This is a genomic window from Paucisalibacillus algeriensis (assembly GCF_000577245.1).
GTDB lineage: Bacteria > Bacillota > Bacilli > Bacillales > Amphibacillaceae > Ornithinibacillus.
The window spans coordinates 229,182-284,870 of sequence record NZ_CBYO010000020.1; the positions used below are offsets into that span (position 1 = coordinate 229,182).

Annotated in this window: 52 protein-coding genes, 1 pseudogene, 1 riboswitch and 1 other annotated feature (1 of these 55 cut by a window edge); of the genes and pseudogenes, 33 read left to right on the forward strand and 20 right to left on the reverse strand. The window is 37.2% G+C overall.

What is annotated here, in order from left to right; all coding sequences use genetic code 11:
• Positions 1-191, reverse strand: the beginning of a protein-coding gene (locus TY11_RS15295; protein ID WP_042148054.1) for a hypothetical protein. It extends 517 nt beyond the left edge of the window; the window shows 191 of its 708 coding nt (coding positions 1-191); it begins with the start codon at positions 189-191; its stop codon lies off the left edge, out of view.
• A gap of 128 nt (positions 192-319) precedes the next feature.
• On the opposite strand from TY11_RS15295, the gene TY11_RS15300 reads away from it, so the two are divergent.
• Complete coding sequence (locus tag TY11_RS15300) at positions 320-1,729, forward strand: PQQ-dependent sugar dehydrogenase (RefSeq protein WP_042148058.1); 1,410 nt, start codon at positions 320-322, stop codon at positions 1,727-1,729.
• 18 nt (positions 1,730-1,747) lie between these two features.
• Here TY11_RS15300 and TY11_RS15305 read toward each other — a convergent pair whose 3' ends face one another.
• A complete protein-coding gene (locus TY11_RS15305) occupies positions 1,748-2,311 on the reverse strand; it encodes a hypothetical protein (RefSeq protein WP_042148061.1) in 564 nt (187 codons plus the stop codon).
• Between the two features lie 551 nt (positions 2,312-2,862).
• On the opposite strand from TY11_RS15305, the gene TY11_RS15310 reads away from it, so the two are divergent.
• From TY11_RS15310 to TY11_RS15330, 6 genes and pseudogenes are all read left to right on the forward strand, one after another.
• Entirely contained in the window at positions 2,863-3,327 is a 465-nt protein-coding gene (locus tag TY11_RS15310; protein ID WP_042148065.1) for a DUF3291 domain-containing protein, read from the forward strand.
• Between the two features lie 36 nt (positions 3,328-3,363).
• Complete coding sequence (locus TY11_RS15315) at positions 3,364-3,867, forward strand: LURP-one-related/scramblase family protein (RefSeq protein WP_042148069.1); 504 nt, start codon at positions 3,364-3,366, stop codon at positions 3,865-3,867.
• Positions 3,868-4,138: 271 nt separating this feature from the next.
• The gene (locus TY11_RS15320) at positions 4,139-4,969 is read left to right on the forward strand and encodes a GNAT family N-acetyltransferase (protein WP_042148200.1); all 831 of its coding nucleotides are present in this window, start codon (positions 4,139-4,141) and stop codon (positions 4,967-4,969) included.
• 104 nt (positions 4,970-5,073) lie between these two features.
• Positions 5,074-5,322 (forward strand): annotated as a pseudogene (locus TY11_RS20215) (NUDIX hydrolase N-terminal domain-containing protein); the annotation flags it as partial.
• 103 nt (positions 5,323-5,425) lie between these two features.
• Positions 5,426-5,896, forward strand: a complete 471-nt coding sequence (locus tag TY11_RS15325) for a GNAT family N-acetyltransferase (protein ID WP_042148072.1) — start codon at positions 5,426-5,428, stop codon at positions 5,894-5,896.
• A 76-nt stretch (positions 5,897-5,972) separates the two neighbouring features.
• Positions 5,973-6,164 carry a hypothetical protein gene (locus TY11_RS15330; protein ID WP_042148075.1) on the forward strand — a complete coding sequence of 64 codons (192 nt, stop codon included), beginning with the start codon at positions 5,973-5,975 and terminating at the stop codon, positions 6,162-6,164.
• Between the two features lie 63 nt (positions 6,165-6,227).
• Here TY11_RS15330 and TY11_RS15335 read toward each other — a convergent pair whose 3' ends face one another.
• The gene (locus tag TY11_RS15335) at positions 6,228-7,418 is read right to left on the reverse strand and encodes a coenzyme F420-0:L-glutamate ligase (RefSeq protein ID WP_042148078.1); all 1,191 of its coding nucleotides are present in this window, start codon (positions 7,416-7,418) and stop codon (positions 6,228-6,230) included.
• 128 nt (positions 7,419-7,546) lie between these two features.
• Here TY11_RS15335 and TY11_RS15340 point away from each other — a divergent pair, with 128 nt between their 5' ends.
• Together TY11_RS15340 and TY11_RS15345 are read left to right on the forward strand one after the other, a co-directional pair.
• Entirely contained in the window at positions 7,547-8,431 is an 885-nt protein-coding gene (locus tag TY11_RS15340) for a LysR family transcriptional regulator (protein WP_042148081.1), read from the forward strand.
• A 176-nt stretch (positions 8,432-8,607) separates the two neighbouring features.
• The gene (locus tag TY11_RS15345; protein ID WP_369797417.1) at positions 8,608-9,888 is read left to right on the forward strand and encodes a DUF5068 domain-containing protein; all 1,281 of its coding nucleotides are present in this window, start codon (positions 8,608-8,610) and stop codon (positions 9,886-9,888) included.
• 128 nt (positions 9,889-10,016) lie between these two features.
• Here TY11_RS15345 and brnQ read toward each other — a convergent pair whose 3' ends face one another.
• On the reverse strand, positions 10,017-11,348 hold the full coding sequence (brnQ, locus tag TY11_RS15350) for a branched-chain amino acid transport system II carrier protein (protein WP_042148084.1): 1,332 nt from the start codon (positions 11,346-11,348) through the stop codon (positions 10,017-10,019).
• 48 nt (positions 11,349-11,396) lie between these two features.
• Positions 11,397-11,644, reverse strand: a binding site (T-box leader).
• Between the two features lie 688 nt (positions 11,645-12,332).
• Here brnQ and TY11_RS15355 point away from each other — a divergent pair.
• The 4 genes from TY11_RS15355 to aspA all read left to right on the forward strand — a co-directional run bounded on the left by TY11_RS15355 (position 12,333) and on the right by aspA (position 16,359).
• Entirely contained in the window at positions 12,333-13,064 is a 732-nt protein-coding gene (locus tag TY11_RS15355) for a MerR family transcriptional regulator (protein WP_042148087.1), read from the forward strand.
• Positions 13,064-13,999, forward strand: a complete 936-nt coding sequence (locus TY11_RS15360) for an ABC transporter ATP-binding protein (RefSeq protein WP_042148091.1) — start codon at positions 13,064-13,066, stop codon at positions 13,997-13,999. Before TY11_RS15355 ends, TY11_RS15360 begins: the two co-directional genes overlap by 1 nt.
• On the forward strand, positions 13,996-14,727 hold the full coding sequence (locus tag TY11_RS15365) for an ABC transporter permease (protein WP_052345854.1): 732 nt from the start codon (positions 13,996-13,998) through the stop codon (positions 14,725-14,727). The genes TY11_RS15360 and TY11_RS15365 overlap by 4 nt, the downstream gene beginning before the upstream one ends.
• A 201-nt stretch (positions 14,728-14,928) precedes the next feature.
• Entirely contained in the window at positions 14,929-16,359 is a 1,431-nt protein-coding gene (gene aspA, locus TY11_RS15370; RefSeq protein WP_042148093.1) for an aspartate ammonia-lyase, read from the forward strand.
• A gap of 104 nt (positions 16,360-16,463) precedes the next feature.
• Here the strand turns inward: aspA and TY11_RS15375 are convergent, their stop codons facing one another.
• Positions 16,464-16,886, reverse strand: a complete 423-nt coding sequence (locus TY11_RS15375; protein ID WP_042148096.1) for a pyridoxamine 5'-phosphate oxidase family protein — start codon at positions 16,884-16,886, stop codon at positions 16,464-16,466.
• 318 nt (positions 16,887-17,204) lie between these two features.
• Between TY11_RS15375 and TY11_RS15380 the strand changes: the two genes are divergently transcribed.
• From TY11_RS15380 to TY11_RS15390, 3 genes are all read left to right on the forward strand, one after another.
• Complete coding sequence (locus TY11_RS15380) at positions 17,205-18,713, forward strand: malate:quinone oxidoreductase (protein WP_197025103.1); 1,509 nt, start codon at positions 17,205-17,207, stop codon at positions 18,711-18,713.
• A 218-nt stretch (positions 18,714-18,931) separates the two neighbouring features.
• Positions 18,932-19,483: a DUF7010 family protein gene (locus tag TY11_RS15385; protein ID WP_042148101.1), complete on the forward strand. Its 552-nt coding sequence runs from the start codon at positions 18,932-18,934 to the stop codon at positions 19,481-19,483.
• 187 nt (positions 19,484-19,670) lie between these two features.
• A complete protein-coding gene (locus TY11_RS15390; RefSeq protein ID WP_042148103.1) occupies positions 19,671-20,687 on the forward strand; it encodes a DUF1646 family protein in 1,017 nt (338 codons plus the stop codon).
• 295 nt (positions 20,688-20,982) lie between these two features.
• Here TY11_RS15390 and TY11_RS15395 read toward each other — a convergent pair whose 3' ends face one another.
• From TY11_RS15395 to TY11_RS15410, 4 genes are all read right to left on the reverse strand, one after another.
• Positions 20,983-21,492 carry a universal stress protein gene (locus tag TY11_RS15395; RefSeq protein WP_042148107.1) on the reverse strand — a complete coding sequence of 170 codons (510 nt, stop codon included), beginning with the start codon at positions 21,490-21,492 and terminating at the stop codon, positions 20,983-20,985.
• Positions 21,493-21,674: 182 nt separating this feature from the next.
• A complete protein-coding gene (nadE, locus tag TY11_RS15400; protein ID WP_042148108.1) occupies positions 21,675-22,499 on the reverse strand; it encodes an NAD(+) synthase in 825 nt (274 codons plus the stop codon).
• Positions 22,500-22,549: 50 nt separating this feature from the next.
• Positions 22,550-23,998 carry a nicotinate phosphoribosyltransferase gene (locus TY11_RS15405; protein ID WP_042148111.1) on the reverse strand — a complete coding sequence of 483 codons (1,449 nt, stop codon included), beginning with the start codon at positions 23,996-23,998 and terminating at the stop codon, positions 22,550-22,552.
• A gap of 357 nt (positions 23,999-24,355) precedes the next feature.
• Positions 24,356-25,180 carry an SAM-dependent methyltransferase gene (locus TY11_RS15410; RefSeq protein ID WP_231495836.1) on the reverse strand — a complete coding sequence of 275 codons (825 nt, stop codon included), beginning with the start codon at positions 25,178-25,180 and terminating at the stop codon, positions 24,356-24,358.
• A gap of 276 nt (positions 25,181-25,456) precedes the next feature.
• Here TY11_RS15410 and TY11_RS15415 point away from each other — a divergent pair, with 276 nt between their 5' ends.
• A complete protein-coding gene (locus TY11_RS15415) occupies positions 25,457-25,978 on the forward strand; it encodes an HD domain-containing protein (protein ID WP_042148114.1) in 522 nt (173 codons plus the stop codon).
• A 475-nt stretch (positions 25,979-26,453) separates the two neighbouring features.
• Here TY11_RS15415 and chbG read toward each other — a convergent pair whose 3' ends face one another.
• Positions 26,454-27,152 carry a chitin disaccharide deacetylase gene (chbG, locus tag TY11_RS15420; RefSeq protein ID WP_042148116.1) on the reverse strand — a complete coding sequence of 233 codons (699 nt, stop codon included), beginning with the start codon at positions 27,150-27,152 and terminating at the stop codon, positions 26,454-26,456.
• Positions 27,153-27,206: 54 nt separating this feature from the next.
• Positions 27,207-27,932 carry a GntR family transcriptional regulator gene (locus TY11_RS15425; protein WP_042148118.1) on the reverse strand — a complete coding sequence of 242 codons (726 nt, stop codon included), beginning with the start codon at positions 27,930-27,932 and terminating at the stop codon, positions 27,207-27,209.
• A 264-nt stretch (positions 27,933-28,196) separates the two neighbouring features.
• On the opposite strand from TY11_RS15425, the gene TY11_RS15430 reads away from it, so the two are divergent.
• The 4 genes from TY11_RS15430 to TY11_RS15445 are packed head-to-tail and all read left to right on the forward strand — an operon-like array spanning position 28,197 to position 31,459.
• Complete coding sequence (locus TY11_RS15430; protein WP_042148122.1) at positions 28,197-29,501, forward strand: 6-phospho-beta-glucosidase; 1,305 nt, start codon at positions 28,197-28,199, stop codon at positions 29,499-29,501.
• A 22-nt stretch (positions 29,502-29,523) separates the two neighbouring features.
• Positions 29,524-30,813, forward strand: a complete 1,290-nt coding sequence (locus TY11_RS15435) for a PTS sugar transporter subunit IIC (RefSeq protein ID WP_081755942.1) — start codon at positions 29,524-29,526, stop codon at positions 30,811-30,813.
• A gap of 2 nt (positions 30,814-30,815) precedes the next feature.
• The gene (locus TY11_RS15440; protein WP_042148125.1) at positions 30,816-31,154 is read left to right on the forward strand and encodes a PTS lactose/cellobiose transporter subunit IIA; all 339 of its coding nucleotides are present in this window, start codon (positions 30,816-30,818) and stop codon (positions 31,152-31,154) included.
• Positions 31,154-31,459, forward strand: coding sequence for a PTS sugar transporter subunit IIB (locus TY11_RS15445; RefSeq protein ID WP_042148128.1), 306 nt, complete (start codon positions 31,154-31,156; stop codon positions 31,457-31,459). Before TY11_RS15440 ends, TY11_RS15445 begins: the two co-directional genes overlap by 1 nt.
• A 65-nt stretch (positions 31,460-31,524) precedes the next feature.
• On the opposite strand, the gene TY11_RS15450 is transcribed toward TY11_RS15445, so the two are convergent.
• Positions 31,525-32,004, reverse strand: coding sequence for an acyl-CoA thioesterase (locus tag TY11_RS15450; protein ID WP_042148130.1), 480 nt, complete (start codon positions 32,002-32,004; stop codon positions 31,525-31,527).
• A 175-nt stretch (positions 32,005-32,179) separates the two neighbouring features.
• Positions 32,180-32,360: riboswitch (cobalamin riboswitch) on the reverse strand.
• Positions 32,361-32,502: 142 nt separating this feature from the next.
• Between TY11_RS15450 and TY11_RS20680 the strand changes: the two genes are divergently transcribed.
• From TY11_RS20680 to TY11_RS15460, 3 genes are all read left to right on the forward strand, one after another.
• Complete coding sequence (locus TY11_RS20680) at positions 32,503-32,652, forward strand: hypothetical protein (protein ID WP_197025104.1); 150 nt, start codon at positions 32,503-32,505, stop codon at positions 32,650-32,652.
• 114 nt (positions 32,653-32,766) lie between these two features.
• A complete protein-coding gene (locus TY11_RS15455) occupies positions 32,767-33,240 on the forward strand; it encodes a CBO0543 family protein (protein ID WP_081755943.1) in 474 nt (157 codons plus the stop codon).
• A gap of 68 nt (positions 33,241-33,308) precedes the next feature.
• The gene (locus TY11_RS15460) at positions 33,309-33,863 is read left to right on the forward strand and encodes an NADPH-dependent FMN reductase (RefSeq protein ID WP_042148135.1); all 555 of its coding nucleotides are present in this window, start codon (positions 33,309-33,311) and stop codon (positions 33,861-33,863) included.
• A 124-nt stretch (positions 33,864-33,987) separates the two neighbouring features.
• Here TY11_RS15460 and TY11_RS15465 read toward each other — a convergent pair whose 3' ends face one another.
• Complete coding sequence (locus TY11_RS15465; RefSeq protein ID WP_081755945.1) at positions 33,988-34,980, reverse strand: peptidoglycan recognition protein family protein; 993 nt, start codon at positions 34,978-34,980, stop codon at positions 33,988-33,990.
• A 247-nt stretch (positions 34,981-35,227) separates the two neighbouring features.
• Here TY11_RS15465 and TY11_RS15470 point away from each other — a divergent pair, with 247 nt between their 5' ends.
• A complete protein-coding gene (locus TY11_RS15470) occupies positions 35,228-36,001 on the forward strand; it encodes a tyrosine-protein phosphatase (RefSeq protein WP_052345855.1) in 774 nt (257 codons plus the stop codon).
• Between the two features lie 48 nt (positions 36,002-36,049).
• On the opposite strand, the gene TY11_RS15475 is transcribed toward TY11_RS15470, so the two are convergent.
• Positions 36,050-37,429: an amino acid permease gene (locus tag TY11_RS15475; protein WP_042148139.1), complete on the reverse strand. Its 1,380-nt coding sequence runs from the start codon at positions 37,427-37,429 to the stop codon at positions 36,050-36,052.
• 158 nt (positions 37,430-37,587) lie between these two features.
• Positions 37,588-38,796 carry a PLL family lectin gene (locus tag TY11_RS15480; RefSeq protein ID WP_042148142.1) on the reverse strand — a complete coding sequence of 403 codons (1,209 nt, stop codon included), beginning with the start codon at positions 38,794-38,796 and terminating at the stop codon, positions 37,588-37,590.
• A gap of 235 nt (positions 38,797-39,031) precedes the next feature.
• On the opposite strand from TY11_RS15480, the gene TY11_RS15485 reads away from it, so the two are divergent.
• From TY11_RS15485 to TY11_RS15500, 4 genes are all read left to right on the forward strand, one after another.
• Positions 39,032-39,682, forward strand: coding sequence for a YjbE family putative metal transport protein (locus TY11_RS15485; protein WP_052345856.1), 651 nt, complete (start codon positions 39,032-39,034; stop codon positions 39,680-39,682).
• A 115-nt stretch (positions 39,683-39,797) separates the two neighbouring features.
• Complete coding sequence (locus tag TY11_RS15490; protein ID WP_042148144.1) at positions 39,798-40,652, forward strand: carbon-nitrogen hydrolase family protein; 855 nt, start codon at positions 39,798-39,800, stop codon at positions 40,650-40,652.
• 17 nt (positions 40,653-40,669) lie between these two features.
• A complete protein-coding gene (locus TY11_RS15495) occupies positions 40,670-41,341 on the forward strand; it encodes a GNAT family N-acetyltransferase (protein WP_042148146.1) in 672 nt (223 codons plus the stop codon).
• Positions 41,342-41,364: 23 nt separating this feature from the next.
• Positions 41,365-41,985 (forward strand): LysE/ArgO family amino acid transporter, encoded by a 621-nt coding sequence (locus TY11_RS15500; RefSeq protein ID WP_042148147.1) that lies wholly within the window; start codon positions 41,365-41,367, stop codon positions 41,983-41,985.
• A gap of 44 nt (positions 41,986-42,029) precedes the next feature.
• On the opposite strand, the gene TY11_RS20460 is transcribed toward TY11_RS15500, so the two are convergent.
• Positions 42,030-42,194 (reverse strand): hypothetical protein, encoded by a 165-nt coding sequence (locus tag TY11_RS20460; RefSeq protein WP_155982713.1) that lies wholly within the window; start codon positions 42,192-42,194, stop codon positions 42,030-42,032.
• A 240-nt stretch (positions 42,195-42,434) separates the two neighbouring features.
• Entirely contained in the window at positions 42,435-43,154 is a 720-nt protein-coding gene (locus tag TY11_RS15505; RefSeq protein WP_042148150.1) for a YebC/PmpR family DNA-binding transcriptional regulator, read from the reverse strand.
• A 385-nt stretch (positions 43,155-43,539) separates the two neighbouring features.
• Here TY11_RS15505 and TY11_RS15510 point away from each other — a divergent pair, with 385 nt between their 5' ends.
• Together TY11_RS15510 and yhbH are read left to right on the forward strand one after the other, a co-directional pair.
• Positions 43,540-45,435: a PrkA family serine protein kinase gene (locus tag TY11_RS15510; protein WP_042148153.1), complete on the forward strand. Its 1,896-nt coding sequence runs from the start codon at positions 43,540-43,542 to the stop codon at positions 45,433-45,435.
• Positions 45,436-45,700: 265 nt separating this feature from the next.
• The gene (gene yhbH, locus TY11_RS15515) at positions 45,701-46,870 is read left to right on the forward strand and encodes a sporulation protein YhbH (RefSeq protein ID WP_042148157.1); all 1,170 of its coding nucleotides are present in this window, start codon (positions 45,701-45,703) and stop codon (positions 46,868-46,870) included.
• A 182-nt stretch (positions 46,871-47,052) separates the two neighbouring features.
• On the opposite strand, the gene TY11_RS15520 is transcribed toward yhbH, so the two are convergent.
• Entirely contained in the window at positions 47,053-47,502 is a 450-nt protein-coding gene (locus TY11_RS15520) for a matrixin family metalloprotease (protein WP_042148225.1), read from the reverse strand.
• A gap of 130 nt (positions 47,503-47,632) precedes the next feature.
• Between TY11_RS15520 and TY11_RS15525 the strand changes: the two genes are divergently transcribed.
• Positions 47,633-47,992: a cystatin-like fold lipoprotein gene (locus TY11_RS15525; protein ID WP_042148160.1), complete on the forward strand. Its 360-nt coding sequence runs from the start codon at positions 47,633-47,635 to the stop codon at positions 47,990-47,992.
• A 96-nt stretch (positions 47,993-48,088) separates the two neighbouring features.
• Here TY11_RS15525 and TY11_RS15530 read toward each other — a convergent pair whose 3' ends face one another.
• A complete protein-coding gene (locus TY11_RS15530) occupies positions 48,089-48,805 on the reverse strand; it encodes a hypothetical protein (protein WP_155982714.1) in 717 nt (238 codons plus the stop codon).
• Positions 48,806-48,825: 20 nt separating this feature from the next.
• On the reverse strand, positions 48,826-49,482 hold the full coding sequence (locus TY11_RS15535) for a hypothetical protein (RefSeq protein ID WP_052345857.1): 657 nt from the start codon (positions 49,480-49,482) through the stop codon (positions 48,826-48,828).
• 213 nt (positions 49,483-49,695) lie between these two features.
• Here TY11_RS15535 and TY11_RS19900 point away from each other — a divergent pair.
• Positions 49,696-55,689, forward strand: a 5,994-nt coding sequence (locus TY11_RS19900; RefSeq protein WP_052345858.1) for an isopeptide-forming domain-containing fimbrial protein, incomplete at its 3' end; no start/stop codon positions are given.

A 55,689-nucleotide genomic window follows, 5' to 3' on the forward strand; every position in this document is an offset into this window, starting at 1 on the left:
TCATAGGTTAGAGCTAGAATAACAATTAGTAGTATATTTCCGATGCTATACCAACTATGTTGCATAGCTGTACGGATGCCGAGCAGAAAAAGAATTACGTAAGCTATGGTAAGCAATACATAGATAATGGGGTCCATAATCCATTGCCCTCCTTCCTTACTATTATCCCCAATTAAAGAAAACTGAGCCATGGGTCAAGTCCTCTGGCTCATTAAGCGGAGGCACCTGTCCCCATTTTTTGTAGTCATGATTGAGTACTTATAGGTCCCTTCTAATCATATTCTTATAAAAGAAAACGATAAGAAGGAGGTCAAATTAATTGGAAAAAGTTACGGTTCGTTTACGTCCATTAGTTAGCAGGTTAAATATACCTACGGTGATCAAAACAACGATCTTACCGGGTGACTTCATGGAAAGAATAGTTATTGCAACCCAGGTCGGGGAGATTTTTCACATTGGAAATGGAGAGATTAGAACTTTCTTAGATATACGCAATCGCATCATAGAACTAGGCACTAATGGTGGATATGACGAGAGGGGATTATTGGGGCTGGCATTTCATCCGGAATTTTATTACAACGGCTTGTTTTACCTACATTACTCTGTAGCTGGATCACAAGGTCCAGGTGCTCTTGCTGAACCTTTTCAGCCTAACCCATGCGATCCTAGTACATTAAATCTAAGTTGGGAAAATAGAGAGACGCAATATGATCATATTGATACAGTTGAGGAATGGGTTGTACCTTCTAATGGCGGACCACAAAGGCGTCGGACATTGCTTAACTTAAGAAGACCATTTGCTAATCATAATGGTGTAAATAGCCTAAACTTTTCACCGGAAACCGGGAGACTTGTATTAACTACTGGAGATGGTGGATCGGGTTATGACCCATATAACCTAGCACAGGATAATATGGAGATTGCTGGAAAGATAATTGAAATTGATGTGAATAGAAATATAACTTTCCATAATCCTCCTATTGTTACACGTTTTAATGAACTCCCCAAAACCATACAAGAAACCCTCACCGTAATAGTCAAAGGCGTTCGCAATATACCGGGCATCTCCTTTCAAAGGGTTAATAATCAATATATAAAATATGTTGGGAATGTTGGTCAAGACTTGGTAGAGTCCATCTTTTCTTTCAAAAATTATAAGTCAGTACCAGTAACGCAGCTTCTACAAGCCACTTCCGGAAGTTCTAATCTGAAACAAGAAGGATTGATTAATCTGGGTTGGCGAGGATGGGAAGGTGCTTTTCCTACTCCAATTATAAGAGACTGCGAGAATCAGTCGGATTTGGATGAGAAAACAATCGCTTATTACAAAGAGGCAGTGGCGCTTTCAGGGAACCGTCTTCAGCCATTAACGAGTTATTTTCATCAAGATGCCAGACCTGATAAGTTTGCGGGTACTGCCCTTACAGGTGTTCAAGCCTATATGGGAAATGAAATCCCAGGTTTATCTGGCAGCGTTGTGTTTACTGATGGGGCTAAGAAGGAATCCCAACCACAGGTTCGAGGAGCTTTAGGATATACCACCGTGAGATCAAATGGCCAACATAATGATTTTCATGAAATTCAAGTGGACTATGACTTTGGGGCTGGGTCCGCTTATTATGTTAGTTTAGGAACGAATTGGAATCAAAGCCGATTATATTTAGGGGTATATGGCTCTATAAACGTGACAGATTTTAATCAAGGTACCCTTTTCGAGATAGTCCCCTAGACTGATTGATTGGTAGGATTATTCGATGATAATGATTTTTATTCGTTTTAAAATGAGTAAAGCCATTTCAACCCATAACCAGCTATAAAGGAAAGTAAATAGGAAGATACCTCCCGTTGTATGAATTGAAAAGGAATCAGAGCCGACAGGACCTAAAATCGGAAAGCGAAAAATAAACAGCAAACTTATAATTCCAATCGTTAAAAGGACGGAGCCTGCAGCGATAATACTTATCCTTTTCCTAAAAAAGTGAAAGGATGCTCCAATGCCAAGTCCTAATAATCCTGTTGTAAAGGGGAATATAATAAGTTCCGTTGGCTGAAGGACGAATAACAACGTTATAGTTAGAATGTAGGACATGAAGCCAACCGGAATGGAAAACATGGAACACAACAGAATAGGTCCAGTTGCAAGTGGACTTATGAAATAACCTATCCCAGGTAAATAGCCACCAGTAGCCTGGAAAATAGCAGCAAAGCAAGCAAAAATAGAAACTAATAGGAGCTTTTTTGTTCGCTTATAGTTATGGAATGTAACTTGAAATAAACGAACCTCTTCCGAAATAGGTCTCAGAAAATACACATCTCCACCTCCAATAGATAATACATACATTACCATCGTATTTATATTCTATTAGAGGTGGGAATCATTCATGATGGTCCTAAAGATATAAGTAAAATCATGGCGAACTCAGTAAATGTTAGAAAGGAAAATCACGAGTACATAGGTAGCAGCAATTCTACATAGATAGGTAGATTGAAGTATTGGGATGGGAATTGATCAGGATTGAGATAATGCTAGGAGGGGCGAAGGGGTGTGTGGAAAGATGGTAAGGGCCCTCCATTGAGGACTCATTCTTTGGAATTGCGGCCATGTGGGGAATCTTCTAGAATTAATTACCTGATTATTATCATTATGATAAATTAAAACGTAAAGTGAGCAAACAACCTGTTCACCATCAAAGGGACACCATTTGGGTAGGTAAAATTATTATCCCGTTTTCGGAATATTATGTTAGTATCTAAATAGAAATATTTATCTTAGAAGGATCAGAATCCCACTTGTTCCACGGCACCAGGAAAATGGAAAAAGAATTTTCATACTTTGTTTAAAAAAGATTAGGGAGGCTAATTATGGCATATGTTTCAATCTATACTGTCGGTAGGCTGAATCACCCTATTGAACACCCTGCCTCACGTGAATTTTACCATGTGGGAAAAAATGTATATCGTCAGGCAAATAATTCAGGTCTTATTGAGGTATTTTCTCCTAACCGAGTTCCTTTTCCTGAAGATGCTGTAAAGGGTAATGGTCCTCCCATTCTTACACTAACCGTATGGAATAGCCTTCCATCCTTATATCGCTTTACCTATTCCGAACAGCATTCGCAAGCCTTACGGGATAAAAGCAAATGGATCGAGCCATATCCAGAGAAACGCCAGTCCTATGTAATTTGGTGGGTCGATAAGGTAAAGGATGTCTCATGGCAGGAGGCATTTAAGCGATATAACTATTATATTCAGCATGGTTCCACTGCCTATGCATTTGATTTTAAACGCGCATTTGATGAAAACGGGGAAATATTCTTGATGAAATAGTATAATCTTAGCTTATGAAATGAAAGGTGGCATACGATGAAACAACTTTATATTAAACAAAAGGTATTCAGTCTAAGTGAAAAATTTACTGTGAAGGATCAAACGGAGAACGATGTTTATTTCGTAGAGGGTAGCTTTTTGAAGGTCCCTAAGACATTCTCCATAATGAATACAACAAGAGAAGAAGTTGCTTTTATCACGAAAAAGGTATTTAGCTTTTTACCGAAGTTTTTGGTTGAGGTAAATGGCCAAGAAGTGTTAACCATTAAGAAGGAGTTTTCCTTTTTAAAAGCTCGTTATACGATTGATGCTGTTGGAATAGAAGTACAAGGTAATTGGTGGGATATGGACTTTCAAGTTTTACAGCACGGTGAAGTCGTTGGGAAGGTGAGTAAGGAATGGTTCACTTGGGGTGATAGCTATAAGGTTCAGGTATTTGATGAAGCGATGGAGACTATCGTTATAGCGGTTGTGGTCGCCATTGATTGTGTGAAGGATGATGAAGCTAATGCAGCGACTTCCTCTATAACAACAACTTAAGTTTCCTCTTGAATAAGATTCCAACCAAGTTAAGCTTCAGTGTGGTCTATTTTAGGTTGGCGACAAAGCATGGAATACTTCACCTTGGAAGATAACCGAACAATGTATAAGAAAAGCTATTAGCCCATTATCCAGATAGGGAGAATGGGATTTATATTTATATTATTAGGTCCTATAATTTATTAGACTTGAATCTAAAAAGTTGTGGGATGTTGGAGATGAAGGTGGTTATAAATTGGTTGAAACAGCTGGAATTGGAAAGGGGTATTCTATGATTTCTGAACTAAATAAGAACGAGTTTTATAGATGCAAAAGTTTAATAAATCAGCATGGTCAATTAGAAGTTAAAGCAGTAGTAGAAGGTATTAATCCAGGTCGTATCTTTGTTGATAATATCACTTCTCCTAATTCTGGACTAGTTTGGTTAGGTAATAATGATGGATTTCTCTTTATTGGAAATGAAGAAAATGAGTCGTTTAATAGCCAAATTAATCATTTCATTGATACCGTGATCATACCAGATGCAAAAAAGGTCGGATTAAATTGGTTCGAAGCAATTGGTAATCACGCAAAATGGAATAAGGTTATAGAGAAGATATTTGAACATCGTAAATTAGGAAGCTGGAATCAGAAAGTGTATATGCTACCAGATGAGGGCTATAAAGCTAAGAATGAACCTGTCATAGAACAAGGGTATAGAGTTATGGAAATCGATAAAGCTCTCTATGAAAATACTAAAAACGAAATTAATAATATTACATTCTTACACGCCCAAATTTTAGAGTATTGGTCTTCCCCTGATGATTTTATGAGTAATGGAATTGGTTATTGTATGGTACACAACAAAGAAATTATTAGTATTTGCTTTTCAGGTTTCGTGGTTGAGAATGTACATTGTATAAATATTGAAACGGAAGAGGCTCATCGTGGGAAAAAACTAGCGCAAAAGTTAGCCCATATGTATGTCAAAGATTGTTTGGAGAATGATCGTGTACCGTATTGGGACTGTATGGAAGGTAATAAGCCTTCTATTGCAATTGCGGAAAACATAGGGTTAACCAATGTATTTAATTATATAGGATATGAGTTTTCATTTGATTAAAGTGATTCTAAATCTAATTAGTCTGGATCTTTCTTCTTCTAATAATTAAGAGTTTATTGATTTATAAAAAGTGGGTGTTCCTTATGAGTTAAAAATGGCTAGAATGGGCGAGAAGGATTCAATCATTATCACAAGCAGGATTAACCTTTACAAAAGATGTTTATGACATCGAACGGTATGAAGAACTGCGAAACATAAGTGCAGAGATTATAAAAGAACATTCTGGATTGGAAATGCAAGTTGTTAAGGATTTATTTACTCATGATACAGGTTACCAAACCCCAAAGATAGATGTACGTGGGGCTGTATTTAGAGATAATAAAATTCTAATAGACATAAGTATGTTAGTATGAGCAGAATATTCCAAGTGGGGCTTCAGCAGTATCCGATAAATTGAAATATACAAATAAGTTAGGGGAGTAGGACAAGCTCTAAAGATAAGAGGAGATAGATAGGATGCCATATTTGCAAAAGGTAGAGGCAATTGAAGAGGAAGTATTACATAATCTTATTCAGTTTTATATATATGAATTCAGTAAATACATTCCTAGTATAAGAGTGGAACATAATGGTGCATACAAGCCATTTAATTTAGAAAAATATTGGATACAGAATAACTTCCATGCTTATTTCGTTAAGGAAGAAACTGAATTAATTGGATTTGCACTTGTGGAAAGCGCAATAGAAACAAGCCCAAACACAATAGAAGAGTTTTTTATTATGGCTAAATATCGTGGTAAGGGCTACGGTAAGAAGATTGCCAAAGAATTGTTTTCAATGTTTCCTGGTAATTGGGAAATTACTCAAATTGAAAATAACAGGCCAGCACATGCTTTTTGGCAAGGGTTGATAAATGACATTACGAATGGCAAATTTATAGAACGTTTTGAAGAAGGGAAGTACATTCAAGAGTTTAATATAAGTTAAACCTTTTGAATATAGCACCCATAAAATATAGTAGGTTATATATAAATAGATTACCTGAATAGGAGAGAATGTAAAAGTGGAAAATAAAGCTCGAATAGTTATTACGCTTATATGTAGTGTGTTAATATTTGCAGCTGGTTTATTAAGAATCCTATCTGAATCATCATCTTCACCAACTTCTATGGTTGTAGCATATGTATTCTTAATCACCGGATTAATCGGAGTTGTTGCAAACAGTATAGTACTTAGAAAGGTATTAGCTAAATGACTAGAAGGACTTTTCTAAATGGAAATGGCCTAGTTCGATGTGTGAACTAGGCCATCATAATTCTTATTTTGTATAATTATCAAAGTACCCCTGAATATAAATCATCGGCGTTCCCTTGTCTCCACTACCAGAAGTCAAATCGGATAAAGAACCGATTAAATCTGTTAATTTACGGGGGGTTGTACCCTGTGCTTCCATTGCGCCAACAAGGTCTTCATTTTTATTCTGAATGTATTCAGAAATGGCTTTTTTAAGCTCTTCTCCACGAAGATGAGCAAAGTTGTTATCCGCTAAATATTTTAACTTCACTTCATTCGGAGTACCTTCAAGCCCTGCGGTGTAAGCGGGTGATACTACTGGATCTGCTAGTTCCCAGATTTTTCCGACTGGATCTTTGAAAGCTCCATCACCATAAACCATCACTTCAACTGTTTTTCCGGTTACTTCTTTTAATTTTGCTTGAATACCATCCACAATTGGTTGGCATTCATTTGGGAATAATTTTACGCTTTCTTCTGTTGATTTATTGGATCCAAGTAGACCGTAATCTTTGTTAAAGCCACTACCATTGATGGACTCTGTAAGGATATCATCAAGTCCGAAAACTTTTTCTGCCCCACTACTGGTCAGAATGCGCTTTGTTCTGAATCGAGAGTGAATATCACAGGTTAATACATTCTTTGTATAGTCCAAAATGGTTTTTGCATTATTGGAGAAGATAACTTCACAAGTAGCACCTTCTGCTTCAATTAATTCTTTATAGTATTCGATATAATCCACACCTGTAAATGGATGTGTTTTATGACCGAAATGCTTACGGAAGTCAGCTTCTGACAATACATCAGTCCATGGATTAATTCCTTTTATATCAAGCTCATCAATGTCAACTAAATGATTACCCACTTCATCAGATGGGTAGCTTAACATTAGGACAATACGCTTTGTCCCTCTTGCAATACCTTTTAATATGTTTGAAAAGCGGTTACGACTAAGGATTGGGAAAATGACACCAACAGTATCTTCACCGAACTTTGCTTTTACATCTGTTGCAATATCATCAATGGATGCGTAGTTTCCTTGTGCACGAGCGACAACTGATTCTGTTATGGTTACAATATCGCGATCCTCAATGGAATAGCCTTCCTTTTCTGCTGTATGTAATACCGTATTTACTACTATTTCTTCAATATTATCTCCAGTATTAATGATTGGTCCGCGTAGTCCGCGTACGACTGTTCCAACTAATCTTTCCAACATTATCTCTCCTCAAATAAGAGTATACTTCCTAATGGGTATTATTTATTGAACCCTTTGTTACTATACCTCGTTCATTGCTATAAGTAAAATTAATATTTATAATATCTGATATAAGGAGTGATTATATGGTTGGGAAATTGGATTTATATCGTATATTTAATGCAGTAAGCAAGAATAAAAGTTTTTCCAAGGCAGCAATCGAACTATATATGACACAACCTGCAGTAAGTCAAGCAATCTCAAGACTGGAGAAGGAATTAGATATACAATTGTTCAACCGAACATCGAGGGGCGTTGAATTAACTGTTGAAGGTAAACTATTACATGAACATGTAACAACAGCACTGGGAATGATTCAAGTTGCAGAAGATAAACTTTCAGAGTTTAAAACATTACAAACGGGACAATTACGTATTGGGGTTGGGGATACCATTTCTCGTTACTTTTTATTGCCCTATTTAGAGGAGTTTCATCAAGCATACCCAGGGATTACGTTAAATATCTTAAATAGAACCACATCTGAAATCATCAAGTTGATAAAATCCGGTAAAGCAGAGGTAGGGATATGTAATTTACCAGTAGAGGACGACCAACTCCAAGTAATACCATGTAAAGAAATCCAAGATACGTTTGTCTGTGGAGAGAAGTATAAAGAAATCGCGGAAACACCAATAAGTTTAAATCATTTAATGAAACTTCCATTGATTTTCTTAGAGAGGAAATCAAATTCACGTATGTTTGTGGAGAATTTCCTGAAAGAAAGGGGATATCATGTATCACCTGTATTTGAGCTCGGGTCCTATGACTTGGTCCTGGAATTCACCAAAATAAACTTAGGTATTTCGTGTGTAATTAAAGAGTTTGCCAAGGAGTACTTGGAGAGAGGGGATCTTTACGAGGTTCGATTAGAAGAGGAGATTCCCAAAAGGAGTATCGGTATATGCTATTTAAAACATGTGCCATTATCACGTGCGGCTAGGAAATTTGTAGAACAAATTAAGACCTTCTAAATTTAATGAAACTACTTTATAATTTGTGAGATCCAATCCTTGTATAAGCCTAAAGTAGCACGACTACAGCCATGGTTTTATCGTCCTTTGTCCTCATAATCACTACTTTATCCTTATATTACAAGTAAAAATATTGTGTTAGAATGTTACCAGTTTGTAATAATGGAGGTTGGGAAATATTGGGCAGAATATGGATGCTTCTTGTCACCATGATGCTAGCAGTACTGATTGTTAGTGGTTGCGGAAATGATAAGGAAGAAGCAAAGGCAGATGAGAAAGAAAATGTCTCAGAAGAGAAAAATGAAGAAGTAGAGAAGGAAGAAGAACAGGAAGAATCGGAGACAGAAGAGGTAGAAAAAACAGAAGAAGCTGTAGAAACGAATGCAAGTGATTTTTCAGAATTAATTACGTATATGGAAAACGAAACACAAGGAACAGCAAAGGTTCTCTATGAGAACAAGGAACCACAGGTACATAATATGGATGGTGTGACGGTATCTTTAGATGCCTACACCCTAGTTGAGTTAAATGATTTCCATACAGATTTTAGTATTCCTTTTAATGATGAGACTAATGGTGGTGTCATTGTTGCACAATATACGGTGACAAATGAATTGGACAAGGATGTTTATTATATGCCTGCTTTCTATTTGTCATTCACAGGTGCAGAGAAGGATTATAATAACTATAGAGATTTACTACCTGAAGAAGATCAATTACCAGTAAAATTATCACCATCAAATGATTACGTGCTTAAAGCTGGTGAATCTGTAACAGGTTACTACACATACCCGTTTGGTAAAACACACCTAAAAACAGCATTGGAAGTATCAACTGTAGCGGTAGATGTTCCTGCAGCCCAAGCGGTTAAGGGCGACTTTGGAAACCCAATTGGGTCAGATGGCCAGTTTACATTGAGTTTAAATGAAGCTGGTGCGGAAAAAGTTGCAGCTAATGAGGCTTTTTATAAGGATAAGGTTACAGTAGATGATATGGGTGAAAAGAAAATGCTGAAGGAAGAGTCAGGTATCGGTAAAAGTGAACAATTAGGTGATGTTACCGTTACGTTAGACGGATATCAGTTTACAGAATTTACTCCGAATGAAGTAGAAGCTCCACGTTTTACAGATTGGACGAATGGAATTGTACTCTTAACCGTTAAGTTCAACCTTGATAACAAAGGATCTGATGCTATTGGATTATCATCCATGAGCTCTACGCTTACTGTTAATGATGGTGCTCAGTACATGTTCGATCAAGGGATGTTACTAGATTATAGCTATGATGACCTAATCGATGCAGGAGAGTCTGGTGAGTATCTACAAATCTACGTATTGGACAAAGAGCAATATGAAAAGATTTGGAAGGATAAATCTTTTGAAATCGAGTTTGGACCAATTAAAGCTCAAGATGCAACAGATCTTTCTAAAGGGAAAACGGCAATTTTTGAGTTTTAGTTTATAAAGATTAAAGACTTATAGATTGATAAAGTTTACATGATAAATTGGAAAAAAAGAACAGGGGAACTGATTGGGTAGAACTTAATCGGCTCTCCTGTTTTGTTCTATTTAATGCACTCCACGTGTTAGTTTACTAGTTTTTCACTCTGGATTGGCTCCGGTTTTTTACCGAACTTTGCTACCATGACTCCGACTAACGTACCAATTAGTGCTGGGACAACCCATTCTAACCCAACTGCGGCTAGGGGTAATGAAGAGCGTAAAACTTCTACCGGTCCCAATTTTAAACCAAAGGCGTTTAACCCACTAATCACTGCAAATACACCTGCAAATGATAGTGCACTTACATAGACAATTCGCAAACTTTTAAAAAGATTATGGAAGAAGGTTAGTACGATTAAGACAATGGTTAACGGATAAGCTGTTGTTAAGAACGGGACTGAGATTTTTAGGATTTGAGCTAGACCCATATTAGTAAGTGTAAAACCAATAAGTGTCGTGACTAAGACAACGGTTTTATAAGTTGCTTTCGGAATAAGATTGGAAAAGTATTGTCCACAAGCGGATGTTAATCCAACAACGGTCGTAAAACAAGCAAGTGTAAATATTAAGCCTATTAATACCGTACCACTTTGTCCAAATAAATTAGAAGATACAGCTGAAAGAATTTGTGTACCATTTACAAAATCACCTTTGGTAGCCATTTTTGCGCCAACAATACCAAGAGATACGTAGACTGCAGCGAGTAGTGTCCCAGCGATTAGAGCTGCTTTTAACATGTACCCTTTTAATCGCTTTTCATCAGAAACCCCACGCTGACGAATTGCAGTTAATATTACGATTCCAAAGGCAAGCGCTGCTAAGGCATCCATCGTGTTATACCCCTCTAAAAATCCTTTAAAGAACGCTCCAGATTCATATTCTCCAGCCGGTGCCTGGAAGTTTCCATCTAGTTTGAGGAAACCAACTACACAAAGAATGACCATTGCAACGAGCAAGATTGGGGTGATAAAACGCCCGAGATATCTTTCCAAATTGGTAGGATTTAAGCTAATTAGATAAACAAGTAAAAAGAATACAACGGAAAATAGCAATAAAACAAGCGTCGTATTCGGAGAACCGTTAACAAATGGCATTACCCCCATTTCAAAGGCTACATTCGCGTTTCTCGGGATGGCTAAAAACGGTCCGATAGAAAGATAGACAACAACCATAAAGATGGTACTAAACACAGGATGCACTCGGTTTCCAATTGCTTGAATGCCACCCTTTACACGGGCTATAGCAAATAGAACAATTAACGGCAGTCCCACAGCAGTAAGTACAAAGCCAGCCATCGCTAACCAAAATGATGTTCCAGACTGAGCACCTAAGAATGGTGGAAAAATTAGATTCCCAGCTCCAAAAAACATGGAAAATAACATTAGACCGATAAAAAGTGAATCAAATTTGCGCATAAGTATCTCTCCTTTTTGTTATGTAAAATAAAAAAACTCGCCCCTTAAAAAAGGGGCGAGTTTGCGCTCGCGTTACCACCCTAATTCCACAGTAGAAAATAAAAAACTGCAGATCTCAGTCAACGTACTATCATACGTGTTCCGTTGTAACGGCGGACAACCCGTCAAAGCTTACTAGTTTTCGGCTTTGCATCTCAGAGATGATTTTCGGATAGGGTCTGAACACCGTCTTTCACCAAGCAACGGCTCTCTTTGGATCAGGTCTCCTAACTTACTGCTCTCGTCATCGATTTATATATTAAACGTAATTTATCAGATAAAAATAACTCTGTCAATCATTTTTTGTAATTTACTTAAAATAATAAATAGTAGATAGAAACTGTGCGGTAACTTAATATTTATGTCTAAGCACCTTTCCCGCTACGGAAATATACTCCGCTTTCACTTCCAGCACAGGGGCGACATCTGCTCGAAAAGACCTCGGAGTGTCTTCTTTACCGCTTGGCGGTAGGTGAGCCTCTTCGCTCTTACGTACTGCGGGGTTTTCACCTATGCCTATCCTCCCGCAGGAGTCTCCGTGTATTTCCTACGCTAGTATAGAATGAATTATACGAAAACATGTGATTTCCAAAAATATAATCTAAAAACTAGCTTTAATTAGAAAATCCAAACTAGCGCAGGTAGAATACGTAGACTCCTGCGGGAATAGCACGTGTCCGAAGACCCCGCAGCGGTGGTTTGTCCGCGAGGAGGCTGAGGCCGTGCCCGCGGAAAGCGGAGTATTCTGCCGGAGCGGTAACATAGCGCTTCACTACTCTATTTTAAATATGGAAAAAACAATAGTAGTTATCGCGCAGTACCAATGGCAACAAACTGTAGTATTAATAAATCAATTTTAAAAAATCTAACTTTTTTGCATTTATCTATTGAACAACACGTTACGTGTTGTTTTATACTAATGGAAATGATGAAGGAGTGAGGAAAGTGTACACAATCGGAAAATTGTCTAAAAACACAGGAGTGACTGTCAGGACGTTAGATTATTACGATGAAATCGGCTTACTTAATCCATCATCCAAAACAGAAGGAGGGCACCGTTTATATAGTGAGGATGATGTTATGCAGCTCGAACGTGTCTTAGCATTAAAGTATATGGGCTTTTCATTAGACAAAATCAAAGAGATATTAGGAACTAAAGCATTAAATTGGCAAGAGTCTATTCAACAACAATTAGATATGGTAAAGCGTGAGCAAGAGAGATTGAAGATGTTGGAGCAAGCGCTACTGGGTGTATCCTATTCTATTGAATTTGAGGAAGAAGTCAATTGGCCCATTATTTACCGTGTCATTCAATTTTATCATCAAGATCCAGAAGAAGTCTTTCAGGAATACAATCATCACCTTAATATGGAAGAAATTCAAAAGTTGGCAGATATCAATGCAAAAATGACAGAAGAAGACATTCATAAATGGATGGAGGCTATTTATGATATTAAAAGACACATCCATATTGACCCGAGGTCAGAACAGGCACTGGAGCTTGCACAGCGTTGGTTGAACCAAGCAGAAAAGATGTTTGAAGGTGACGAGGAGTTTATGGAAGATTTATGGGAACCCCTACAAGACTTGCAGGAAGGTATTGCTTTTTACCCAATGGATAAAGAGGTTGTTGGATTTTTACAGCGCGTATCTGAAGCGCATAAGGAGGCAAAGTAATGGTACTTGATGTAAAGAATGTGACAAAGAACTTCCGTGGAAAGGGCAAAACAAACGTAATTGCTAATGACAACATCACTTTTCATATTAACGAGGGTGAGATATTCGGACTACTTGGTCAAAATGGAGCTGGAAAAACAACATTGGTTAATCAAATTGTAGGGTTAATCACGCCGGATCACGGGGAAATCAATTTACTTGGTAAATCAGTTAAGGAATATCCTGAACGTGCACGGTCCATTTGTTCTGTTCAACCACAGTCTCAAGTCCCACTTGGGTTTTTGACTCCTAGGCAAGCAGTATCCATTATGGGGAAGATGCGTGCAGGAAAAAACTATGACCCGAAGCGGCTGGATATGCTATTTGAATCACTGGGAATGGGGGAGTGGGCAGATAAGGAAGGGGAGAAACTCTCAGGGGGTGCACGGAGGCTAGCTGCTTTTTGTATGGCGGTTATTGTTCCAGGTCAGTTGGTAATTCTGGATGAACCAACAAATGATGTCGATCCGGTGAGGAGGCGCTATCTTTGGGAAGTTATTCGTAACTTAACAAAGGTTGGTACTTCGGTAATTTTAGTGACCCATAATGTCCTAGAGGCAGAGAAGGCTGTGGACCGAGTGGCAATCGTTCATAAGGGAAAAATTGTAAAACAAGGTACCCCATCAGAGATAAAGAGTTCCGTGAACAATCAAATGCGAATGGAACTGAATGTAAATAAAACGGAGAAGTTGGTTGTTCCAGAATGGGCGCTTACTTCACATCAGAATGGAATGCGATGGATTTTCCAAGTTGAATCATCCCATGTATCATCTGCAATTGAATGGGCTAGTGGAGAAGTAAACATGGGGAATGTAGTCGATTATTCCTTATCCCCAACAACCATAGAGGATGCTTATATTGAATTAACTTCTAATAAGGTGGTGGTTTCCTCATGAGTATTTTAAGTGAGTTCAAGTATGTTTTTCAGATGCAATTTTTGCGAAGTGCTGGCTTTCTTGTCTTTATGGCGTTGATTCAAATCCTGATATCCATAGGGATTGTAATTGGTTTTACCTATCTAATACCTACTCCTGATAAACAATCCATCCTCTTTTTAGCAACTGGTGCTCCAACAATAATATTAATTTTTACAGGATTGGTTATTCTGCCCCAACAGGTTGGGACATCTAAATCAGATGGGTATATGGAATTTATGCGAACATGGCCTGTTAAGCGTTCGACTATTCTAGGTGCTGATACATCGATATGGTTATTGATCACCATCCCAGGCATTGTAGTTGCTTCTGTAGTTGCGCATCTTATGTTTAGTCCTGGATATGATGTGTCCTGGACAGTAGTTCCTGCTCTTCTTATGATAGCCTTGACCTCCATTGGAGTAGGATATGGGTTCTCGTATCTATTGTCACCAACAACTTCCTTAGCCTTATCACAAGTGATTGTTTTCGGGGCTCTCATGTTTTCACCAGTCAATTTTCCCATGGACAGACTGCCAGAATGGCTACAAGCAGTTCATGAGATTCTACCAATCTATTCCATGGCAGAAGTAATGCGTGCTTCGTTAGCGGCTTCGACTTTTGATGCTTCGATGGGAAATTATATTAATTTACTAATTTGGTGTGTATTGGGGTATGGGGGTGCAATTTTTATCTTAAATAGGAAATAATTCCATTAGGTCTAAAATTTGAACGCCAATGACCGTGTTAATAAGCCTAAAAATTCATTCCATAACGTAAAGTGAACCCAAATAATCCTCCTTTTTACTCTAGCATCTTGATTTTTTCTATATAAGTTCTATAATAGCCTCGGAGACCATTATTAATAATTGATAAAAAGATTGATATAATCCGAAAATCGGGGGATAAACATGGCATTCACAATGAGCAAAACACGTATTGAAAAAGATTTTTTAGGAGAAAAAGAGGTTCCAATAGATGCATATTACGGAATTCAAACGTTACGGGCTGTTGAGAACTTTCCAATCACAGGGTACCGAATTCATGAAGAATTAATTAAAGCAATGGCCATTGTGAAGAAATCCGCAGCCCTTGCTAATATGAACGATAAGCGCCTTTATTCTGAAGTCGGCAATGCAATAGTTCAGGGAGCAAGTGAATTAATCGAAGGGCAATGGCATGATCAAATTATTGTCGACCCAATCCAAGGTGGAGCGGGAACTTCGATTAATATGAATATAAACGAAGTGATTGCTAATCGCGCTATCGAAATACTTGGGAAAGAAAAAGGAGATTACTCCATTTGCAGCCCAAATACACATGTTAATATGTCACAATCAACCAATGATGCATTTCCTTCTGCTATTCATATCGCGACACTTAACTTATTGGAAAAATTATTACTAACAATGGATGAAATGCAACATGTATTCCGGCAGAAGGCGATGGAGTTTAGCGATGTCATTAAGATGGGGCGCACCCATCTACAGGATGCGGTACCGATTAGACTAGGGCAGGAGTTTGAGGCATACAGCCGTGTTATCGCACGTGATATCAAACGTATTAAACAATCCCGTCAGCATTTGTATGAACTAAACATGGGGGCAACGGCCGTAGGAACCGGACTAAATGCAGAACCTCATTATATTGAAATGGTGATAAACTATCTTGCAGATATTAGTGGTTTGCCTTTAACCGGTGCGGAACACCTTGTTGATGCTACGCAAAACACAGATGCTTACACTGAAGTATCTTCTGCATTAAAAATTTGTATGATGAATATGTCAAAAATTGCAAATGATCTACGTCTAATGGCATCTGGTCCAAGAGCGGGACTAGGTGAAATTTCATTACCAGCTAGACAACCAGGTTCTTCCATTATGCCTGGTAAAGTTAACCCGGTTATGCCTGAACTTATTAATCAGGTTGCATTCCAGGTTATAGGAAATGACCACACCATTGGTCTTGCTTCTGAAGCGGGGCAGTTGGAGTTAAATGTCATGGAGCCTGTTTTGGTATTTAATTTACTACAATCCATTAGTGTGATGAATAATGCATTCCGTACGTTTACAGATCATTGTGTAAGAGGCATTGCAGCAAACGAAGAAAGATTAAAAGAATATGTAGAAAAGAGTGTTGGTGTAATTACAGCAGTCAATCCGCATATTGGATATGAACGAGCTGCGCAAATTGCTTCAGAAGCTATTAAAAGTGGAGTACCTGTCAGGGAATTATGTCTGAAATATGGTGTTCTGACAGAAGATGAGTTGAATTTAATCTTAGATCCATTCGAGATGACACATCCTGGTATAGCTGGTAACGGACTGCTTGAAGGGAAATAACCGATTCATTATGTAATATTAAATAGTTTGTAAGAAATGCTGGAAACAGGGACTGCCACTTATCTTAAATGGATAAGTGGCAGTCTTTTCTTAAAATAATAATGTTATAATTCTAGCGTTATCGGGGAATCTCCCTTATTATTCATAAGTCGAATTTGAGTTGGCTCAATTTGAAGAATGATTAGATTCGGATCTTCAGGGCCACTAAACCAAACAGCCATATGGTCGTTCCAAAGTTTATTTTTAAGTTCTGTATCTTCTTTAATTGTAACGGTACCCGCGTAATCCACGTAGGAATCTCCATAACCTTCTCCATCATATCCAATTAAAATGTGTGTATGAGGGTTTTCTGCAAGTTCCTCCGCTTTATCCGTGTCTTTACTGGTCGGAGTATACAGTACTAAATCTTCATTGTAAAAGGTCATATATCGCACGTGTGGCTTGTTTCCCTTTACGGTTGCCATTACCCCCGCTTTGTCACTTGCTAGGATATCCTCAATTGATTTCCTTACCTCAAGTTGTTCCATATATCCATCTCCTTCATTCCACATTTGTTATTCTGAAAATTAATCGTACTAGAATAGCATTCCAATCTTATTATGAAATAAAAAGAGGCTAATATACTAAAAATTTATTTTTTCAAAGCTACATAACAGGTGCTATTGCCTTATAGAGCCAAAGCATCTGTCCCCATGCCATCCGTGGCATCAGATTAGTAATAGGAAAATAATTCTGCTAAACTATTTATATGATATAATGAAATCAGAAAAGATGTATTACTAGGTTACATCCTTTGGTTTTATAAAGGAAACCTGCATCGTTTTCTGCACTTCTAGAAGATAGGGATGGGGAAAATGGGCAACAAAGAAAATAAAACAGATGTTATTTTAATTGGTGCCGGTATCATGAGTGCAACATTAGGTTCTCTCTTGAAAGAATTAGTACCGGACTGGAATATTACTGTATTTGAACAATTGGATAAACCTGGAGAAGAAAGTTCTAATGAATGGAATAACGCAGGAACGGGGCATGCTGCACTATGTGAGCTTAACTATACACCAGAAAAAGCCGATGGAACGATCGATATTACAAAAGCAATAAATGTAAACGAACAGTTTCAACTTTCTAGACAGTTCTGGTCTTATCTTGTGAATAAAGATTTAATTAACAATCCACAAGACTTTGTTATGCCGTTACCTCACATGAGTTTAGTTCATGGAGAAAAGAATGTTTCCTTTTTGAAGAAACGATTTGAAGCGCTATCAATGAATCCTTTATTTGAAGGAATGGAGTTTTCCGATGATCCGGAGAAACTAAAAGAATGGATTCCGATCATCATGGACGGACGAACTTCTGATGAGCCGATAGCAGCAACAAAGATTGAGTCAGGAACAGATGTTAACTTCGGTGCGTTAACACGTACGTTGTTTAACCATTTAGAAAATCAAAACGTAACCATTAACTATAAGCATAGTGTAAAAAACATGAGACGTACGGATGACGGTTCATGGGAATTAAAAGTAAAAAATATTGAAAGCGGAACCGTTGAGCGCCATATAGCGAAATTTGTATTTCTTGGTGCTGGTGGTGGAAGCTTACATCTACTACAAAAGTCAGGGATCCCGGAAGGAAAGGGAATTGGTGGCTTTCCTGTTAGTGGACTATTCATGGTTTGTAATAATCCAGAAGTGGTGGAACAACATCAAGCTAAGGTCTATGGGAAGGCAAAGGTTGGTGCTCCACCGATGTCTGTACCACATCTTGACACTAGATATATCGATAATAAGAAGTCCTTACTATTTGGACCATATGCTGGGTTTTCACCTAAGTTCTTAAAAACGGGATCATACCTGGATTTATTCCTTTCTGTAAAATTGCATAATGTCATTAATATGATTGGTGCTGGTTTAAAGAATCTTGGACTTACTAAATATCTGATTCAACAGGTTCTTTTATCCAAAGAAAAGCGTATGGAAGAATTACGTGAATTTATCCCGAATGCTAAGAGCGAAGATTGGGATATTGTTGTTGCAGGTCAACGTGTTCAGGTGATAAAAGAAACAGATGCTGGCGGAAAAGGTACACTTCAGTTCGGCACAGAAGTTGTAAATGCTGGGGACGGCTCAGTTGCTGCATTATTAGGTGCTTCGCCAGGTGCATCAACTGCTGTTCACGTTATGCTTGATGTATTATCAAGGTGCTTCCCTGAACGAATGGATGAATGGGAACCGAAAATAAAAGAAATGGTCCCTTCTTATGGTGTATCACTTACCGAAGATCCAGAGCTTGCTCGAGAAGTTCATACGTCAACTGCTCAAGCTCTAAAATTAACGAATGTATATCAGGAAGTTTAAATCATATGTGATAGAATGGTAACTCTAATTTTACGGAGTTACCATTTTTTTATGGGTTAAACCCTACTAGGTAGAAAATAACTACTATTCCTTATAATTCCTATGAAATGAAATTAGTTTATTCTTATATTCAGAAATAATAAATTATTATCGTGTATTATGTTATACTTGTACCATATGTGATTCTTGATTTATCAAACGATTTGGGGGATTGTTACATGAATGCAATAGAAACAAAAATGGACTTAATGAAACGAACAAAAAAAGGTATTGCTATGTTTTACGTTGGTACAATATTTTGGCTACTAATGGGAGTTCTAAGTTTTATTGATATGCACATTAATCTATTAGGATTATTCCATTTGATAGGAATAGGGATGCTCTTTCCTTTAGGGTTTCTCGTTTCAAATCTGTTAAAAATTGATTTCGTTGCTAAGGATAACCCGTTATCTAATATAGCTGGAGTTATTGGGGGAATGCAGATTCTATTTGCACCAATTTTAATTCTTGTATACATGGAAAAAATCGAGTGGTTACCATTTGTTATTGCGGTATTAACTGGTGCACACTTCTTACCATTCAGTGCATTATACAATAGTAAAGGATTCGTTTTTCAATCTATAGCTGTCGTAGTTTTCGCTTCCGTAATAGGTTTTGCATTTATGGATCATGTTTATACGATTTTACCATTTGGTTTGAGTGTTATTTATTTAGTCACTAGTATTTTGTTAACAAGTGAAAATAAGAAATTAACAGAGGAAACCGCATAACTATATTAAACAAAAAGACCTTAGCAAAAGACTTGCTAAGGTCTTTTATTTTTTTGTGAAGAATACACTCATGAAAAAGAGTGGAAACAAATATAATGACAACATCGTTAATTAATGACAATTGAATAGAGTAGAAGAATACCTTGAATATCATTCTAAGACATAATTAAAATTGGAGGAAGTAGCAATGACTATAGGTCTTACTATCATCTTATTACTAGTATTGTTTTTACCATTCCTTGTGAAACCAATAGAGCAAAACCTCGAGCCATTTTTATTTGTAATGGGTTTGCTGGCAGCGGTTGTCAGTGGAGTTTTTCATGTTGAATTACTTGTTCAGGCAATGAAAGACCCAATATTCATTACAATAACAGTTCTTGTTGCAGGGCTTCTATTTAAGTGGTTAAAAAATCCAATTGAAAACAAAATGTTGAAGGTTAGCAATAATATGGACATCCGTTTATTTCTAGCGTTAATCATTGTTATTTTAGGTTTGTTATCTAGTATGATTACAGCAATTATTGCTGCCATTGTGCTTGTGTCGATTGTAAGTATACTGAAGCTTGATAGGAAGACTGAGATTCAAACGGTGATTTTAGCTTGTTTTTCGATAGGCTTAGGTGCGGTTTTAACACCAATTGGTGAACCATTAGCAACGATTACAACGAGTAAGCTACAGAAGGACTTTTTCTATCTGTTTCAATTAATCGGTTTTGAAGTAGTATTTGCTGTTGTCGCAATTGGATGGATTGCCTTTTTTACGTTAAAACCACAAAAAAATAAGAATAGCTTAGAAGGGAATAATGAAGCAGAAAGTTATATGGAAATTCTTATTCGTTCCTTTAAAATCTATTTATTTGTAATGGGATTAACATTGCTTGGTGCAGGCTATGAGCCACTGGTAAATGGCTATTTACTTGATTTACAACCAGGGGTACTTTACTGGATTAATATGATTTCGGCTGTATTGGATAATGCGACATTAGCTGCTGCAGAAATTAGTCCAGTAATGAGCACAGAAACAATTCGATTCTTACTTTTAGGGTTAATTATTAGTGGTGGAATGCTAATCCCTGGAAATATACCCAACATCATTTCAGCTAATAAACTGGGTATAACCAGTAGAGAATGGGCAAGATTTGGTGTACCTTTTGGTTTAATGGTGATGGTTTTGTTTTTTGTATATTTGGTTGTTATAGGATAAATTTATTAACTTCAGTTAGTTGAATCCTATTGATAATCAACCGCATCCATATGCTTATGATTACTAGAGGGAAAGAATGAAACAAATATATGCTTATGAGAAAATAGAAGACTAAGAATAGTTAAAACCAGGGCATCCAGAATCGACAAGTATATGCAGCAAATTCTTGATGGAAAGGGATTACATGATTAAAATGTTCGTTAGAAATTTATCAATGAACTAATCATGCGAATCGAGTCAAAAAAACTAATATAACCCACCTGGCAAATGCGGGTGCACGGGCCAGGTGGGTTATCTATTTAACAACTAATACTGGACAATCCGCCTCATCTATTACTTTTTTACTCACACTACCTGTCACAAGCTTTTTTAACCCACTTAAACCACGGTTCCCCATGATAATCAGATCTATATCATGTTGGTTGACATATCCTATTATTCTATCTGCTGGTTTCCCTACTAATACTTCATAGTCTGCTTTAACGATGTTAGAAAGTCGCGATTTCGCGTCGGCGATCTTTTTTTCAGGTTTATCTTCTTGTAAGTGTATGTTTTCTTCTTCATGATAAACTCCATCACCAGGTTTTGGCACTACACCGACATAAGTGCTGGTATAATATAATCCTGGATTTTCATTTGATGCAACAGCTCGTGGTTTAACGCTTGTCTCTGTAGAGGGGTCATGTACAAAAGCTACAGTTAGATGTGCACCACTTACCTTTGATAAATTTTCGGCTGTCTTTAGGGCAGAGATACTCGATTCTGATCCATCATAAGCTAATAAAATGTTATTAAATCCTTCCACGTTTATCTACTCCTTCCTGAGTTTCGTGTATTAAGGATTTACTTTTCTATTCACTTTTAATGGATCAAATAAACATGAATGAGGATTAAAGTTGCGTGACAAAAATATTACAAGATAGAATCTGGGCCATAATAAAGGGCATTGGAATATTCCAATGCCTTAGACTTTAGACTTTTCTTAAGCTATTTCCACCATTCATCATAAATGGACACGGCCACATTTCGTTTATGTCTTGAATTCATGTATAATGTTTCGATTCTTTCTTTGCTCGTTTGAGGAACTTCTTTACCTTCTAGATATTGATCAATTTCTTCGTAGGTCACACCTAATGCAACTTCATCAGGTAAAGCAGGTTTATTTTCTTCTAAGTCAGCAGTCGGAGTTTTTTGATAAAGATGTTCTGGACACCCGAGTTCCTTTAGTAATTGTTTTCCCTGACTTTTATTTAACCCGTATAGTGGTATTAAATCACACCCGCCATCACCATGCTTCGTGAAAAAGCCAGTTACAGCCTCACTAGCATGGTCTGTTCCGATGACAAAACAATTATGGGCTCCACCAATACTGTATTGCACTTTCATTCTTTCACGGGCCTTTTCATTGCCTTTTAGAAAATCACTAATGGCAACACCGGCATCATTTAGCGAAGCAACACTGGCATCGACTGCATTTTTAATATTGACTGTTAAGACTTTACTTGGGTTGATAAATTCAATTGCATCTTGACAATCTTCTTCATCAAACTGCTCTCCATAAGGAAGGCGAACACCGATAAAATGATAGCCTCCTGGTGTGGATTCATTTAATTCATCCACGGCTAATTGGGCTAGCTTTCCAGCTAATGTAGAATCTTGTCCACCGGAAATTCCCAAAACATAGCCCTTTGAAAAGCTATTTTTAAGTAAATATTGCTTTAAAAAATCAACTCGGTTTCTAATTTCCTCTTTCGCGTCAATATTAGGTTTTACTTTTAATTCTTTTATAATAGTTTCCTGCAAGTTGCTCATAAAGATACCCCCTTGTATAGTGTTATAGTAAATATTTTCTATTATTTTGTCTACTTTCTAATATTGTTACGAACACGTTCAATCTTTTTCATTTTGTTTTCCCATGTTTTCGTACTTAGGTCAACAGGGTATTCCTCCGGATTAATGGTACGCTTATATTCATCCCATAACAACTCTAATTGTTTTTCTGCGTAGTCTTGTATATCCGTTAAACTTGGCGTTTGGTAAACTAATTGACCATCCTGAAAAATAGTATGATGTAATTCAATTGCTTCAAAACAGGTGACAAACTTACTTATATATGTGTGAATTGGGTGGAACATTTTTAGTCGTTCCTCTTGATTTGGATCTTCATTTTCAAGGGTAATATAATCCCCTTCAGAACGGTGATTGGTTGTATTGATGATACGATATACTTTCTTTTTTCCTGGGGTTGTCAATTTCTCCGGATTACCAGAAATTTTTATGGTATCTTCCAATTCTCCTTCTTCATTTTCAATGGCAACTAATTTATAGACAGCACCCAAAGCAGGTTGGTCGAAGGCAGTTATTAGTTTTGTACCTACCCCGTAAACGTCAATCTTAGCTCCTTGGGTATGAAGACTAGCGATTGTTGATTCATCTAAGTCGTTTGATGCATAAATCTTTGCGTCCTTAAATCCTGCTTGGTCTAACATTTTTCTCGTTTCTTTAGAGAGGTAGGCAAGGTCCCCGCTATCAAGACGAACACCTAGAAATTTAATCTTGTCTTTAAATTCTTTTGCTACCCGAATTGCATTTGGTACACCTGATTTTAAAGTATCATACGTATCAACTAAGAAGACACAATTTTGATGACGTTCTGCATATTTTTTGAACGCTACATACTCATCTTGATAGGCTTGAACCATCGCATGTGAATGGGTTCCGGCAACTGGGATTCCAAATAATTTTCCAGCTCTAACATTACTGGTGGCGTGGAATCCACCTATGAACGCTGCACGAGTACCCCAGATTGCTGCGTCTAATTCCTGTGCTCTTCTTGAACCAAACTCCATAAGAGTTTTATCCATCGCTAGATGCTTAATACGTGAGGCCTTTGTTGCAATTAACGTTTGGTAATTAATAATATTTAAAAGAGCTGTTTCGAGTAGTTGGGCCTCTACTAACGTTGCCTCTACACGAAGAAGCGGCTCATTCCCAAACACAATTTCCCCTTCTTGCATGGATTTGATAGAACCGGTGAAACGTATCGTTTTTAAATAATCAAGAAAGTCTTCTTTATAACCTAGCTCTGCTAAATAGCGAATGTCGGTTTCACTAAACTTAAAGTCTTGGATAAATTTAATGACCCTTTCTAATCCGGCAAAAACAGCATAACCATTTCCAAATGGTAACTTGCGAAAATATAAGTCAAATACTGCGCGACGTTCGTGGACATTGTCAGCCCAGTAAGTTTCAGCCATATTGATTTGATATAGATCAGTATGAAGGGCTAGACTATCATCCATATAGTTCATGACAAAAAACCTCCTAAAGTGGGTGTTTTTTTATTCTTTCCTATTTTTGCATTTAAACAACAGGTTAATCTGATTCGATTGAAGAGCCTTACTTTATATTATAAGCAAATCCCTTCGGAAGGACCAAGAGGAGTTTCAAAGAAAATAATATGGAGAAGTTCAGAACCTGTCTATAGGAAGCCATCCTATAGAAGAGAGGAGATGAGGGTATGAATTCATTTTGTCCGGAGGTTTGGCCAAAGCTGGGAGGAGACCAAACGTTTATCCATTGTTATTGGAAGATATCCAGTTTGTTGCATAGCAGTTTAAAAAAACAGACATCATAACAAGGAAAATGATGTCTGTTTTGATTTCCTTTTATTGCGCAATGATTACAATACTATTCAGTGACTCTTTATGACTACCTGGTTGATTCATTAATTCATAATAACTATTAATCAGTGTTTGAATTCTAATGGGTGATTGATTAAATTCAGTTCGTATACTATTCGCATAGTCTTTTTCCCAATATCCATCTTGAAGATAAGATGCATCTACGGATTGTTCTTTATCAATGGAAAAGCCTGCATCCATAAGTAGTTTTCGAATTTGCGCTTTATGGAATAAATTTTGGATATTCCCGTCATTATTCACAAATGAGGAATATAGGGACAAAATTGTAGCTGCACAGAAATGACTACGTTGTGAATCTCGAGTAAAATCAAGATCCCACTCCGCAAAACAAATTCTGTTTGCCACCTGCTTTATTTTTTTGAAGTAGTTTATGAGATATTCTGGTTGCTGAAAGTACCATGATGAATGGGATAACACCACGACATCAAATTTCTTTTTAACCTCATATTTGGCAAAATCGGTTCCAAAGTGAAAAGTTATTCTTTGACCTAGTTCTGACTGCTTAAGAATATCTGTCGCTTGTCCCAAAGTTAATGGTGCTCCATATTCTGGACTTGCGATATCAATGGCAACAACATGCCCGTTTTCTCCAACAGCATCTGCAAGAGCAACAGTTGTGTCACCTTGGCCACAACCAATTTCTAATACACTCATGCCCTTTTTTAATTCAAAGGCATCCACCAAATCCAAACGATGCTGAAGCTGGACTTGTTGTATTTTGTCATCACTAAATAAATCGTATTTTCCAATAAAAGTAGCTGTTTTTTCATTTATATTTAATGATTTCAATGTCCGTTCCCTCTCACAATTTAATTGAATAGTGTATACGTGAGGAGGTTTATATTGGTCTCCTCATTACTAAAGTTTAATGTAAGAATACCATCAATTCATCGACTCCTTAGTTAGATAATTTCAAGTCTATCATTTGTGAAGTTGTATGTATATTGTAAATTTTTATAGAATTGATCAGAAAGCATTATGATATAGATTCCTCGATTTTTCAATTGAAATTTTGATTCAAAGGTGATAATATAACGATAATTTAACCATTTGGAGGTATGAAAAATGAGAACTGTCACGTTAACAGATATATATAAACATCCAATAGCACAGAAATATGTAAGACGTTCCGGAATGGCGCATGCGATTGCTGTAGCTCATCATGCCTTTAACCTGGCAATTAAGTACGATGTTAATCCGGATCTAGCAGCAAAGGCTGGTTTTTTGCATGATATTGGACATTATGAGTGGTATAGCGAAGGAGAATGGGATTACGGGCTTTACCGTGATTATGATATTCATCCGATTAAAGGGGCAGAACGAGCTCATAAGTTGCTTGTGCGTTTAGGTGAAGATAAACATGCTGCAAAAGAGATTGCGCACGCGGTGCTTTTTCATACTGACTCTGCTCTTCCAAAGGGGGATTTTCAATTATCTCCATTGCAAAAAGTAGTGCATTTAGCTGATGAATCGGACAAACAACCTGGAGATTTCCATCATTATCGAAGCAGTGATAAACAAAAAGAACTTTCCCTAATTCAAGAACTTGATCAAAAAATTGATCAATATTTTTCCCTTCCTAAATAGAATTAAAGTTAGTGACTTCCCTAATTCTTCTGTTTTAAGGCTGTAGAAACAGCCTCAAGTACATATCCTCCCCTAGGTAAACTTCTCTTAAAAATATAAAAAGTCCCTCATTTTTGATAATGCATTATACTTCTATAAATCTTTTATAGGATGTAACTGGGCTAAATTAGTATGGAGCGTTAATGGATTAAAATCGAAAAAAGCCGATGGATAAATAAAACGAACAGCTGGAGTAGTATTGTCATAAAAATACCGATTCTGGAGAGAAAATACGGATGATGCCGGGTTTAAAATATAAAATGATCGGTGGTCCTTGAAGGCAGAAAAACGTGGACCAACATTATTTCAATACCATTCCTTTTGAAGAAAAATTTCCCAGATTTTGCTTTGGCAATTGCTAAAGCTCGTTATTGGAATCGATTACAAATTTAGCTAATGATAGGGAGCCCAACTGGGCTGCCTATCTTATTTATCTCTATAATATTTCAACCCAATCTGGGATTTCTAATGAACAAAGGATATCCAGCTCCTGTACTCGCTTGTCAGTATATGAGCTAACAGATCGTAATTCATCATCTATGATTGCGGGGTGTGTCATTACTTCAACTGATTGAACATCTAAATCTTGTAGATTTCCAAAGATATTTTCTTCAATCCCTTTACCATAGAAATCAAGATATAGTGTATCTGTTAACAAAAGATTAGGATAGTCACTAAATGAATCCACATATCGAACTGGAACATTGTATTCTTGTGCTAGCTTCACAACAACTTCTTTAAGTGGTTCCCACCCATGTACATGATGATGACTATCAATATGGTCAAGCTTTAAGCCTGTTGCTAGAAAGGCCTCGATTTGTGCCCGCCACTCTTTTTCTACATCCTCGATATTTGGGAAATCCATATCCAAATAATTACTTTTGTATTTGAAGTTTCCGTTTGCGTCAAGTAAATTTGGAACTTGATTTGAAATAGGTTTTCCCCAAGTTAAAACAAGATGAATACCCACTTTTAAAGATGGATAATTTCTTGCCTGTCCAACTGCATATTCAAAAGCCTTTCCATTTACCATTAAGGTTGTTGAACCAACAACGCCTTTGGTGTGTGCTTGGATGATTCCGTCTGTCACACCTTTTGTTAAACCAAAGTCGTCCGCATTGAAAAGTACCTTCATGTTATATTCCTCCAGTTTATTAATTAATATCATGTTGTTATTTTTGAATCTCAGTTAATTAAGAGGATAATTTCTTTCAATCATAAAGTTTGTTTTATCACCACGGAAATAGGATCTGGAAAATTCAATCGTGTTTCCATTGTGATCTTCAGCAATTGTTTCAATATAGAAACATGGTAATCCTTCCTTACACTCCAGACGATTGCTGACATTTTCATCAGCCAGAGTTATTTCTATATGCTCCGTTGTTTTTCCAATCTGAACATTAAAAGTATCCTTTAATGCCGCATATAAGGAGGTTTCTGCGTGGTTCTTCGTAATACCGGGGGCAATATCCCATGGTATATAGGCAATTTCATATTGTGTTGGCTCACCACTTGCTTTCCGGACCCTCTCTATTTTTTGTATCGGTGCATTAAGTGTCACCCCTAAAGAGCTCACTAGTTTTTCGTTGGCCGGGATAACATTTATTGCAAGTAATGATATTTCCGCTTTTTTTCCCTGTACAGCTACCTGGTCACTGTACCTCTTCACAGTATTGGAAAGGGTTTGCTTCAACTTTTGGTCGGCTACGTATGTCCCTTTGCCTTGTTTTCTTACCAGGTAACCTTCTAAGGTCAGCTGGTTTAAGGCCGCACGTATCGTCGTTCTACTTACATTAAAATCTTTACAAAGTTCTAATTCTGGTGGTATTTGCTCACCCTTTTTGTATTGATTAGACTTAATCCTATCAAGTAGCTCTTCTTTTATATATGCGTGTAAAGATTGATTTTTTTCCATTGTTTGTCTCCTTGGTCATTCCTATATAAAGTGTACAACACAGTACAAATAATGACAATATAAAACAAATGTTATTACAATATAGAAAAATATCTTTAAAATGTATAGACAACTAAATAATTGTATGATACATTTTGATTAAAGGTTACAACAAAGTTTTTGTTAGCCATAAAATAAAAACGTTTTCATTTAAGGAACGAGGTGCGCCTGAATAGTATCCTAAGGCACTCTGTTTTAATATGAACATCTAAGGAGAGACCTGTAATGACGTTAAAAGTAGTAGTAATCGGTGGGGGATCAAGTTATACACCAGAAATTATCGAAGGAATGATTCGCCGTCATGATAGTTTTCCAGTAACAGACATAGTGCTAGTTGATATTGAGGATGGAAAAGAAAAGCTAGAAATCATTGGTGAACTAGCAAAACGAATGATAGAAAAATCCGGAAAACCTATTAGTCTATCATGGACGTTGGATCGAAAGAAAGCGCTACAACATGCTGATTTTGTATCAACACAAATCCGTGTTGGTGGATTAAAGGCCCGTGCAATAGATGAACGTATTCCGCTAAGTCATGGTTTTATTGGCCAAGAAACAAATGGTGCAGGAGGTGTCTTTAAAGCTTTTCGTACGATACCAGTATTAATGGACATCGCAGAGGATATTCATAATATTTGCCCCGATGCTTGGATGATTAACTTTACGAACCCGGCGGGTATGGTAACAGAGGCTCTATTAAAACACTCCAAGCATAAAAAGGTAATTGGTGTATGTAATATTCCGTTTAACATGCGTCATTCTGTGGCAGAAATACTAAATGTTTCACCAGATGATGTACAAATAGAATTTGTTGGTATGAATCATTTTGTTTTTGGTAAAAAAGTATTCGTCAAAGGTATTGACCGAACAGAAGAGGTTTTAGCAAAACTAGTAAATGATAATCTTGATTACTCGCCTGCAAATATTGTAAACCTTGGCTGGTCAAGAACATTTATTGAATCAACAAGTCTTCTTCCAAACCCTTACCATCAATATTATTTCCAAACAAAAGATGTACTGGAAAAAGATCTGAAAGCCTATGAGGAGCACGGAATTAGAGCAGAGGTTGTACAAAAGCTGGAGGAATCATTATTTGAAATTTATAAAAACCCAGAACTCTATGAGAAACCAAAGGAGTTGGAACAACGAGGTGGAGCATTTTACAGTGATGTTGCATGTAGATTAATGGATTCCATCTATAACAATAAAGAAGATATTCAAACTGTAAACACGTTCAATAACGGTACTATATCTGACTTGCCAGATGACTCAGTTATTGAGGCTAACTGTGTCATCACTAAAGATGGACCGAAACCAATTGCAATAGGTTCTCTACCATACGCTATAAAAGGAATTGTTCAACAAATGAAAGCATTTGAAGAACTAGTTATTCATGCGGCAGTTACAGGTAATTACAATGATGCATACTTGGCTTTTGTTATGAATCCGCTAATTGCTGATGAGAAACTTAGCAAAGTAGTATTGGATGAGCTTTTAGAAGCACATAAAGAGTTTTTACCACAATTTTAATTTTTAGGGGGATAATGTTGAAATGAATAATAAATTCATGCAAAAATTTATTGAAATTGCTGGTCGAATTGGGTCGCAGCGCCATCTAGTGGCAATTCGTGATGGGTTTGTAGCTATCATGCCATTAATCATTGTAGGGTCGTTGGCAGTATTAATTAATAACTTTCCGCCATTTGGTAGCTTTAATTTAGTATCTATAATGAATGGAATCTTTGGGGAAGGAAATTGGCAAGAAGTTGGTGGATCAATTTGGAATGGAACATTTGCTGTCCTAGGTTTATTGGTTGCCTTTTCTATCGCTTATAACCTTGCTAAATCCTATGAAGTTGATGGATTAGCTGCAGGTTTGCTTTCCGCAGCAGCATATATTATGCTAGTTCCAGTTACAGAAGACTGGGGTCTAAACTTTGCTTGGTTAGGTGCACAAGGTTTATTTGTAGCAATTATTTTATCGTTGGTTGTAACCGAGTTGTTCCGAGTGTTAGTTAAATCCAAATTTACAATCAAAATGCCTGAAGGGGTTCCAGATGGTGTTGCAAAGTCATTTAAAGCATTAATACCATCCATTCTAATCTTGATTTTAGTTGGATTATTCCAAGCATTAATGAATGTATTTGCTGAAATGAGTATTTTCGAAGTTATCTTTAATGCTATTCAAAAGCCATTACAAGGATTGAGTAACACATTACCAGCTGCGATTATTATTGCATTCCTTAACCACTTATTATGGTTCTTTGGTTTGCATGGAACAAACATTTTAGGTTCAGTAATCGAGCCAATTTATTTACCATTAATTGAGAAGAACGCAGACCTTTTCGCAAGTGGCATGTCAGCATTTGATGTACCATATATTGTAACGAAGCCATTCCTTGATTCTTACGTCTTCATGGGTGGTTCAGGTACTACCATTGCATTAATCGTTGCAATATTTATTGTTGTTCGTAATGAACAGAAACATCCGTACCGAGAAGTTGCAAAACTATCTGCACCTGCAGGATTGTTCAACATTAATGAACCTGTAATATTTGGTTTACCAATTGTTTTAAACCCAGTAATGCTAATACCATTTATTTTGATACCAGTTACATTAACAATTATTTCCTACCTTGCTATTTCTACAGGACTGGTACCAAAAACAGTAGCAATCTTACCATGGACAACGCCACCAATTTTAAGTGGTTACCTAGTTTCAGGTGGTAGCTGGCGTGGAATTGCCTTACAAATATTTAACATTGCACTTGCTGTAATCATGTATATCCCATTTGTTATGGCAGGAGTAAGAACACTAAAACAGAAAATGGGAGGCCAATAAAAATGGCAGAAACAACTGAAGAACTACAAATGCTTTCATTCAACATTATTCTGCATGCCGGAAATGCTCGTTCATTTGCGATGGAGGCCATTATGCTTGCAAAAGAATATAACTTTCAAGAAGCACGTAAAAAGATTGAAGAAGCAGAAAAAGAATTTAATGAAGCACATCATATCCAAACTAAGCTCCTGCAGGAAGAAGCAAGTGGTAACCAAAGTCAAGTTACTGTGATTCTTGTTCATGCGCAGGATCACTTAATGACCTCTATGGCGGTTAAAGATTTAGCTAATGAAATGATTGACATGTATGAAAAAATGCAACAATTGGAGGGACAAAAGTAATGAAAATAATCTTAGTATGTTCAGCAGGTATGTCCACATCCATGCTCGTAAAAAAAATGCGAGCTGCAGCTGATGAGCAAAATCTAGAAGCTGAAATTGAAGCAGTGCCAGAATCGCAATTAAAGAACAGTCTTGAAGGACTCGATGTTGTCCTAATCGGCCCACAAGTTCGCTATCTTGAGAAAAAAATTAGAGAACAAGTAGAACCTAAAGGGATTAAGGTTGATGTTATCGATTCGATGGCATATGGTATGATTCAAGGAGATAAGGTATTAAGCCAAGCAATTGAATTGAATAATAAATAGTACTAAAATTTATGATCAAAAAAGGCTTGTGAAAATGCACAAGCCTTTTTGCGTTTAAAAACTATTTAAATAAGCTTTTCTTCACGCACCTGTAATCGTCTTTTACGTCTTATTTCAGCAGTGTGGAATAATTGTTTTTCCTGATCTGTCTCCGGTTTCACATTAGGAATGGGAGTGGGGTTTCCATCATCATCAACTGCAACCATTGTTAGTATAGCTGTGGTGGTTATCGTCCTATCCCTTGTCTTTATACTTTGGCACTCTACCTTTACATAGACCTCCATGGAAGTTCTTCCAGTTGACACAACAACACCCTCCAAATGTAAAATATCTCCTACTTTTGCAGATGAAAGGAAATTAACGGTATCGATTGATGCCGTCACTACTACCCGATTACTGTGCTTCATTGCTGTAATTGCCGCGATCTCATCAATGTAAGATAAAACCGTACCTCCAAAAATCGTTTCTAAATGATTGGTATCTGGAGGCAATACTAGTTTTGTCTGACTGGTCCTGGAAATACTTGTGGGTAGTCTTTCTTCCATTAAAATTCCTCTTTTCTAATCGTTATTTATCTTCAAAAAGAGAGAGAGGAAATGAATACATACAAAAAAAGCCATCACAGATGGATGGATTAATACAAGAGAACATAACAATACAACAGATGAACAGTTGCTATGATGGATTCCCTTGATATACCTCCCCAACTCCCGAAGAAGATATTACGCTTTAATATTGGCAGGTCTCCTGACTCATGCTTTCGTCTACTCTAATCCCTTCCCATTCTGAGAACAGTGGATATGATTATTTCGTCAGCATTTACAGTTGCGGGTACAGCTCTGGAATTTCACCAGATTCCCTATTAAGTCTTAAAAAAAACACCAATATTAATGGTAGTAAAGCTATTTAATTAACATTACATGCTCCACTATAATCAATATAAGATATTTTGACAAATTAATGGATTGTTATATTTAATTAACTACTCCTCTGAATAACATACAAGAGACCCGGAAAAACTACCGTAAAAGGAGGTTTTAAACTTGAAGAAATTCTTATTGCTGTTATTCTTAATCATTCCAACTTTCTCTCTTGCAGCATGTGGAGATGATGAACTTCCTGAAGAAGGGGAAGACATTGAAGAAATTGAGGAAGAGGATGAAATTGGTGATGGCGAGATAGATGATGAATAAAGTACATTGATCGTTATGAGGGCAACACTCTAGTGAGTGTTGCTTTTTTTGTGAGAATAGGTTGTTCTTCCAAAAGAGATAATAAGTTGAAGAATAAGAGAAGGAGAAATCATAGTGGATCCACAAGTATTTATATTACTATTATCGATGGTAGTAGCTGCCGTTTTACTTTTGGTATTCGTACCGAAATCAAAAGTGATTGATGCGAATATTACATTTTTGTTTATGCAGGCTCAATCTTGGTTATATGGTACGTTGGTGAGCCAATATAATTTAATCTTATACCCAGTTAGAATATTGGAAAGAGCTTATATTTCAAATTTTGCTTTTGAATATGTTGTCTTCCCTACTATTGCAGTTCTTTATAATCTTTATTTTCCAAGGGCAAAAAGGTTGCTCGTTAAGCTGTTTTATATTGTCTTATATCCAACACTTATTACTCTCCTTGAAGTATGGCTTGAAAAAACAACAGAATTAATTGTCTACAAACATTGGGCATGGTATTGGTCATGGATTACGATGCTGATTACATTAAATATTGCCTTGTTCTATTACAATTGGTTTGTGGAAAAAGCGAAAAAAAACTAATATTTTTGACTTTATGATTTAGTTTCCTTACAATTTCTTTATATAAGCAAATAATTAAAATAAGGATGATGAATGTGAAAAAGGTTGGAGTATTAGTTGGTAGTTTGCGAAAAGAATCCTTTTCGAAGAAGCTAGCACAAAATGTGGCGATGTTATTTCCTGAGGGATATGAATTGGAAATGGTTGAAATTGGAAACATCCCATTCTATAACCAGGATTTTGATGACGAGGACAATTTGCCAGCAGAAATAGGCGAATTTCGTAATAAAATTGCAGAGCTCGATGCCTTCTTATTAATAACACCCGAATATAACCGTTCTGTTCCCGCTGTGTTAAAAAATGCGCTAGATACTGCATCTCGCCCTATGACAGATAATAAATGGAGTGGCAAGCCGGCAGCAATTATTAGTCAATCTCCAGGAGGATTGGGTGGTTTTGGAGCTAATCAACATTTGCGTCAAACACTTACATGCTTAAATGTGCCAGTACTTCAACAGCCGGAGGCGTACATAGGTAATGTTGCAACACTTCTGAATGAAAATGGTGAAATTACAAATGAAGGTACGGTTGAATTCCTGACAAAGTTTGTAAATAAGTTTGTAGATTTAATAGAGAAATATTAAGCAGAAATCACCCTTCGTTGCCTTGGTAACAACAATGAAGGGTGATTTTATATTGCATTGGGAAACTATAAAAATTCGGGTACTCTGAGCCCAAGAGTGGGCAGGGAAACCAGTTAGCTGATATTTATTTATCCAATACTTGGAGTTCTTCCATCTTCTCTATCACTAATGGATAAAAATACTTCTTCGCACTATCCGTAGAATTTCCTCCAAAAAAGCTTGTTCCCGGGCAGGATTTTACGTCATTATTATTGGCATCATCCAATACCCGATCTTTTGTTTTATAATGCCACCAATGATGATAGGTGATTGTATCTAACGAAGGGGTTAAACCAAATTTTAAACATAGTAATGCAGTGATGTACACAATCGTTTCTTCTTGCTCCTTTGTCATAACGTCATGACCAATATCAAAGTTTCCAATATTCTCTATCGCAATTCCATGTTTATTGGCCTTAGGACCAATCGAGCCTTCCGGTGCAATGTTTAAAGGTCTAGACACAGCAACTTTTCCATCAGGGAAGGTTGTAATGTTTTGAGCAATATTATCCCAACCCATTGTTTTCATGTGGTGATTTTGCATGCTATTTAATAATTGAAAATGATTATTTCCGTGAAAGTTTTTGTAAGATGGTTTCCAAGTATGATGTTGCTGAATTAGATGGATTTCTCTAGGAATCTGTTGGTTAAATAACCAATCCTTAAATTCCTCCTTGTTCATCAGAATATGCTGGCCTTCCATTGTCATTTTCTTTGGTTTGATGGTTAAGATTTGACCTGGATATAAATTGTGAGAAGTAAGGTTATTCGTTTCCTTTATGATTTGTACTGTAGAGTGGTGGGCTAGAGCAATTTCCTGTAGGGTATCTCTTGGTAACACTTCATAAGTTACTGGAACTCGTAGCTTTTGACCCTTAATTAAAGAATCAGATTGTAGTCCATTGGCTATTTTTAAATCATGAGTGGTGATATTATACCGTTTGGCAATGCTAGGTAACGTATCACCAGTTTGTACCACATAAAGATTGGATAGGGTAGTTTCAACGGCTTTAGTAGGATAGGTTATTATACATAACATGAAAGTAAATAATAGGATAAAACTACATTTCTTTTTCATCAGTCATTTCCTTTCATCATTCTTATTATTAGTCTCAAGTGAAATCCGGTTTCTATACACAAAAAAAGATTTTTTCATTGGAACTGTTTATTGATTTAAAGTCATGATTAATACCAGATTTTCACTGATGAATTTCAAATTGCAATAGGTTTTGTTAAAATAATATATACTAAGTTAGCAACACCGAGAGTTTTCGATACATTCGTACTTTAAAAAGCTAACAAGAAGATATTTGGGGGAGAAGAATATGGAAAAGGTATTACGTGAAGTGCATTTGGAAGGTTGTTTTAATTTCCGTGAATTAGGTGGTTACAAGACTAGTGATGGACGTAGTGTAAAAAGTGGAATTCTATTTCGTTCAGGAAATTTAAGTAGATTAACAGAACTAGATATAGCAACTATAGGTAAATTGGGTATAAAAAATATTTGTGATTTACGCGATGATGATGAGATTGGAAAACACCCAGACCCAGTCCTTAAAGGTGCTATGTGGAATCATATTCCAATGATTAATGATGAAAAAGCTGTAAGGCAAGTTGGAGATTTAAGTCATTTCGAAAGCAAGTTAATAAATAGTAAGCCTGGTGAAATGCTAGTCAATTTAAACCAAGATTTAGTAGCCAATACAACTGCCTTTGCAAAAATCTTTAGAGTATTACTAAATGAGCCAGGCAAGCCAATGCTTTTCCATTGCATGGCTGGTAAAGATCGAACAGGTGCTGTCGCTGCACTTTTATTAAGTACAATTGGTGTTCCTCTTGATATTATTGAAGAAGATTATTTGTACACGAATAATACATTAGATGCCATGCAAGAAGGTTTTAATGCAATTGGGTATACAATGCCAGATTACATTGATAAAGAGGTTGTCCAGGCCATGTATGAGGCACGCGTTGAATACATAAGAGCATTTTTTAACGAGATTGAACGAGTGTACGGAAGTGTAGAGTCATACCTGTTAAACGGAATTGGACTTGAAAAGGAAGATATTAATTTACTTAGAAGTCATTTACTTGATTAATAAAATTAAAAGGAGGGCATCCGTGTAGATGTCCTCCTTTATTCTAGTTTATTTATTCATTAAGCTATGTCCTCGGCCATAGAACAAATAAATCATTAATCCAACTAAAAACCAAATTCCGGATGCTATCAAGGTATCAACGGAAAGTTGTGTGATTAAAAAGATACATGATATAAACGATAAAATTGGTATGAAAGGAAATAGCGGTACTTTAAACCCGCCACTTGGTAGTTGCTTATCCTTTCTTAGAAAAATCACACCAATGGACACGATCGTAAACGCAAGCAAAGTCCCCATATTCGTCATTTCAGCCAGTTTAGCTAATGGTAGTAAGCCTGCACAAAGAGCAATTAGAATAGAAAAAACCCAAGTGCTCATGACTGGAGAATTGTTACTATTTAGGCGACTCATGCTTTTTGGTAATAATTGATCACGGCCAAGCGCAAACAGTAATCTTGTTCCTCCATAAAGTAATACAAGAATTACGGTCATCATCCCTGCAATAGCTCCAAGTGATATAAATCCAGCTACCCAGTTCTGATTTACCATTTCCATTGCAAAACTAACAGGGTCACTGACATTTAACTCCGTATAAGAAACCATACCTGTTAATACAAGTGAAACAGCTACGTAAAGTGTTGTACAAATTAATAAGGAACCAATTATCCCAATTGGCATTGCCTTTTGTGGATTCTTTACCTCTTCCGCAGCGGAAGAAACAGCATCAAATCCAAGATATGCAAAGAATACAAGTGCGGCTCCAGTAAATACACCATCCCATCCAAACGGTAAAAAGGGTTCCCAGTTAGTTGGCTTTACATAAAACACACCGACTATAATAAACAGCAATATAACACTAATTTTTATAAATACCATAATCTTGTTTAACCGATTTGAACCTTGTAATCCAAACGAAAGTAAGAAAGCTAGTAATAGTACAATTACAATAGCAGGGAGATTGATATAAGTTCCCTCTGTTGGATTAAAAGGACCTGTCACCGCATGTGGTATAGCAATATGAAATCCCTCTAATAAAGAAACAAAGTAAGCAGACCATCCTGTTGCAACCGAAGCTGCAGCTAGTCCATATTCCAATACTAATGCCCATGCCACAATCCACGCAACGACTTCTCCGAATACAGAATAGCTATACGTATAGGCGCTTCCCGTTATTGGGATGGAAGACGCAAATTCGGAGTAACACATTGCGGCTAATGAACAAACAATCGCCGCGATAATAAACGAATAAATAATTGCGGGACCAGAATGTAGCGCAGCAACCGTCCCAGGTAGAATGAAAATACCGGTTCCTATGATAGCTCCAACCCCAAGCATTACTAAATCAAATGCTCCCAATGTTCGACGGAGTTGTATGCTGTCTTTTTTGTTTAGCATGTCATGAATGTCTTTTTTTCTAAGTCTGTTCACACTAAAACCTCTTTTATTTTTCGTTATGTACATTTAGTTTATGTAAAATTACTAATATCTCTCACCAAAATGTTTACAGATAAACATCTTTTCATTATACCAAATAGAAAATGGGGCACAAGATTAGATTGTACCCCATTAGGTTTAATACCTCTGTATTATCTATCCAACCACGAATGGATTAGTGATTGATTTTGACCTCTAGCAAAGACATCAATCCGATTAGGATTCCAAGAAACCGCTGCAGGCGCAGACGTTAGTGTGCCGCCAAGATTCTCCCAGTTTCCCCAACGTGTCCCGTTCCAGGTACGTTTGTAGAGTCGATTTCCAGTACCACGAGCAAATACATCTAATTGATTTGCGCGGCGAGAAGAAACTGCTGGTGCACTAGTTAATGTACCTCCTAGACTTTCCCAATCACTCCACCTATTCCCGTTCCACCACTTATGAATTAAATCATTGTTTTGGCCTCTAGCAAAGACGTCAATGCGATTTGGACCCCAAGAGACTGCGGCAGGCTCAGAGTTTAGATTTCCTCCAAGATCTTCCCAATCTAACCAGCGAGATCCGTTCCATGTTTTCATATAAAGACGATTTCCAGTACCACGCACAAACACATCTAGTTGATTAGTACGACGTGAAGAAACTGCTGGGCCACTGGTTAAGACACCACCAAGGCTTTCCCAATCATTCCAACGGGAGCCATCCCACCACTTGTGATATAGCGTATTATCTGTACTGCGAACAAATACATCAATTCGATTTGGTCCCCAAGAAACAGCGGCAGGAGGACTTGTTAAGACACCACCAAGGCTTTCCCAATCATTCCAGCGAGAGCCATCCCACCATTTGTGATAAAGCATATTATCTGTACCCCTAGCAAACACATCTAAACGATTCGGCTGCCATGAAGCAACAGTTGGTGCAGAAGTAAGAACGCCACCTAAGTCTTCCCAATTGGACCAACCTTGCCCTGGACCAGGCTGACCACCCCCACCTTTTAGTTGATCTAGTGTGATTTGAATAACCCTTCTTAGTACGCGGTCTGCAACATTTTGAGAAACATTATGTTGTCTGAATAACAAGTTAAACCATGGAACCTGTCTTTGGAATTGGTTATAGATTTGATTAGCGTTTTGGTTGGCATTGGCTTGATTTACCACATAGTTCACGACAAAGAAAAAGACATATTCTGTAATTTGCCTATTCATCCCTGCATCTTCAAGTTCCCTATATAAATTGTTATGTTGGGAACGAATGGTTTGTAGAATTTGTTGAACACTTGGCTGTTGCCTATCCATATATAACGGTTGCCCGTAATACTGTACTGGTACAAACTGTGGAAAATAGTACTGATAATAAAACATCTGCATTCCTCCGCTTTTTAACTAGAATATGCTGGGGAGTATGAATTGGAAGCAATAAATAAGCCTATTTCCTGGAAAAGAAAGTAGGCAATTATGGAGTTCCTCATATTTACCGAACCTAAATTAAGCTGATTGCTTTTTTATAGAAAAAAGTAATGTAATGGTTATTTAGTTCATAGTTTTTTTAGGACAAGTATTTTTTAAAAGACAAAACAGAATGAGGTGAGGAACTTCGTTGGAATTTGTAGAGCCTTTTGTTAAGATATTGATGATTAATTTGATATTGAGTGGTGATAATGCGGTAGTTATCGCAATGGCAAGTCGTAACTTACCATCCAACTTAAAGAAAAAGGCAATTGCCTGGGGAACGGTTGGGGCTGTAGTATTCCGTATTGTATTTACGGTAATAGTCATGTATTTATTAAAATTACCATATATCCATTTAATAGGGGGAATCCTACTGTTATTGGTGGCATATAAGCTTCTAGTAGATAAAGAACCGGAAGATAGCCAAATGAAAGTTGGTAATTCCTTGAAAGAAGCAATTGTTATTATTATTTTGGCAGATATGCTGATGAGCTTAGATAATGTATTGGGAATTGTAGCGGTATCCAATAACAATATGCTATTAGTTATCATAGGTATCATTTTAAGTATCCCAATCATGCTATTTGCTAGCCAATTTATATTAAAGATCATGGAAACATACTCGTTTGTTGTCTATATAGGTTCAGCACTATTAGCTTGGACAGCTGGGGAAATGATCGTAAAAGAACCATTTATACAACTTATTTTCGCTTCAAATCCGTTCACGGAAACAGCCATGTTAATTGGGTTGATTATTGCTACCCTAACAATCGGTGGGTTTCAAAGGAAGTATCGGTAAAGCTTTATACAAGGGGGTCTTCATGAACGTGAAGGGAAATTGTAAAATTACTATTGTACAAATGGAAACAATGAAATATAGTACAGATATAACTAACTAAAAGGAGTTACCCCATATGAAATTACGTGTATCAGCGGTACAATACCACTTAGAAAAAATAAATAGTTTTGAAGACTTCGCAGCTCAAGTAACTCATTATGTTCGAACTGCTAAAGAATATGATTCCGAATTCGTTCTTTTCCCGGAGTTCTTTACAACACAGTTACTATCTATCACAGGAGAAACGGTTGGACTAGTTGATGAATTACCTAACTTTACAGAACAATATATAGACTTGTTTAAAGGATTAGCAAAGGAAACGGGAATGCATATTATTGGTGGAACCCATGTAATAGAAAAAGCAGAGAAATTATATAACACTGCCCATCTATTTTATCCAGATGGCCGTGTGGCGGAACAACCTAAACTTCATATGACACCAACAGAGAAAAAAGATTGGAACATTACCCCAGGCGAATCCATTCAGATTTTTGAGACAGATAAAGGAAAAATTGCTTTGTTAACATGCTATGACATGGAATTTCCAGAAATTGTAAGGGTGGTACGTGGTATGGGGGCTGATGTTATCTTTGCGCCGTCTTGTACAGATGACCTTCATGGTTTTAACCGTGTGCGCTATACATGCCATGCTCGAACAATTGAAAATCAGGTATATGTTGTAACAACAGGTACGGTTGGAGCTCTACGTAATGTTGACTTTATGAGAGCGAATTATGGTCAGGCTGCAGTCATCACGCCAAATGATATTCCATTTCCGAAAAACGGAATTTTAATGGAAGGCGAATTTAACCATGATATGATTATCACAGCTGATCTAGATTTGTCGCTACTATATAAAGTAAGAGAAGAAGGATCGGTAACAACTTGGACCGATAGACGCCTAGATTTATATCCCGACCTTAGTAAATAAGAAGGGAAGGAGACCTTATGCTTTATAAAAAGCAAGTCTACCTTAGAAGCGATGAAGGTTTTGTAGATGCATTAGTAAGGAATTACGGGCGGGAAGACTTTAATGAATTAATACAAATTCAGGCGGAAAGCTTTCCTCCTCCTTTTCCATCGGAGCTGTGGTGGAGCAAGGAACAACTGGATAATCATGTGACCCTATTTCCTGATGGTGCATTATGTGTGGAAGTGAGTGGTGTTCTAGCAGGATCTATGACAGGGGTAATTGTGGAATTCGATCCTGCCAATCCTATTCATACATGGGAAGACATTACAAATGATGGGTATATACGTAATCATAATCCACATGGAAACACATTGTATGTAGTCGACATTTGTATTCGACCAACTTTTCGTAAATTAGCTCTGGGTAAATTACTGATGCAGTCGATGTATGAAGTTGTGATTCATAAAGGATTAGAGAGATTACTTGGTGGTGGTAGGATGCCTGGTTACCATAAACATGCTAATACCTTATCGGCCGAAGCCTATTTAGAACAAGTGGTAGGCGGTAAGTTAAAGGATCCGGTACTTTCATTCTTATTAAATGTGGGAAGAATGCCAATCGGTGTAATCCCAAATTACTTGGAGGATGAGGAATCCTTGAATTATGCTGTTTTGATGGAATGGAAAAATCCATTTATGACTTTGTAGCTTAGTAGAAGGAAGGGGAAATTGTGGAAGCCTTTATGCATGGCGTTATATTAGCTTTTGGTCTAATCCTTCCTTTAGGGATACAAAATGTGTTTATTTTTAACCAGGGTGCCATACATTCTAGGCTAATAAAGGCTTTACCGGCTGTCGTTACGGCAGCAATATGTGATACTATACTGATTTCCTTGGCTATAGCTGGGGTTTCTGTAATTGTTCTCCGTATTGATGGTATCGGCCTGGCATTATCCTGGGCAGGTTTTTTCTTTTTACTGTATATGGGATGGGTTATGTGGAAAAGTAATCCGAATAGGGATCGAACGGACCGAGACCGATATTCAACGAAACGTCAAATTACTTTTGCGGCATCGGTTTCGCTATTAAATCCACATGCCATTTTAGATACGATTGGTGTAATCGGAACAAATTCCATCGCATATGAAGGTTTTGAGAAGCTGATATTTGCTGTTTCTTGTATTTTGATATCCTGGATTTGGTTCTTCAGTCTTGCTTTAGTGGGGAGCCGACTTGGGAAAATAGGAAATTCCGATAAGTTACTGAAAAGACTAAATCAAGTATCGGCTATTATTATTTGGGTAATGGCGGTGTATATGGGATATCAAATAGTTGATGCGGACCTATTTTGATTAGAAAAGCCTTCCCCATGGAAGGCTTTTTGTTTTCTGTGCTACTATTCTTGATCTTCTTCTTGATCTTCTTGAACATCTCCTGTTTCTTGTTGTTCCGTTGAATCCTCATCTGATGCTGGTTCTTCTGGATCTTCTGTACAAGCCGCTAAAAGTCCTGTTGATAGAATCAGAATGAAAATAGTCAATAATAACTTTTTTAACTTCACCTTGATCACCTCATGATTTTTATTTTGTACATCTTTAATTGTATAGACTCATTGTTAAGAGGTTATAAACTTAAGGTAAAATTACTATCTGAATATTTTGTCGTATTGTAAGTAATTTGAGCTATTTTTTATAAATATGTGGGTCAGAGGTCATGTTTGCTTCATTCAGAGAAAGCTCACTAATTGCACAATCAAAAAAACGCCCTTTTGGAAAAGGACGTTTCAATGGTTATATCAAGATTATTCACCTAAATCAACATTATGGTAGACCTGTTGAACATCTTCAAGATCTTCTAAAACATCAACTAACTTTTCAAACTGTGCCTTGGATTCCTCATCTAATTCTACCTCGTTTTGAGGAAGCATAGTTAATTCAGCAACGGTAAACTCTGTAATGCCAACATTTTGAAAAGCTTCTTGTACAGCATGGTATTGGTCTGGTTCTGCATATACAATTACGGTTTCATCTTCTTCTAATACATCACGAACATCAACATCAGCTTCCATTAAAAGCTCAAGAACTTCATCAGCAGTTTTGCCTTCTACACCAAATACTGCAGTAGCATCAAACATATAAGCAACAGATCCACTTACACCCATGTTACCACCATTTTTACCGAAGGCAGCACGTACTTCAGATGCCGTTCTGTTAACGTTATTTGTTAATGTATCGACAATAAGCATTGCACCGTTTGGACCAAATCCTTCATATCGAAGCTCATCATAGTTTTCGTCGTCTCCACCTTTGGCTTTGTCAATAGCCTTCTCGATAATGTGCTTAGGAACACTATATGTTTTCGCACGTTCTAAAACAACCTTCAATGCTTGGTTAGCTTCTGGATCTGGTTCCCCTTGTTTAGCAGCAACATAAATCTCGCGACCAAACTTAGCATAAATGCGACTAGTATTCTTATCCTTTTCTGCTTTTTTATCTTTAATATTATTCCATTTACGTCCCATAAAAGAACATCTCACTTTCTTAACCTTAGTCTGACTGAATCTTATTATTAAAAACAATGGAGTATCAACTGATTGACTATACTATTATACAACATTTTAGGCGGATTTTCTCGAGAAATTTTGGATGGGTGATGGATCATAATGGGTCTTTTGTAAGGGAGTTTTTATTAGGGATGTTGACAGGGCTACTCATCTCGATTTTAGATAAGAAATAAACTAAAAACATTATGACTAGCCATTCATCTTCTTTAAAAGAGAAAAATTAACTCTAAAAGTAATGATAGATACAATATCTGGACAGCCCTCCGCCTAAAGTTCTCGGCATCTCGACATGAAGTCTTGCATAAGCTATATAAACCGCGTCCAAGATGGAGGGAAAGATAACATGGATATTCTTAACAGGGTGAAGAGCTTTCGTGAAGAGGAGAATCGTTTGAAGTGGGAAGGTACATTCGCGGAGTACCTGGACATCATAAAGGAAAGACCTGAGGTTGCCCAGACTGCTCATTCGCGAGTATATAATATGATTAAAGCAGCTGGTGTTAAGGAAAGAAATGGTCGAAAGATGTATGAGTTCTTTGGTGAAGAAATATTTGGATTAGAAGAGGCTATTGAGCGACTTGTTGAAGAATACTTTCATCCTGCTGCAAAGCGACTAGATGTAAGAAAACGTATTCTATTATTAATGGGCCCGGTTAGTGGTGGTAAATCTACCATTGTAACCATGCTAAAACGCGGTTTGGAAAAATATTCGCGAACGGATGAGGGTGCTGTTTACGCGATTAAGGGTTGTCCAATGCATGAGGATCCACTCCATTTAATACCACATCATTTACGGGATGACTTTTTCCAGGAATATGGTATTCGGATAGAAGGTAGTCTATCCCCGCTAAATACGATGCGTCTGGAGTCGGAGTATGGAGGACGCGTGGAAGATGTTAAGGTAGAGCGTATTTTTCTTTCGGAGGATAAGCGTGTTGGAATCGGAACCTTTAGTCCATCTGATCCGAAGTCCCAGGATATTGCAGACCTGACAGGTAGTATTGATTTTTCAACGATAGCAGAATATGGATCGGAGTCAGATCCGAGAGCATATCGATTTGATGGAGAATTAAATAAGGCAAACCGCGGTATGATGGAGTTTCAGGAAATGTTGAAGTGTGATGAGAAGTTCTTATGGCATTTGTTGTCCCTTACACAAGAGGGAAATTTTAAAGCGGGTAGGTTCGCGCTCATCTCAGCCGACGAGCTAATCGTTGCGCATACAAACGAGTCAGAATACCGATCTTTTATATCTAATAAGAAAAATGAGGCACTGCATTCCAGAATAATAGTGATGCCAATCCCATATAACCTAAGAGTAAGTGAAGAAGAACGTATCTATAAAAAAATGATTAATCAAAGTGATATAGCACATGTCCATATTGCGCCACATGCTCTACGTGTTGCCGCCATATTCTCTGTATTAACGAGATTAGAAGATTCTAAGAAACAGGGCATGGATTTGCTTAAGAAAATGCGTCTTTACGATGGTGAGAGTGTTGAAGGGTATAACCAGGTTGATGTGGAAGATTTAAAGCAAGAGTTCCCAACAGAAGGTATGGATGGGATAGATCCTCGTTATGTGATCAACCGTATATCATCTGCTATTATTCGAAAAGAAGTGCCATCCATTAATGCGCTTGATGTATTACGTTCCTTAAAAGAAGGGCTTGCACAGCATGCATCGATTTCAGACGAAGATAAGGAAACCTATATGAATTATATTTCCATTGCAAGAAAAGAGTATGATGAAATTGCTAAGAAGGAAGTTCAAAAAGCGTTTGTCTACTCCTATGAAGAATCTGCAAAGTCCCTAATGGATAATTATCTAGATAATGTGGAGGCTTACTGTAATAAAAACAAGCTCAGAGATCCATTAACTGGTGAAGAATTGAATCCAGATGAAAAGCTAATGCGTTCAATTGAAGAGCAAATAGGTATTTCCGAAAATGCAAAACGTTCTTTCCGAGAAGAAATCCTAATTCGTATTTCTGCCTATGCAAGAAAAGGCAAGCGGTTTGATTATAACTCACACGATAGGCTGCGTGAGGCAATTCAGAAGAAGTTATTTGCAGATCTAAAGGATGTTGTGAAAATAACAACCTCTTCCAAGACACCAGATGAATCACAACTAAAGAAAATTAATGAGGTAATTGCTAGATTGATAGATGAATATGGGTATAATTCGGTATCGGCGAATGAACTTCTAAGATATGTTGGAAGTTTGCTGAATCGATAATTATACGTTGGATATGGTAACAAGGTTGGCTAGAAGCTAGTCTTGTTACCTTTTTTTAATCTATTACATTTAATAAATTGCAATAATATGCGCCCAACTGCATATTATAGAGAAAAGTATCGAAATATTCTCAGGAATGATTCGATACTTATGCAGATAGGACTGTGGACCGTAAACCCAATCTGCATAAGTGCGACTAAGGCATTCGCTAAAAACATGCGAACGCCAAGTCTTCTAATAATACAAATGAACAGGAGGGGATGTTATGCAGGAAGGTAAACAGAACTTTGTCATCTCCGAGGAAAACTGGTCCCTCCATCGCAAAGGCTTTCAAGACCAACAACGCCATATGGATAAAGTAAAGGAAGCCATTAAAAATAATTTACCTGATTTAATTAGTGAAGAAAGTATCGTGATGTCTAACGGGCGAGATGTAATCAAAATTCCGATCCGCTCATTAGATGAATACAAAATTCGATACAACTACAACAAGTCTAAGCATGTAGGGCAAGGTAATGGAGATAGTAAAGTAGGAGATGTAGTAGGAAAAGATCCGAACGCAAAAGGTCAAGGAAGGCAAGGTCCTGGCGATGGAAAGAAGGCAGGCGATCAGCCTGGCAACGACTACTATGAAGCTGAGGTATCGTTAGAAAAGTTAGAGGAAGCCCTATTTAAGGAATTAGAATTACCCAATTTAAAGGAAAAAGAGAAATCAGAGATCATAACAGAAAAAATTGAGTTTAATGATGTGCGGAAAAAAGGCTTAATGGGGAATATTGACAAAAAACGCACGATATTAACTGCTTTGAAACGAAATGCACGAGAAGGTAACCCCGGAATAACACCGATCTATAATGATGATTTACGTTTTAAAACATGGAATGAAGTAATCAGACCAGAATCGAAGGCAGTAGTACTTGCAATGATGGATACGAGTGCTTCAATGGGATCTTTTGAAAAGTATATGGCAAGAAGCTTTTTTTTCTGGATGACTCGATTTTTAAAAACAAAATATGAACATGTAGATATTGCATTTATTGCTCATCATACAGAGGCAAAGGAAGTAACCGAGGAAGAATTCTTTACCAAGGGTGAAAGTGGTGGAACCATTTGCTCATCTGCATACGCAAAGGCGATTGAATTGATTGATTCTAGCTATAATCCCGCCCGTTATAATATTTATCCTTTTCACTTTTCAGATGGGGAAAATATCACCTCTGACAATCCGAAATGTATCCGCCTCGTCAATGAAATTATGAATGTTTCCAATATGTTTGGCTATGCTGAGGTTAATATTTATAACCGCCACTCCACATTAATGCGTGCCTATAACACGATTGAAAATCCAAAGTTCCGCCACTATGTTTTAAAAGAAAAAAGAGATGTGTATCACGCGATGAAGAGCTTTTTTCAGCGTGATGTAATGACGTTCTAGAATTTATGAATCCCCTAAGAATGAAGAACTTAGGGGATTTTTCTATTTCCGTAATAAATTCAAAACTTAGATTGTAATGACTCGGAAAAAATACATAAAATTAGTAGACTTAAATACCAGTTAAATTTTTTGGGGGCTATTTTTCATATTTTATTATTTTTGATACTTTTTCTTTGCTTCCTCTAAAATTTTACAGAAATTGGATCATTTACTTTTTGTGTATGAGCTAGTCCAAGCGCATGACCAACTTCATGAGCTGCAATTTCAATTCTTTCTGTTGTCGTTGCATCAACTCTCCATTTTTTATAAAGGGTAATAATTTCTGATGTTCTATTGTAAGTACCATATGTGTCACCAGAATAAAAATCTAAATACTCGACTATAACCTCTGCTCCCAAATGTGAAACTTCTTTTGTAAATTGAATTTCAGGTGTATCATTCCAAGCTGTAATACCTACTCTTATCTCAGATCTATTTGTACTGGTAAAATTTCCCGAAGCACCTTGTATATAATAATACGCGTCCTTTGGATTACTAATTTTTTCACCATTAAACTGGTAAGCGCTTGCGTCAATAGGTAAAATTAATAGAAATAGAGCAATTATACTTAAAGTCTGCATTCCTTTTCTCATAAATTGTTTTCTCCCTTCATTTTTTAGATATATATGTGAACATTCATAGGTGATTTTACTTAATTTAAATCATTTTGAATATTTATAATTAAATGGCAACATAGATAACCAAGTAACAGGAGGTTTTTTTATGAAAAAATTTATTTTTATCATTATTTCAAGTCTATTACTAATAGGGGGGTGTAGTGAAGATGATAGAAACAAAGAAAAATATGATTCATCAATTAATCAGGTAGTTATACTAGAGAACAAAAGATTGCAAAAAGAAAATAACCTTTCGGAAGAAGAAATTCTAAAAAGAGAAGAGATTGGAATTATTGTTTATGATAGCGGTAAATATATTAGGCTCCTATACAAGTTCAATTCTGGGGATATTATATATGAATTTGATCAAGAAAAAGAAAACTATAAACCTTTTCATGGTGACCTTAGTAATTTAGACGATGTGTTTGACGAGGCTGATTACGTAGAAAACGTAGGGTTAAAATAAATATAAAAAAACCCTCTGCATCCTGAAAATCAGAATGTAGAGGGATTAATTTAGCCAAAGAATAGATTGGTCAAACCAAAAATATTCTATTGATTATCACTCAGATACCCAATTTATTATACTATTCTCTTTATCTTCATATATCCTATAAAACATTGGAGTACCTTCTTTAATTGCTTCATCTGTTATTGCTCTTACCTTCATTTTGTCTGAATTAATAAATGGTTTTAATGGTCTTAAATAATTCAACTCCTCTGTCACAATAATAATCCGTTCAGAAAATGGTTTCCATTTCAAAAACATCATTAAATCGTTCATATTTCTTCTGGTTGCATAGACATAAAAATCATTTCCATTTATTTTCAAACTTGCAATAAATGGTGAAGGAGAAGGATTAATCTTCACACCATCAAATAAGGTACAGAGCTGAAAGAAAGCCATTCTGTTTAAAACATCTTCTGTATCATACTCCACCCAATAATTTCCAATGAACTTCGGCATTATCTTGTTTGCACCTGATTTTCCAATTGTATAAATAGGAATAATTTTATCCTTCGTCTTGATTTCATGGCGAACAATCAAATGACGAGCTTCCATCCGTTTAATTCTTTGCTTATCTAAATTAAATAGCCTTCTTAATTGCAACCCTCCAATTACACCAACACTAGCAATTGCCTCTAATGCTCTTTGCTCTTTTTCTGATTGCGTTTCATAAGGTCTGTCGTATTTTTCATTAGAGGCTATTCTTTTCCAATTCAGATTCCAAGAGTGTTGATTGTAAGAGAAAGGGCTGATGAATGTTTTCTTGTCCATTGTCTCTGCCCCTTGTTGCATTATAAAACTCTCACTATTTTAGTGCGAATTTGCTCTTTTTCTAAGTCTACACCTATTACTCTCACTAATACTTTGTCGCCTTTTTGTACATTTTGGAATTTTAAATGTGGTGCTAGGGAGTCTACGCCATCTTCCAAATTGACGAAAATTCCATAATTTTGAACACCTGAAACTTTTCCTACATATTCCCCATTCTTTTGGTAGCGTGTAGAACAGTCAGGGAATGGATTCTTTAATAAAGGTTTTGCTGATACTTTAACCTCTTTACTTTCAGAATCAATTTCCATTACTTGAACTTTGATATGATCCCCTGATTTATACATATCTCTCAAATCATCAACCCAACCATAAGTAAGGTCAAATACAGGGATATGAACATCAATTCCACCAATATCTCCAACGATATGACCTTGATGAACTTCTCTTGCTGCACAGTAAATGTGAAAGCCAACATCAATTTTTCGTAATGTAATTTCAGCCATATGTTCCTTTGCCTGTTTACGAGAAGCAATAAAGATATTATCATCTTTCGAATATTGAAGTACCTTAAATGCTATTTTCTTCCCTGATAAAGCACGAAACTTATTAACTGCTTGTTTATCCTCTGGATCAATACCTGATTCAAATAATGGAATTAACCCTTTAATATTACCCATTCGGATTTTCTATTAATTAAGTACTTTATTTTATTTACATAAATTCAAGAAAAAATACACATTTTTCAATTAATTAGTTATTAATACCTATCCAAAATATTACTAATTGTCCATTCTTTGTATAGAATCTTGTAGTAATATAACCATAATACATCTAGATTTAGACATTTTTGTTGTATTTTGGTGTTTTATAAGAGAAAAGGGGGTAGAGAGATGAAGTTAAAAAGAAAATGGAGGAAAAGTACTAATTATATTTCTGTTTGCTTATTGATATTATTAGTAATTTTTAATAGCGTTTTTCCTTCAATAGCGTTATTAACTCCAGCGAAAGAAGTATTTGCAGAAGATGTAAAAGTAACTAATGCAAATAGTAATTGGCTAACTTACAAATTTGATGAATTTTCCAATAATAATTTCAATCAATTATTTACTGCAAACGGTTCCGCAGGAGTTCCTGAAGGGTCGGATTTTATCCGGTTGACACCAGCAGAACAAGTGCAAACTGGAGCGGTTTTTAATAATGAAAAGATTTGTCCTGTAAACAATTATTCATTTAGTACAGCCTTTTCATTTATGATGAGTAACCCAAGTGCAGAAGGACCAAGTGATGGAATGACATTTACGCTTCAAACAGGTACAACTAGTCAACTAGTACCCGGTGGGAGCTTGGGATACTATGGTCTTTCACCTAGTTTTACGATTAAATATGATACGTTTCTAAATGACGTTTATAATGACCCCTCTTCAAACTACATTGGAATCGCACAAAATGGGGAGCTAGTAAATAAGGATGGTTGGTATACAGATTTGAATCAGTATAATGCTGAAAATGGGACCAACTTTGTTTTATCTAACGGGACCATGTATTATACGTGGATTGACTATGATAGTTCTGCTCAAAATGTTCAGGTTCATCTAGGTACTTCCCCAGACAGAGCTAGTGCAAATAAAGTATTAGATGTAAATGGCATTGATCTTAGTACAATATTTGGTGGTCAGCCTATCCATGCCGGTTTTACCGGTTCTACAGGATCCCCGAATTATGAGAATCATGATATTCATAGCTGGTATTTTGTAAATAACTATGCACCTATTACTACACTTAATCCACAAAATGACTATAAACAAGCACCGAGTAGTGTGGCGTTAACTACGGAGCCTACTAGTGATCCGGGTGTATATAATGTTACTGCAACCTTGACAGATTCATTAGGTAATCCGGTTTCAGGTGCATTTCCGGACTCTTTTGCGACTTCTAGTGGAGAGTTAACCGGGCCAAACGGAGAGCCTTTAACGGACTTAGTGTCAGATGCAGAAGGAAACATCCATGCCGTGTTGGTTAATGCGGATCATTCGACAGATGTAACGGTATCAGCAAGCGTCAATTGTATCGAGGTTTCTGAAACGATTCCGGCTTCTGAGCAGCCACCGGAAGTTGAGGACCCACCGGTAGTTGAAGAACCACCAGCAGGGTCTTGTCCCACACCTGTAGCTCTGTTTAATGGTAGTTTTGAAGAGCCACCTGGACCGGGTTCGATGAATGGCACGTTTGGATACTATGAGTATGAAGTGCCAGGGTGGAATACCACTGATGATACCGGAGGAGTAAAGTGGATTGAAATATGGGATTACAAAGAAGGATACCCTGAAGGAGTAGTGGGCTTATATCCAGCTCCACCGGATGGAAATCGCTATGCAGAGTTAAATGCAAGTGGAAACGGTATGTTATACCAAGATGTGCAGACAACACCAGGTCAGACTATTTATTGGAGACTATCGCATAAAGGTCTTACCGGAGTTGATACGATGCAGCTTCGTATTGGTCCAGTAACAGATAATCCTTTTGATACCTCAGTAATTGAACAGATGTCTGATGGTAATACAGCATGGGGCACCTATACAGGAACCTATACTGTTCCGGCTGGACAAACCTCGACTAGGTTTGGTTTTGAAGCTGTATCTACTGCAAATGGATCTATAGGACACGGTAATCATATTGATGATATCTTCCTTGGAACAGAGCCGTGTATTGTCGCGGATAAAACAGTTGCACCAGAGGGAGAGGTCTATGCTGGACAAGAGTTAACCTATGAAGTAACCATTAAGAACCAAGGCGGAGACATTGCAGCAGGTACGACTTTTGAAGACGTAATTCCAGTAGGTACAGAATATGTACCAGGTTCACTAAAAATAATAGCTGGTCCTGGAACTGGGGACCTCACAGATGAAGTAGGCGATGATGCTGGCCGGTTCGATGGTGAGAAAGTCATCATTGAGTTAGGAGATTTGCCAAATACAACGAATTTACCTGACGGAATTACAGTTCAGTTTAAAGTAAGAGCATTGGACACGGATACCGAAAGCGTGGTTTCCAACAAAGCATTAATCAACTATGACAATCTATTAACTAATGAGAGTGAAACGACTGAGACAAATGAGACAACTACCACAGTACTACCGAGAGAAGAAATTAATGCCTGTGCGGCACCAGTGGCACTAATAAATGGTAGTTTTGAAGAGCCGGCCCATTCTCCAGAATATCCTACAGGACCGGGTTATTTTAGTATTGATCAGTCCTTTGTTCCAGGATGGCAAACAACAGATTCAACCGGGCGAATGGAAATTTTCAACAAAAGCTTAATGGATAAAATAACTCCTGGTTCGTATGAAGATCAACAGGGGCTAAAAAATGAGGTCATCCACGGGAAACAATTTGCTGAGTTAAATAGTAAAGAGCCTGCGCAGCTGTACCAAGACGTTGAAACGACTCCGGGACAGGTTATTTACTGGCGCTTAGCTCATAAAGGTAGGCTTGGTGACGATACAATGGCTGTGAAAATTGGATCTGCCGAGGTCGCTCCGAGAAATCTTTCAACTATTGAGGAAATTACCACAGGTAAAGATACGTGGCAATATTATTCAGGAATGTACACGGTACCTGCAGATCAAATAGTGACACGTTTTGGATTTGAATCCATTTTTGCAGCTGGTGGAAATCCAGCGGCAGGGAATTTCTTAGATGACATTTTCCTTGGAACCGAACCTTGTGTTGTTGCAGAAAAAACTGTTTCACCGGAGGGTGAAGTCTTTGCAGGTCAGGAATTAACCTATGAAATAACCGTCCAAAACAACGGTGGAGACATTGCGGCAAGTACCGTTGTCGAAGACGCAATTCCTGCAGGTACGGAATATGTACCAGGTTCATTAAAAATAATCGATGGACCAGGTGCTGGTGATTTAACAGATCAAGCTGGTGACGATGCAGGTCATTATGATCAAGAAAATAATAAAGTAATTATTGAGTTAGGAGATTTACCTAACACGAATGATTTACCAGATGGAATTACAATTCAGTTTAAAGTAATGGCAATTGACACGGATACCGAAAGCGTGGTTTCTAACAAAGCATTAATCAACTATGAGAATCTATTAACTAATGAAAGTGAAACAACCGAAACAAATGAAACAACGAGTACAATTCTACCGAGGGAAGAAATAAATGCATGCCTTAATCCAGTAGCTCTGGTTAATGGTAGCTTTGAAGATCCCGTAGTAGTTGGAAGTGAATATAGCATTGATAATGGTAGCTATGTCTATGGACTTTTTCCTCAAGATGTAGTTCCTGGATGGAAAACGACAGCAAGTGATGGTTTGATTGAACTATGGGATGAAAGTGTTGCTAACCATCCTTTTAAAGGGATAGTCGGCGGAGTTCCGGATGGAAAGCAAGTCGCTGAATTGAATGCCAATGAGGCAAGTGCATTATATCAAGATGTCAGCACAACACCAGGACAAACGATTTATTGGCGTTTAAAACATCAAGGAGGGGCTGACGTCGATACAATGGTAGTGAAAATTGGATCGGCAGACTTATCCCCCGACCAATTACCAGTAGTAGCTTCATTAGAAACTGGACCAGACGAATGGAAACAGTACTCAGGTATCTATACTGTACCATTTGGGCAAACAGCAACAAGATTCTCATTTGAATCAACCGATTTAAATGATCCTTATATGGGGAATATCTTAGATGATATATTTCTCGGTACAGAGCCTTGTGTTGTTGGTGAAAAGTCTGTATCCCCAAATGACAGTGTTTATGCTGGAGATGAGCTAACGTATGAAGTGACAATGAAAAATCATGGTGGAGATGTTGCGGCGAATACCATCTTTGAAGATGCTATTCCTACAGGTACCGAATATGTACCAGGTTCATTGAAAATCATTGATGGGCCAGGTGCAGGAGATTTAACGGATCAAGCAGGTGACGATGCAGGTCGATACGATGAGGAAAATAATAAAGTGATCATTGAATTAGGTGATTTGCCTAATACAAACGAATTACCAGATGGGGTTACCGTACAATTTAAGGTAAGAGCGTTAGTAGATGATACCATCAGTGAAATTACGAATAAGGCACAAATTGGCTATGACAATCTATTAACCAATGAAAGTGAAACAACAGAATCCAATGAGACAACTACAGGGCTTACGTATCATAGTCCGGTGTTAGACTCGCAAAAAGAAGCAGAGATAGCGCAAAAAGCGGAAGGGAACACCGATCTGGAACACCCGGAAGTAGGTGATACACTTCTTTATACGATACAAACACGTAATACAATTACAAACAGTCTTGTTAAAAATCTTATCATCCACGATTCTATTCCAGAAGGATTGGAATATGTCCCAGGAAGTTTAATAGTAGACAATCAGGCTGTTACTGATGAAGAAGGTGACGATGCTGGTCACATTCTGAATGGTCAAGTGGTTGGACAATTGGGTGATATAACCGATACGGAATGGCATACAGTAACCTTCCAAGTCATAGTTGGGGAAGGTCAAGCAAGTCAAGATATTATCAACACTGCAATAGTGGATGGGGATAATGTCGATACGCCAGACGAACCAGAGCATGAATTGTTAGTCTATCCGAGATATCCAGCACTAGAATCGGAGAAAACATCTAGCATCGTAGAAAAAGGAGAAGGTAATTCGAACGTGGAAGCTTATCAAGTAGGCGATACGATAGAATATACCATTCGAGCGCGGAATACCGTAAAGGAAAGTCTATTGACCAATTTTAGAATTACGGATGTGTTACCAGAAGGACTTACTCTTGTAGAAGGCAGCTTGGAAGCGAGCAATGGTGGAACAGCTGATTTCACGAACGGTGCCATCACAGCAAACTTCGGGGATGTACAGGATATAGAATGGCGTACTGTTACATTCCAAGCTACGATTGATTCTGGTCAAGTTGGAAATATACTTCGAAATGTCGCAACGGTAGAAGGTGACAATCTCGACGAACCAGATTATCCGGAAAACGAATATACTGTGGAACCTAGAGAACCTGTATTGGAGTCAGATAAGACCTTTGTTTTGACAGAAAAAGCAGTAGGAAATACAGATGAAACACATCCAGAAGTTGGAGATACATTAACCTATATTATTTTGACACGTAACTCGATAACGGATAGCTTAATCGAAAATCTTACCATTCGTGATCATATTCCAGAAGGATTGGAATATATCCCAGGTACTATAGAAGTAGACGGAGAAATTGTCACTGACGAAGATGATAGCGATGTCGGTCACAATCTGAATGGTGAAGTCGTTGGACAATTTGGCGATATTACAGACACGGAATGGCACACGCTTTCCTTCCAAGTCATCGTTGGGGAAGGACAAGCAAGTAAAGATATTATCAACAAGGCAAAGGTTGATGGGGATAATGTCGATACGCCAGATGAACCAGAGCATGAATTGCTAGTCTATCCAAGGTATCCAGCATTAGAATCGGAAAAAACATCTAGCATCTTAGAAAAAGGAGAAGGCAATTCGAACGCGGAAGCTTATCAAGTAGGCGATACCGTTGAATACATCATTCGGGCAAGGAATACTGTAAAAGAAAGTCTAGTAACTAACTTTGGAATAACGGATGTATTACCAACAGGACTTACTTTTGTAGAAGGAAGTCTTGAAGTTAGTCATGAAGGTACTGGTGAGTATACTAACGGTACTATTACTGCGAACTTTGGTGATGTATCGGATACCGAATGGCGTACTGTAACGTTCCAAGCAATCATTGATTCCGGTCAAGTTGGAAATACACTGCAAAATATCGCTACAGTAGACGGTGACAATTTAGAAGTTCCAGATAAACCGGAAAATGAAATAATAGTAGAACCTAGAGTTCCAGCTTTAGAA

Excerpts from the sequence above, each read along its gene's own strand:
- TY11_RS15325 (WP_042148072.1), top strand. The coding sequence starts at position 5,426 with ATGCCATATTTGCAAAAGGTAGAGGCAATTGAAGAGGAAGTATTACAT.
- TY11_RS15535 (WP_052345857.1), bottom strand. The coding sequence starts at position 49,482 with ATGGGTAATATTAAAGGGTTAATTCCATTATTTGAATCAGGTATTGAT.
- TY11_RS15360 (WP_042148091.1), top strand. The coding sequence starts at position 13,064 with ATGGTACTTGATGTAAAGAATGTGACAAAGAACTTCCGTGGAAAGGGC.
- nadE (WP_042148108.1), bottom strand. The coding sequence starts at position 22,499 with ATGAGCAACTTGCAGGAAACTATTATAAAAGAATTAAAAGTAAAACCT.
- TY11_RS15320 (WP_042148200.1), top strand. The coding sequence starts at position 4,139 with ATGATTTCTGAACTAAATAAGAACGAGTTTTATAGATGCAAAAGTTTA.
- TY11_RS15390 (WP_042148103.1), top strand. The coding sequence starts at position 19,671 with ATGACTATAGGTCTTACTATCATCTTATTACTAGTATTGTTTTTACCA.
- TY11_RS15380 (WP_197025103.1), top strand. The coding sequence starts at position 17,205 with ATGGGGAAAATGGGCAACAAAGAAAATAAAACAGATGTTATTTTAATT.
- TY11_RS15415 (WP_042148114.1), top strand. The coding sequence starts at position 25,457 with ATGAGAACTGTCACGTTAACAGATATATATAAACATCCAATAGCACAG.
- TY11_RS15460 (WP_042148135.1), top strand. The coding sequence starts at position 33,309 with ATGAATGTGAAAAAGGTTGGAGTATTAGTTGGTAGTTTGCGAAAAGAA.
- TY11_RS15530 (WP_155982714.1), bottom strand. The coding sequence starts at position 48,805 with ATGGACAAGAAAACATTCATCAGCCCTTTCTCTTACAATCAACACTCT.
- TY11_RS15490 (WP_042148144.1), top strand. The coding sequence starts at position 39,798 with ATGAAATTACGTGTATCAGCGGTACAATACCACTTAGAAAAAATAAAT.
- TY11_RS15440 (WP_042148125.1), top strand. The coding sequence starts at position 30,816 with ATGGCAGAAACAACTGAAGAACTACAAATGCTTTCATTCAACATTATT.
- TY11_RS15375 (WP_042148096.1), bottom strand. The coding sequence starts at position 16,886 with ATGGAACAACTTGAGGTAAGGAAATCAATTGAGGATATCCTAGCAAGT.
- TY11_RS15450 (WP_042148130.1), bottom strand. The coding sequence starts at position 32,004 with ATGGAAGAAAGACTACCCACAAGTATTTCCAGGACCAGTCAGACAAAA.
- TY11_RS15525 (WP_042148160.1), top strand. The coding sequence starts at position 47,633 with ATGAAAAAATTTATTTTTATCATTATTTCAAGTCTATTACTAATAGGG.
- TY11_RS15405 (WP_042148111.1), bottom strand. The coding sequence starts at position 23,998 with ATGAACTATATGGATGATAGTCTAGCCCTTCATACTGATCTATATCAA.
- TY11_RS15340 (WP_042148081.1), top strand. The coding sequence starts at position 7,547 with ATGGTTGGGAAATTGGATTTATATCGTATATTTAATGCAGTAAGCAAG.
- chbG (WP_042148116.1), bottom strand. The coding sequence starts at position 27,152 with ATGAAGGTACTTTTCAATGCGGACGACTTTGGTTTAACAAAAGGTGTG.
- TY11_RS15495 (WP_042148146.1), top strand. The coding sequence starts at position 40,670 with ATGCTTTATAAAAAGCAAGTCTACCTTAGAAGCGATGAAGGTTTTGTA.
- TY11_RS15365 (WP_052345854.1), top strand. The coding sequence starts at position 13,996 with ATGAGTATTTTAAGTGAGTTCAAGTATGTTTTTCAGATGCAATTTTTG.
- TY11_RS15505 (WP_042148150.1), bottom strand. The coding sequence starts at position 43,154 with ATGGGACGTAAATGGAATAATATTAAAGATAAAAAAGCAGAAAAGGAT.
- TY11_RS15510 (WP_042148153.1), top strand. The coding sequence starts at position 43,540 with ATGGATATTCTTAACAGGGTGAAGAGCTTTCGTGAAGAGGAGAATCGT.
- TY11_RS15430 (WP_042148122.1), top strand. The coding sequence starts at position 28,197 with ATGACGTTAAAAGTAGTAGTAATCGGTGGGGGATCAAGTTATACACCA.
- TY11_RS15310 (WP_042148065.1), top strand. The coding sequence starts at position 2,863 with ATGGCATATGTTTCAATCTATACTGTCGGTAGGCTGAATCACCCTATT.
- yhbH (WP_042148157.1), top strand. The coding sequence starts at position 45,701 with ATGCAGGAAGGTAAACAGAACTTTGTCATCTCCGAGGAAAACTGGTCC.
- TY11_RS15425 (WP_042148118.1), bottom strand. The coding sequence starts at position 27,932 with ATGGAAAAAAATCAATCTTTACACGCATATATAAAAGAAGAGCTACTT.
- TY11_RS15435 (WP_081755942.1), top strand. The coding sequence starts at position 29,524 with ATGAATAATAAATTCATGCAAAAATTTATTGAAATTGCTGGTCGAATT.
- TY11_RS15480 (WP_042148142.1), bottom strand. The coding sequence starts at position 38,796 with ATGTTTTATTATCAGTACTATTTTCCACAGTTTGTACCAGTACAGTAT.
- TY11_RS15520 (WP_042148225.1), bottom strand. The coding sequence starts at position 47,502 with ATGAGAAAAGGAATGCAGACTTTAAGTATAATTGCTCTATTTCTATTA.
- brnQ (WP_042148084.1), bottom strand. The coding sequence starts at position 11,348 with ATGCGCAAATTTGATTCACTTTTTATCGGTCTAATGTTATTTTCCATG.
- TY11_RS15470 (WP_052345855.1), top strand. The coding sequence starts at position 35,228 with ATGGAAAAGGTATTACGTGAAGTGCATTTGGAAGGTTGTTTTAATTTC.
- TY11_RS15465 (WP_081755945.1), bottom strand. The coding sequence starts at position 34,980 with ATGAAAAAGAAATGTAGTTTTATCCTATTATTTACTTTCATGTTATGT.
- aspA (WP_042148093.1), top strand. The coding sequence starts at position 14,929 with ATGGCATTCACAATGAGCAAAACACGTATTGAAAAAGATTTTTTAGGA.
- TY11_RS15385 (WP_042148101.1), top strand. The coding sequence starts at position 18,932 with ATGAATGCAATAGAAACAAAAATGGACTTAATGAAACGAACAAAAAAA.
- TY11_RS15445 (WP_042148128.1), top strand. The coding sequence starts at position 31,154 with ATGAAAATAATCTTAGTATGTTCAGCAGGTATGTCCACATCCATGCTC.
- TY11_RS15315 (WP_042148069.1), top strand. The coding sequence starts at position 3,364 with ATGAAACAACTTTATATTAAACAAAAGGTATTCAGTCTAAGTGAAAAA.